The organism is Pseudoalteromonas sp. HL-AS1 (assembly GCF_031198785.1).
GTDB lineage: Bacteria > Pseudomonadota > Gammaproteobacteria > Enterobacterales > Alteromonadaceae > Pseudoalteromonas > Pseudoalteromonas distincta.
Genome location: NZ_CP133569.1, coordinates 1 through 57,671, shown reverse-complemented (window position 1 = coordinate 57,671; position 57,671 = coordinate 1). Strand labels below are relative to the sequence as shown.

Sequence of the window (57,671 nt, the reverse complement as noted above, 5' to 3'; positions counted from 1 at the left end):
GATGGCTATAGAGCAACGGCACTGATCCGCCAGTTTAAAACTGAACAAGAGCTCCCGATTATTGCTTTAACTGCCGACGTTATGCCAGAGGATAAAGCACATGCACAAGCCGTTGGATTTAACCAGCACCTTGCAAAACCGCTTGAACTCATTAAGCTAACCGAGTGTCTTGTCCAATATGCAGAAGTTAATGAACAATAGTGGTTTAATTTTAAGAATAGTTTTAAGAGTCGCTTTTGGTTTTGTTTTAAGTGTTTTTTCGCATATTGCTGTCGCTCAAAACTGTATATCGCAGGCGAGCGACTTTAAATTTATAACAAAAAGTAAGCAACAAGGCTTATTACGCTTTGAAAAAGAGCACAACCACCAGCGCTTTAATTACCACGCACTTTTACCATTTAACGATTACTTAGATTTTGCATATAAACATATAAATAAAACCAATCCACGTGCAGATATGCCATGCCCTGTTATTACACAAACGTACCAGCAATTAGTAACACAAGGTACGCGAAAACCTGACCCTACTATTGCAGATATTATTGCCCCTTTTGAGCTTACGCATCCAAACAGCAATAAAGTTGCACTACTAATTCACGGGCTAACTGACTCACCATTTACGTATCACGATTTAGCACAAGTGTATTATCAACAAGGCTATACTGTGCGTACTATTTTATTACCAGGACATGGAAGCGCCGCAAGTGCATTACTCAATGTAGAGGTTAGCCAATGGCAACAGGCAATACAATACTGTATTAAACGCTCGGTGCAAGACTTTGATGAGGTGATACTCGCAGGTTACTCTACCGGCGCAGCGTTACTTATTGATTACGCAACCAAGCACACTATTTCGCCCAAAATTAAAGCGCTTATGCTTTATTCGCCAGGCTCCGAGGCACATAATAAGTACGGCTGGATAGCAAAGTGGATTGATGCCATACCCTTTGTTAATTGGATAGATAAAGACGCCGATGTAGACTTTGCTAAGTATGAATCATTTCCTTTAAATGCAGCTGCCGCTTCGTACGATGCAATGTCACTTGCAAGAGTAAGTAGCTTAAACAAACGCCCTGCACTTAAATTACCTATTTTTAGTGTACTTAGCGATATTGATACCACGATAGATACGCGTGCCACGCTAAAATTATTAAGTGCGTTACACAAAGATAATTCAGTAGAATATAAGCCGCTCGATACTTTAGTACTTTATGGAAGCACTGATATTTTACCGCCAGACTTTGCTAGTGACTACACAGTAAATAATCCGCAATGCACAACGCCTCAGTGTAAAAAAGTTCATGGTATGTCGCATATTGCTATTGTTAACTCACCGCAAAATCCACATTATGGAATTAACGCAACCTATCGTAATTGTGGCAGCTTTATTAACGACGAGTCCCTGTACAAGACATGTAAAACAACAAAAAATCCACAACTAGGAGAGCGAACAAGCGCCAACTTAAAACACTATCCGGCTTTACAACGCTTAACTTATAATCCTCATTTTACCGAGCTTAAAAAGCAAATTAGTACGTTTATTAAAAACGTAGAACAGCTTAGAACAACTACAAGGTAAGTAGTCATGGGAACGTTTTCGCACCAATGGTTTAGCAGTATTAATGAGATTGATCAGGCGCAGTGGCAACGTTTATTTGGTGATGAACCATTTACTCAACATGCTTTTTTATATGCCCTTGAACAAAGCCAATGCGTAACACAAAAAAGCGGTTGGCAGCCCCATCACCTCGCTATTTTTGAAGATGATACGCTCATTGCGCTTGCACCTGGGTATTTAAAAAGTCATTCATACGGCGAGTACGTATTTGACTGGGCATGGGCTGAGGCATACGAAAAACACGGTTTAGAATATTATCCCAAATGGCTATCTGGCATTCCCTTTAGCCCTATTGAAGGCAAGCGTATTGCTATCGAGCACGCTAACCCTAATGCGGTGTATCAGTACATTACAGAGCAACTTAGCATACACAGTGCTGATCAAAGGTGGTCGGGGTGGCATGTTAATTTTTGCGACCAAGCCCAAGCAACATCATTAACTGAGCAACATGCCATGCTAAGAGTGGGTGTGCAATTTCAGTGGTTTAATAAAGGTTTTGAAACCTTTGACGATTTCTTGCAAATACTTAACTCACGAAAACGTAAGTCACTTAAAAAAGAGCGAGCTAAAATAGCGCAACAAAATATTGATATTGAATGGCTGCAAGGAACGCAAATTACGCCCGAGATAATGCAATTGTTTTGTGAGTTTTATCAGCGTACCTACTTAAAGCGATCTGGTCATTTGGGTTATTTAAATATGGAGTTTTTTACGCTTTTACATGCATTAATGGCTAATAACCTCGTTATTATGCTGGCCAAAAAAGACGACAGCGTGATTGCTGCAACACTTAGTTTAGTAGGTGAGAATACACTTTATGGGCGCTACTGGGGAGCAAGTGAGGAAGTAGATTCGCTTCACTTTGAGTTGTGCTATTACCAAGGTATTGAGTTTGCAATAAAGCATAAACTCAGCTGCTTTCATTCGGGAGCACAAGGTGAGCACAAAATAGCACGCGGATTTGAACCCGTACTTACCTACTCTGCTCACCATATTGTTGATGGCGACTTTAGTAATGCAATAAGCGACTACTTAAAGCGTGAACGCGGCCATATTGATATATATAAAGAGCAATGTAGCTCATTACTGCCGTTTAAAAACGAGTAACTGATTATTTGCAGGCATGGCAGTATCGCTAATAAGCGTAAGCCCTGCTTGCTTAGCTAGTTGTTCAACTGCTTCAAAATCTCTTATTCCACTTAAAGGATCGCGCTCTGTTAAAAAGGCACTAAAGTCATCATTACTTGGGCTGGTAAATTCACCAAGGTACTTAAATGGTCCGTAAATACACAACATACCGTCGCTATTTAAGTGACGTTTAACACCGTCAAAAAAACGTTCAACTAATTGCCAACTTACAATATGAAATGTGTTTGCAGTATAAATAGCGTCAACCTTATCTACAGGCCATTCATTATTTAAATCAAGCTCAAGTGGTGCATGTAAATTAGTTAAATTAGCTTCGCGGTGCCATAAATTAATCCCTTCGTGGTTTATAGCGCGATCACTTGTATGCCATTGTAAATGTGGTAATTGCTCTGCAAAAAACACACTATGCTGGCCTGTTCCTGATCCGACTTCGAGTACTGTTTTAGTATTTTTTAATACGTCCTTTAATTGCTCTAAAATAGGGGTTTTATTGTTTTCACAGGCTTGTGAAAATGGCTTTGTCATTACTGTGCACCAAAATTGTAGATTAATGCACAACAGTAAAGCAAATTTAGCTTATTTTGTCGTGATGAAAAAAAGGTAATTTTTAAATACTATAACTATCATATGGTTGAGCTGGCTCATTATGGTTGGTACGTAATATGCTTTTATATTGTTAACCCACTAAAGGGTTTAACTTATATTAAATTTCAAAGGATAAAATTATGCATATACCCCCTTATACCGCTGTAGACGCGGCCATTGCTATAACCGAAAAAACCACCGACGATCATAGTTACGCCGTTGATATGAGAGCTACAGTAATCGATTTACTTTCGCACCCTAAACATAATCAACAGGCGATGACCAAACATGAAACAGATCAGATATTTATTCTTGGCTACAATTAATACTCAAATTAGTATCGCAAATAATTTTTATAATAACTGTTTACACTGAAACCGATTAAATGTAATGATAACTATTATCGTTAACTTGAGTCGGTTTTTTTATGTCTTCAAATTATGCCCAGCATCGTTACCATCAAGAACTCTCTTGTCATTGCTTAAGACCTGGCCTGCATGCACCCATGCTCGTTGCCGACTACATAGAAACCGCCCTTAACGTCGCCAAAAAATTTGAGCAACAACATAATCCCTTGCTTCAAGAGTTTTATCTTAGGCGCACACACCATGAAATTATGAACAAAATGTGCGACCCTCTTATACATAATGCTATTCGTAAACAATGTTTAGAGCAGCTATACAAACCATTATTAGCATTAAAACGGTTTTATAAGGTGCATAACAATACTGCACAATTTTTAATACTTGAGCGTGAAGCTCGTATTCTTAGTCACGAATTCAACCCTTTTTAAGGAGCACACTTATGATCAACTTTAGAACAGAATCAGACAGCATGGGCGAGCTACAAGTACCTACTGATGCGCTTTATCAGGCGCAAACACAACGAGCGGTTAATAATTTTGCCATTAGTGGCTTATCTATGCCAAAGCAATTTATCACTGCACTGGCTTATATAAAACAAGCCGCTGCGCAAAGTAACTGCGAGCTTGGCCATTTAAGTAAAGACAAAGCAAATGCTATTGAGCAAGCTTGCCAAAGTATTATTGATGGTGAACATGTTGAGCATTTTCCCGTTGATATTTTTCAAACAGGTTCTGGCACAAGCTCAAATATGAATGCCAACGAAGTTATTGCAACGCTTGCTAGCCGGATAGGCAATGAAAGCATTCACCCTAATGATGATGTAAACATGGGGCAAAGCTCTAACGATGTAGTCCCTACTGCTATCGCACTCAGTAGCGCAATAAATGTAGTGTATGAATTACTTCCTTCGCTTGAAAACTTATCGCAAAGCCTAGAAAAGAAAAAAGCTGAGATAGGCCATATAGTTAAAACGGGCCGTACGCATTTAATGGATGCAATGCCTGTTACATTTGATCAAACACTAAGTGCATGGCAGTCACAAGTTAATCATGCCGCAGCAGGAATTAGACATAGCCTAGAGCGTGTATGCGAACTTGCACAAGGCGGTACAGCTGTTGGAACAGGAATAAATGCAGACCCTAAGTTTGCAGCCAAATTTGCAGAAAACCTGAGTGCCAATGTAGGCATTAGATTTACGCCTAGTAGTAACTTTTTTTATAACATCGGCTCACAAGACGCCATAGTAGCGCTTTCGGGGCAATTAAAAGTATTCGCTGTAGCACAAATGAAAATAGCGAACGACCTACGTTGGATGAACTCAGGGCCACTTGCGGGCTTAGGCGAAATAGAGCTAGAAGCACTTCAACCGGGCTCGTCTATTATGCCAGGTAAAGTAAACCCAGTAATACCAGAAGCCGCAGCCATGGTAAGCGCACAAGTAATCGGTAACGACGCGACCATTACAGTAGCAGGCCAAGCGGGTAATTTTGAGCTAAACGTTATGCTGCCAGTCATTGCTTATAATATTTTGCAAAGCATAGAATTACTTGCCAATAGCGCACAAGCATTGGGCGATAAAGCCATTGCCAGCTTTAAAGTAAACAAGCCTAATATAGATAAAGCACTCGCTAAAAATCCAATTTTAGTGACTGCGCTCAATCCGGTGATCGGTTATGAAAAAGCAGCAAAAATAGCAAAGCAGGCTTATAATGAAGCCCGCCCTATTATTGATGTAGCCGAACAAGAAACCGATTTACCACGCAGTGAACTCGAAAAGCTACTTAATCCCACCAAACTAACGCAGGGTGGACTTTAATAAACGATATTTTTCACGGCTTTAATTACTTGATAATATAGTTTTTATTGCCGTAAAAAATGCACCGTGTATGATAGTGATGAATATTTCATCACTATCAAGGTTTGTTATGCGTACCCCATTGTTAGCCATACTTTTACCACTTTGTTTAACTGCATGCTTAGATAAAACGCCAACTGAAACGCAGCAAGTAACAATAACCTCAGAAACTGAAGCGCCAAAGCAAGAGCTGCAAAAGCTAAAAGAAAACACTCAATTACAAGAAAATACAAAAAATAATGTAATTTCTGAAAGCGTTTCAATAAACGATTTAAAAAACGTTTCAATAGACGATATAAAAACAGCTAAAGCCGAATTAAATACGCTAATTACAGATACGCAATGTGATACCAGCACTCAATGCAGAATAAGTGCAGTAGGCAGTCGCGCATGTGGTGGGCCAAGCAGCTTTATTGTGTACTCAACAAAATCAGCGTCTGAAAAACAAGTAGCAGCCCTTAGCGATAAAATTACTAAGCTTGAAAGTAACTATAATTCACAAAAAGGGATGATGAGCATTTGTCAGCATTTAACAACGCCAAGCACGCAGTGTGTTGAAAATAAATGTGTTAAACTTGAAGGTTCAGCGGTAAGTGCATTTTAAGGATAACGTTATGAGTTGTTTACCATCGGCAATTAAACTATCAATTTTAAGCATTGCTAGCAGCATTTTATTACTAAGTGGTTGTGCTAGTACTGTGACGTCAAATGAGCAAAGTAAAAACTTGTCTGACTTAAACTATGATCTTAGTAACATGGTGAGTAATAACAGCTGCACCGCAAGTTTTCAGTGCAAAGTACTTGAAGTGGGCGCCCGCGCATGCGGCGGACCGAGTAAGTATGCTGTTTATTCAACGCTGAACACATATCAAGAAGAAGCAGAACAGCTTGCTCAACAAATAACAAAACAAGAAAAAATACAAAATAAAGCACAAGGCTTAACCGATTGTTCACCAGTACTTGAAGTGCAATCGCTGTGTATTAATCACCAATGCCAGTCGTTTGATATAAAATAAAAACGGTCGCGTATAATTTAATCTCAGCGTTAACCTAAATACGGAATTAACGCTGAAATTACAACCACCAGTACCACGCAAATACCCGCTTTTATAATGTACTTCATGGGCATTGTTTTAAGCACCCAATATGCATAAATAAAACGTACAAAATAACTCGCCGCAGTACCAAACAACGCAAAAATAATTAAGTAAGCAATTAAAACAATATTCATAAAAACCTAATTAAATTATTTCACTTTTTTATTTTTAGTGTGAGCTATTAATAAATCAGCTACTTGTTGCTTTACGGCTCGCTTATCATCGCTTTGTACATCAAAGCGACTGGCTAGTTGCGCTATTTCATCATCATTTAAGTTAAACGATAAACGTTGACGCGTTTTTTTAGACTTTACGTCTAAGCCAAGTATTTTTCGGATCATATCTGACGGCGTTAGCTCTTGATCAATTGCCTGCTTTTTTATCAGTTTTTGAACTTCGCTGCTTAGATCAAATGCCATTTGTGTGGCACGTACAGCTTGTTCCTGACGTAACCACTTGTCTTTAGCATCACTCACTTAGCGTCTCCGGGAAACAAGTCTACAATGTCTGACATTGGACGCATGAGCGTTAGCGATACATCGGTTTCGCCGCCATCCCAAATTTCGATATTTAAACCAAAGCCTTCATTATCTGACGCTAAACAAATCATTTCGCATGGTTCACCACCTTCTTGCTCATAGCGAGGCAATGTTTGATTGCGGTAATCTTTATTATGGAAATAACACACATAAGGCGACTCGCTTTGTTGATAACTTTTAGCTAAAAACTGCATAAAGCGCTCTGGTGTATTTTGCACTGTAATGTGGGTTAACGACTCTTCATCAAAAATACGCGCAAATTCATCAAGGCCAAATATCTCTTCAACTTCGTTTCGCTGAATTTTAATAGAAAAGTTAGCCCACTCTTCGCCGTCATCTTGCTCAATTTGTAAAAATACAACTTGGCCGCTATTTGTCTCAAGTACAAATTCAGTATCGCTGCTGTGCTGATATTGGTAAGTCTGAATATCAGTAACACGTAGCGTTTCACCTTTTAACCATGCCGGATAAGCAAATGAGTCGATAACACTAAACATGTCGCCTTTTTTAAGCTCGCTCGGATGATTAAGCTGACGCTCTGGCTCTTTTTTAGATTTGAAAAAATTAAACATAGGAAGGCTGCCTTCTAAGCAAAAAAGGTAACTGAGCAAAACTCGGTTACCTTTTTAAAGTATAAACGTAATGGTTAGCTATTTTGCTTCGCTTTGATGCGAGCTAAAATATCAGCACTTTTTGGACTTGTGTCGCCAATGCCTGCTTCAGCCATTTTTGCTTTTAAGTCATCGCCATTTACGTCTGACTCAAGTTGCTTTGCAGCACCTAGCTGGTCGCTACGATCTTGTTGACGCTGTTTAATGCGTTCAAGCGATTGACGAGCCGATGTCATAGACGAGCTGTTTGTATTAAGCGTGCTGTTAACAGCCATTGTTGCTTGCTGTACGCTTTCAGTGGTTTTTACCATTGTAAGCTGGCGCTGATTCTCTTTAATTGATTTTTCAGCATCTTTAACTTGCTGCTTAAGCGCAACAATATGGTTACTAAAGCCAGATAATACTTGCTCGTTTTCGGCTTTTTCAGCTTCAAAGTCACCAATTTTTTCTGCAATTTCTAATGCTAACGCTTCGTTACCCTTTTCAAGCGCTTGGCCTGCATACGCTTCGTGTTCCGCGATTGATGCATCTACAGCGCTAATTTTACGCTTAGTTTGCATTTCTTTAGCCATTACTTCTGTAAGGCTTTTTTTAGCGCGGTGAAGTGCATTTTGCGCGTCTGCAATTTCTTGCTCAAAAATACGGATGCCATTTTTGTCTACAATTGCTTCGCCTGCTTCACGAGCGCCGCCACGTACTGCTGTAAATAATTTTTTTAAAATACTCATAATCTTAACTCCACTAACTGGCTATTAATCGTTTAAATACAAGGTCACGGCTTCTAGTGCATCGATAGCGTTATCGGCTAATGTCACTAGTTCGTGGGTAACGTCATCTAATGATGAATTTACCGACAGTGCACCAAAAATCGCGTATTTGTTATCGATTTTAGCAAATGCACTCAGTGGAATTGGCACGTTTAAACGTAGTAATGTTTCGTTTAACTCGTTGCGTAATTCACTCTTAACTTCATCTTCGTCAAACAAGTAGCTAATACATAACAACTGCTCTTGCGTTTGTGTAACAAAAATTGGAAGTTCATCATTTCCATCAACAATGACTTGTAAAACATCTTGCTCGCCTGGGTTGGCAATCAAGAAAGACTCAAAGTTAGCGCCTTCAGTTTCAAAAGAAGCTAATTTTATTGAAAGTTCATTTAATTCCATGTCTCTGCCTTTTGTCGTTTGACATATTATGTCTGAGTTAAGATTCTCACGGCCGACATATTATGTCAACCATGTTTTGTTAGTTTTTATACAATTCGCTTTCTATTTGCCATGCAGTGCGGTAGTAATCATACAACTGACCAGATCCTAACCTATTGACCTCAATACTTTTAACTTGTTCAAAGTAGTGGTTAGGAAATACAAAGCTTGCCAATAAATATTCTTTACTAATCCACCTTGATGGCACAGGCATAGCTGTCGCATCATTAATACGGCCACTGGCCGATTGACCCATTTTAGTGGCTATCGTCCAGCCCCACTGCCCAAACGAAGGTATGTTTTGCTGATACTGCTCAACATACTCAAACCCTGCGGCTTTAACTGTTTTAGCAATGCTTAAAAATGCTTTTTTAGCATGATAAGGTGAGGTTGATTGAACCGCCATTGCGCCATCGGGTGCTAATAACTGACGTACATGATTATAAAAGTAGTCACTGTACATTTTATTTAGATCAGGGTGATTTGGGTCCGGTAAATCAATTAAGATGGTGTCGAACTGCTTAGATTGATCAAGCAGTTTTTCAACTTCTAAAAATGCATCACCCACAATTATGTTGGCTCGCGAGTCTTGCATCGATTTATTGTTTAGCTGTAGTAATCGCTTATTGATGTGCTCTGGCGGCGTAAAGTCACCGTCTTTATGACCAAATAAATTGAGAAGCTGCGCATCTAAATCTATTAGCGTTACTTCACTCACTGGCCATTTTAAAACATCTCTTAGAGCTAGCCCGTCACCACCACCAATTATTAATACACGGTCGTGTCTGTTAGAGGCAAGCATTGCAGGATAAACCAGCATTGAATGATATATTTGCTCATCAATACTTGAGAACTGCAAACGCCCATTTAAATATAAATCGGTGATTGGCTGAGGTTGGTTTTTGCTTAACCTTTCGGTTAAAACTACGTGCTGGTATTTGGTTGCTTGCGAATAAATTACTTTATCTTTGTATAAAACATTACTTAGGTTGTTCATCCAGCTACTGCCAAATACTAAAATAAAGCCAAACAATGCCAACAGTACTATATGGCAAACTAAAAGTGCCTTAGCAAAGCGCACATGGGTATGGTAACGCCATAAAAATGCAAGCCCTGCGATGATGTTAAATAACGCCGTCCACGCTGCAGCTTGCATTATAGGCATTGAGAGCATGATGCTTACCCAAATGGCGGCACCAATACCAGCACCAATATAATCGGCACCATAAATAGTCCCTGCGTTGTTTTCTAAAAAACGGCCATAAACGTGCTGACGAATGCGCGCTATAAGCGGTATTTCCATACCAATAAATAAGCCCAGTATTAAACCAAAAACATAAGGTAGAAAACGTGACCACTCTTGTAGCTTTTGAAATACGTAACCATTAAGTACAACATCTGGGGGTAAATTAAAAATGCTCGAAAATAAATGAGGAAGAGAATAACTTACAGCTATTACACCCGCTATCGCTAAAATGCAGCCCATGCCAACCAAAGCAATAATGCTTTCTAGCCAAGCAAAAGCGGTAAATGCATCTTTAAACCAACGCGCTAAAAAAGCGCCTAAGCCCATTGCTACAATCATAGTACCGATCATGGCGTAAATAGCGCTTTCTACTGAGCCAAGTACACGGCCCGCATAATGAGAGAGTAAGTATTCATAAATAAGGCCGCACCCAGCAAGCACGGCCATAACAGTAATTAGTAATATATCGTGCCCAAGTAAGCGAGACTTACTTGGGGGAGTGTTGGTTGATGACACTGATTATGCGCCTAGTAAGGTTGCCATAGTGATACCTACAGCAAATGATACTGCTGCAGAAATAGCTGCTACACCTACATTTTTTTGACGATTAACTTCATCGGAAATATCGCAACCAGATAAAATTATTTTAATTGTCACTAAGTGCAAAATAATAAATGCGACAAGGCTCACAACAGCGCTAATAGCCCAGTATAGTAAACTCGCATTAATGTTATCAGCAGCGTATGGCGCAACACCCGTTGCAGCTGTAATAGCTAATGCACTACCTATTAAAAATCCAGCGTAACGAATACCCACAGCTAAGTTACCATCAACAATTGCTTGTTGTAGGCAGTCGCCACTTTTGTTTGTACGCTTAAATAACTGCACTCGGTACTGGCTAACAAGTAGTAATACAACACTACCTATAATAAAGGCAGCAATTACAATTGGAAGACCATGCCAGCCATCAGTAGCCACCCATAAAAGTGCTGAGCGAATAACTATTGCAACGCTAACAACATGACCAAAATCAATTATTGAAGCTGTAACGTTACCTTTAACTATTTCGTCGTGCAGGCTTACTTTACGAAGCGCTACTTTATCTTGAAAAAAGTGACCCAACTTAATAAGTACAATTGCTAATGCGCCGTAAGCTAACATTTGCAGTGCTTCTTGTTGCAATGTTGCAGCAAAAGCACCACTACTTACACCTGTTAATACAATCGCCAGTGCCACTAAACCAGCGGCAAAGCTAATACCAAAAGCAAAGTTATCACGCTCTGTTATTTCATCATTTGCGTGTAAGTTTGAAACCCAACCTTTTATATATTTAAGGCTTACAAATAATAAAACAATAATTGCAAAATCAATCGCCAATGCTTGTAGCGACCACATAGTTATTCCATTAAATTCATACATATTATTCTAACTCCAACTTTATTCTTTTACTTACCACGGCTCACGCCACGAGAGGTTCTGCTACCGCTATCACGCACCGATCCTGAGCTATTGCTATAACTGCTCGAACGAGAATAACTACTGCGGCTTTTTGGTGGCGTATAACTACTACGGCTTAAACCGGATGCACCTGTTTTTTTACTCGCATAAGGGCTTGTAAACTGCTTACCTTGGCGTTGGTATGTTTGGCGCGTGCGTGTTTCTAGCGCGCTTTGGGTTTTAATTTGTTTAGGGCTTGAATAACGCGAACGGCCATAGTCATTGTAATAACTATACTTTCGGCGTTTGCTCCAACTTCCATATTCAACACGGTCAAATACATCGCCTAAAATACGGTACATGCCGTACCATTGCCAAAAGCTAATACCATTACTATTTGTTTGCCAGTTACCATAGTTAGGGTTACCTACCATTTGGTTACCAACACCCTCACCTTCAGCTTGCTTACTAATTGCGCCTACACGCGCTAAAGTGCCTTTGGACATATCAGCTAGCATATTAATAGGATCGGTTAACGCATCAGAAAATAGCGTAGGTTTAGACGCATCACGCAACAAATCAATACTATACAACGTATCTTCGTAAGGAGGAATTAAGTAAGTTCCTTTAATATCTTTAAGTCGCTGTGTTAAACCACTATAAAGTGCGCCTCGGCGCGTTGCATCAAGGGTAATTACATCAACAACTTTTGTAAGCTCTGGTTGTTGTTTTTTAAGGAGCTCGCCATATTCTTTAAGTAATACAGCATTGCGCACATTCCCATTATCAAGCGCAGTACCAAGCTGTGACAGCTCTGTATCTGCTTTTTTAATAGACTCTTGAATTGTTTGTTGCAGCTGCTCTTCTTTAGATTGACAACCCATAAGCACTGCGAACAAACAAAACAGGCTTATAAGTTTCCAAGCTTTAATATTCGACATTCATGTCACCTGATTTACTAAATTAACTAAGGTAGTTTTACACAGGTCACTTATTAAACCAAGAATGAAATTGCAACAAAGTGAGAAGAAACGAACATCTCTATAATCAGTGTATGATTTAGTGAAAATATGAAGCTATATAATGAGGTTCGAATTGAAGTACCTCTTTATAAAAAGGTACTTACGGTGATCTTAGTGTCGGGAGTCGCTGCGCTCACCCGACCTACGTGATGGATGTTGAATAAGTGCGCATTAATTATCCGCATTTCATTTTCTGCAGACGTAAAAAAGCCCAACTATTTTTAGTCGGGCTCTCTACAATTTGAAGCCTGGTGATGTCGTAGTGCCCACAGCGGTAGAAAGTCACAGTGAAATGCTACACTCTCTTTGTGTCGGGGTGGCCTTCCGTGGGGCTCGCCTTCGAGCTGTTTTGTTTCACTACTGAGTTTGGTATGGGCTCTGGCTACCGCTTTTATTTTCACTTTTCTGCAGACGTAAAAAAGCCCGACTATTTCTAGTCGGGCTCTCTACAATTTGAAGCCTGGTAATGTCCTACTTTCACATAGCAAATGCTACACTATCATCGGCGCTGTTTCGTTTCACTACTGAGTTCGGCATGGAGTCAGGTGGGTCCAAAACGCTATTGTCACCAAGCAAATTAGGTGCAAAGAATTAATGACAAGCACGTAGTGCTACCATTTTCTTTGCGCAAGGTGCCTCAATGTTAACGCTACGCGCTAAGAGTCACCTCTTGAATTTGGAAAATATCTGATAATATTTTTTAAGTCTTTTTAAGTAATTTCTACTTTAGTTATATTAACTTCTGTCAAACTGTCGCATAAAACGCGTTTGGCGTTGTATGGTTAAGCCTCACGGGTAATTAGTACAAGTTAGCTTAATGGCTCACACCACTTCCACATCTTGCCTATCAACGTTGTAGTCTTCAACGGCCCTTCAGAGACTTTAAAAGTCTAGTGAGAACTCATCTCGAGGCCTGCTTCGCGCTTAGATGCTTTCAGCGCTTATCAGTTCCGAACGTAGCTACCGGGCAATGCCATTGGCATGACAACCCGAACACCAGCGGTTCGTTCACTCCGGTCCTCTCGTACTAGGAGCAACCCCTCTCAATTCTCAAACGCCCACGGCAGATAGGGACCGAACTGTCTCACGACGTTCTAAACCCAGCTCGCGTACCACTTTAAATGGCGAACAGCCATACCCTTGGGACCGACTTCAGCCCCAGGATGTGATGAGCCGACATCGAGGTGCCAAACACCGCCGTCGATATGAACTCTTGGGCGGTATCAGCCTGTTATCCCCGGAGTACCTTTTATCCGTTGAGCGATGGCCCTTCCATTCAGAACCACCGGATCACTATGACCTACTTTCGTACCTGCTCGACGTGTCTGTCTCGCAGTTAAGCTGGCTTCTACCATTACACTAACCGTACGATGTCCGACCGTACTTAGCCAACCTTCGTGCTCCTCCGTTACTCTTTAGGAGGAGACCGCCCCAGTCAAACTACCCACCAGGCACTGTCCGTAACCCCGATTCAGGGGCCAACGTTAGAACATCAAAACTACAAGGGTGGTATTTCAAGGACGACTCCACAACAACTAGCGTCGCTGCTTCAAAGTCTCCCACCTATCCTACACATGTAGGTTCAATGTTCAGTGCCAAGCTGTAGTAAAGGTTCACGGGGTCTTTCCGTCTAGCCGCGGGTACACAGCATCTTCACTGCGATTTCAATTTCACTGAGTCTCGGGTGGAGACAGCGTGGCCATGGTTACACCATTCGTGCAGGTCGGAACTTACCCGACAAGGAATTTCGCTACCTTAGGACCGTTATAGTTACGGCCGCCGTTTACCGGGGCTTCGATCAAGAGCTTCTCCCTAAGGATAACCCCATCAATTAACCTTCCGGCACCGGGCAGGTGTCACACCGTATACGTCATCTTGCGATTTTGCACAGTGCTGTGTTTTTAATAAACAGTCCCAGCCACCTGGTCACTGCGGCTCCCGTCCGCTTAGAGAGCAAGTCTCATCACAGATAGGAGCGTACCTTCTCCCGAAGTTACGGTACGATTTTGCCTAGTTCCTTCACCCGAGTTCTCTCAAGCGCCTTAGTATTCTCTACCTGACCACCTGTGTCGGTTTGGGGTACGATTCCATATAATCTGAAGCTTAGAGGCTTTTCCTGGAAGTATGGCATCAGCAACTTCATCACCGTAGTGACTCGTCTCGTGTCTCAGGTTTAATGTTTGTCCGGATTTACCTAAACAAACGCCCTACTCACTTTCACATAGACTACCAACGCTATGCTTGCTTAGCCTGCTCCGTCCCCCCATCGCAATTATATCGAGTACAGAAATATTAATCTGTTTCCCATCGACTACGCCTTTCGGCCTCGCCTTAGGGGTCGACTTACCCTACCCTGATTAACATGGGATAGGAACCCTTGGTCTTCCGGCGTGGGAGTTTTTCACTCCCATTATCGTTACTCATGTCAGCATTCGCACTTCTGATACGTCCAGCATACCTCCCGGTACACCTTCAACCGCTTACAGAACGCTCCCCTACCACTCAGAATAAATTCTGAATCCGCAGCTTCGGTGCATAGTTTAGCCCCGTTACATCTTCCGCGCAGACCGACTCGACCAGTGAGCTATTACGCTTTCTTTAAAGGATGGCTGCTTCTAAGCCAACCTCCTGGCTGTCTGGGCCTTTCCACATCGTTTCCCACTTAACTATGACTTTGGGACCTTAGCTGGCGGTCTGGGTTGTTTCCCTCTTCACGACGGACGTTAGCACCCGCCGTGTGTCTCCCGGATATTACTTTACGGTATTCGGAGTTTGCAAAGGGTTGGTAAGTCGGGATGACCCCCTAGCCTTAACAGTGCTCTACCCCCGTAAGTATTCGTCCGAGGCTCTACCTAAATAGATTTCGGGGAGAACCAGCTATCTCCCGGTTTGATTAGCCTTTCACTCCTAGCCACAGGTCATCCCCTAACTTTTCAACGTTAGTGGGTTCGGTCCTCCAGTTGATGTTACTCAACCTTCAACCTGCCCATGGCTAGATCACCGGGTTTCGGGTCTATACCTTGCAACTAGTCGCCCAGTTAAGACTCGGTTTCCCTACGGCTACCCTATTCGGTTAACCTCGCTACAAAATATAAGTCGCTGACCCATTATACAAAAGGTACGCAGTCACCCAACAAGTGGGCTCCTACTGCTTGTACGTACACGGTTTCAGGTTCTATTTCACTCCCCTCACAGGGGTTCTTTTCGCCTTTCCCTCACGGTACTGGTTCACTATCGGTCAGTTGGGAGTATTTAGCCTTAGATGATGGTCCACCTATATTCAGTCAAAGTTTCACGTGCTCCGACCTACTCGATTTCACTTAAAATATCTTTTCATGTACGGGACTATCACCCTGTATCGTGGCACTTTCCAGAGCCTTCCATTAACACATAATAAGCTTAAGGGCTGTTCCGATTTCGCTCGCCGCTACTTTCGGAATCTCGGTTGATTTCTTTTCCTACGGGTACTTAGATGTTTCAGTTCTCCGCGTTCGCCTCGTTAACCTATGTATTCAGTTAACGATACCTGCAAGCAGGTGGGTTTCCCCATTCGGAAATCCTAGTCTCAAGCGCTTTTTACTAGCTTGACTAGGCTTATCGCAAGTTAATACGTCCTTCATCGCCTCCAACTGCCAAGGCATCCACCGTGTACGCTTAGTCACTTAACCATACAACCCAAACGGGTCTTTGTTTTGTGACAGTTTAACTTCGCCAGAAGTTAATATTGAATACTAAAGTAGATACCAATCAATCAACGTAAACGTTAATTAAATGGCACTGAATGGTACTGCTACCATTCTTTTTTTACTTTTGAAAACTCTTGATAAATACAATGTATCTATCAGAATTTTATTATCAGCTTTTCCAAATTTTTAAAGAGCAAGAGATACAAAAACCTCTCAAAATTAAACACACTCTATTCTCAGGCGGTTAATGGCCCGATAAAGAATATTTATTTTTAAGAAGTAAAAGTGGTGGAGCTAAGCAGGATCGAACTGCTGACCTCCTGCGTGCAAGGCAGGCGCTCTCCCAGCTGAGCTATAGCCCCACATATGCTGGTACTTACTGTTTTAACCATCTTCTTGATTAGACAAGAAGTGGTGGGTCTGAGTAGATTTGAACTACCGACCTCACCCTTATCAGGGGTGCGCTCTAACCAGCTGAGCTACAGACCCAAAACAATAAGTGTTGTTCTCTTTACAATAACAATCATCTGTGTGGACACTACGAACAAATAAGTTCTAAATCGTATAAGGAGGTGATCCAGCCCCAGGTTCCCCTAGGGCTACCTTGTTACGACTTCACCCCAGTCATGAATCACTCCGTGGTAAACGTCCTCCCGAGGGTTAGACTATCTACTTCTGGAGCAACCCACTCCCATGGTGTGACGGGCGGTGTGTACAAGGCCCGGGAACGTATTCACCGCGTCATTCTGATACGCGATTACTAGCGATTCCGACTTCATGGAGTCGAGTTGCAGACTCCAATCCGGACTACGACGCACTTTAAGTGATTCGCTTACTCTCGCGAGTTCGCAGCACTCTGTATGCGCCATTGTAGCACGTGTGTAGCCCTACACGTAAGGGCCATGATGACTTGACGTCGTCCCCACCTTCCTCCGGTTTATCACCGGCAGTCTCCTTAGAGTTCTCAGCATTACCTGCTAGCAACTAAGGATAGGGGTTGCGCTCGTTGCGGGACTTAACCCAACATCTCACAACACGAGCTGACGACAGCCATGCAGCACCTGTATCAGAGTTCCCGAAGGCACCAAACCATCTCTGGTAAGTTCTCTGTATGTCAAGTGTAGGTAAGGTTCTTCGCGTTGCATCGAATTAAACCACATGCTCCACCGCTTGTGCGGGCCCCCGTCAATTCATTTGAGTTTTAACCTTGCGGCCGTACTCCCCAGGCGGTCTACTTAATGCGTTAGCTTTGAAAAACAGAGCCGAGGCTCCGAGCTTCTAGTAGACATCGTTTACGGCGTGGACTACCGGGGTATCTAATCCCGTTTGCTCCCCACGCTTTCGTACATGAGCGTCAGTGTTGACCCAGGTGGCTGCCTTCGCCATCGGTATTCCTTCAGATCTCTACGCATTTCACCGCTACACCTGAAATTCTACCACCCTCTATCACACTCTAGTTTGCCAGTTCGAAATGCAGTTCCCAGGTTGAGCCCGGGGCTTTCACATCTCGCTTAACAAACCGCCTGCGTACGCTTTACGCCCAGTAATTCCGATTAACGCTCGCACCCTCCGTATTACCGCGGCTGCTGGCACGGAGTTAGCCGGTGCTTCTTCTGTCAGTAACGTCACAGCTAGCAGGTATTAACTACTAACCTTTCCTCCTGACTGAAAGTGCTTTACAACCCGAAGGCCTTCTTCACACACGCGGCATGGCTGCATCAGGCTTGCGCCCATTGTGCAATATTCCCCACTGCTGCCTCCCGTAGGAGTCTGGGCCGTGTCTCAGTCCCAGTGTGGCTGATCATCCTCTCAAACCAGCTAGGGATCGTCGCCTTGGTGAGCCATTACCTCACCAACTAGCTAATCCCACTTGGGCCAATCTAAAGGCGAGAGCCGAAGCCCCCTTTGGTCCGTAGACATTATGCGGTATTAGCAGTCGTTTCCAACTGTTGTCCCCCACCTCAAGGCATGTTCCCAAGCATTACTCACCCGTCCGCCGCTCGTCAGCAAAGTAGCAAGCTACTCTCTGTTACCGCTCGACTTGCATGTGTTAGGCCTGCCGCCAGCGTTCAATCTGAGCCATGATCAAACTCTTCAATTAAAAAGTTTTATGTCTTTCGACAGCTCAATGAATTCTGAATTTTTTAATATCTTTCGATATTGAATTGACTGTGCCGAATAATTACCGAAATAACTACTCTGTTGGTCACTCAGTTTTCAATTGAGACTCTAATTTGTTTGCCTCATTACTTGCTCAATAAAGAACGAAGTAGTTTGGCTGTTAGAACTCAATCTGTACGAGTGCCCACACAGATGATTGCTTTATATTGTTAAAGAACGTTTTGAGTCGCTTTAGCGTCTCAAGGGATGCGAATAATACACCCTTTATTTTTAGAGTCAACACTTAGTTTTAAACTTTCTTTTTAGAAGATTTAAAACCGAAGTTTTATTTAACTCTCTGAGTAGTTCGTGCCTCGCTATGCGTTGGCCTTTCCCGTCTCAGTGGGGTCGCATTATAGGGAGAACAGATTTTTACGCAAGTACTTTTTTAAAGAAAAAGTAAAAAAAGATACTGTTCGGTCAGTATCTGAACTAAACACCCTAAAACTGATAGTTTTGTAATCAAACAGTGCCTTTTATGGTACAAAAATAACCTTGCTGATACACTCAAAGCTAATAACTATTATCTAAAAGGTACTAAATATGGCAATCCGTTCTTATAAAGGTGTAACTCCTTCGTTTAATTCGTCTGTTTATATTGATGAGTCATCAGTTTTGGTTGGTGATATTACTTTAGGTGATAATAGTAGTGTTTGGCCTTTAGTAGCCGCCCGAGGCGATGTTAACTATATACGTATTGGTAAACGCTCCAATATACAAGATGGCAGTGTATTGCATTTATCTCGTGCAACTAAAAGCAATCCAGCTGGTTATCCACTTATTATAGGTGACGATGTAACTGTAGGTCATAAGGTAATGCTGCACGGATGTATATTAGGAAACCGTATACTTGTAGGTATGGGCGCTATTATTATGGATAACGTAGTTGTTGAAGATGATGTGATTATAGGTGGCGGCTCTTTAGTACCACCAAACAAACGCTTAGAGTCTGGTTACTTATATGTAGGGAGTCCAGCTAAGCAAGCCCGCCCTCTAACGGAGCAAGAACTTGCCTTTTTAAAAATATCTGCAGATAACTATGTATCACTTAAAGATGAATACTTAGCTGAAATGGCTAATTTAAGTTAATAAGCTTACTTCAATTTGGCCTGCCGAGTTATAGCTTTCTTCTTCGATAAGCTCCTCGGCACGTTCTTCATAATCAAAACGATACTTTTCAAAATACTCTGTTGCATGGCTTTCGTCTGTTAATTTAAGTGTATTTACTTCTATTACACACTCCACCAGCATGCCACTAACTTGTGCAAAAAATACTAACTGATGATCGGGCTCTCTAAACTCTAGCCTATCTATAAATTGTATTGCCTGATTCATTTAAGCGTTCCTTGTTTGAGCGCATCAACGACGGGAAGTATTTTTGGCATTTTATTACGCCATACATAATATGCTTGAGCAGCTTGGCCAACTAACATGCCACTGCCATCTAAAAGCTTAGCGTTAATATTATGCTGTGCAACCCAATTCATAAAAATGGTATTTTGCAGTGAATAAAACATGTCATAAGCGACTTCACAGTTAGTTATGTGTTTTTTATCAAGTGCTGGTAGTTCGTTATTCATACTGCTAGAGGTAGAGTTTATTATTAGTGAGTAATCGCTTACTGGTAAATCATCAAAACCAAAGCCAGATACTGGTCCATATTGGGTAAACAGCTCTGCGAGTTCTTTGGCTTTTTGTGCTGTGCGATTAACTATTATTATTTCCTGAGGGTTATGCTCTAACAAAGGTAAAATAACCCCTCGAGCAGCACCGCCCGCACCTATGATTAAAATGCGTTTATTAGTTATGGCTACTTCATTAGCGAGTAAATCATTTACAAAGCCCACACCATCGGTGTTATCACCGAGTAATGAGTCATCATCTCGTTTTTTTAATGTATTAACAGCCCCTACTATTTTGGCTAATGGCGTAAGCTCATCAGCCATTGCATAAGCTTGCTCTTTAAATGGCATTGTAACGTTAGCACCCACACCGCCTTGCTCAAAAAAAGACAATACTGTTTTTTCAAAGTTATCGATAGGTGCTAATATTGCGCGATAGTCGATTTGCTCACCCAGTGATACAGCAAATTGTTTATGTATCGCGGGGGATTTTGAATGTTTAATTGGATTTCCAAAAACCGCATATTTGTCCATTTTAAAGCAACCTCTTTGCAGCTATAACACTGCCTATTAACGATGATAAGTAATATGATTAAACGACTTTTTTCTAAATCTAAGCCGGCTCCCGAGCAACAGGCTCCTACTCCTGAAAAAACACCGTATGAAATAATAGGTGGAGAGAAAGGGGCGCGAGCTATCTCCAATCGATTCTACGACATAATGGAGTCAGATGAATACGCTAAACCGTTATATGATATGCATCCTCTGCCATTAGATCGAATTCGCCAAGTATTTTTTGAATTTTTATCTGGTTGGTTAGGCGGGCCAAACCTATTTACTGAAAAACATGGCCAGCCAATGCTACGTAAAAGACATATGCCTTTTACTGTAGATAAAGCATTGCGCGATCAGTGGATGTACTGCATGAATAAAACGCTGGATATAGAAATAGACAATCCGTTGTTGCGTGAAGGCTTAAAGCAATCATTCTCTCAACTAGCAACGCACATGATCAATCAGCATTAAATTTATATATAGCCATAATGCAAAAAGGCGCTAATTAGCTGTCTCTTGATCACAAGTCTGACTCAAGAGATTTTGCTAAATCGTAGCCTTCCAGGATGGCTTGTAACTTAAGCCATCCTTTCCATAACACTTTCACAGATGCACGCCCTGTGCGCTTGGTATCTTTCCAGCCTCCTAACTTTGCCAGTTCCTGATACGCCCATGACATATTTGGAGCAGTTTCAGGCAATGGTGTTTTTATTCTCTTTAACCACAATAACTTCCATGCTTTGGGAGATAACAGTTGTTCACAACTTGGAGAATCAGGCTGCTCATTGGTGAACTTTAGTTGCAATATTCGCGTCGCAATAAAGCCATTAATCGTCACCAATCTTTCCATGTTATCTTGGCTTTGAAGGCGTAAACTTTCGATATCCGTACCATCACTTTTCCAGACTTTATGGTATTCCTCTACAAGCCAACGGTGCTCATAGTAGGTGATGATAGCTAAGGCGTCTTCTTTGCTGGTGACTGGTTCACTGGTTAATAGGTGCCAGCTTAAGCCGTTCTTAGCGTTTCCTCGCTCTGTACAGCCGACATAGTAAACTGGGAGGGAGTGTCCTTTCTTATTGTAAGGCGCTTTGAGTGTCACTGGCGCATAGGTGATATCCAGTGTTGCGCTTCGGGCTTTTCTTCCTCCTTTTTGTGCAATGTGGATGTGTTTGGTGCCTGCACTCATCAGCTCGCTTGCAAACGCATAGAGCTTATCCTCACCTTCTTCAATATGACGACTTTGCATCGAGCGTACGACGAATCGTTGCTGCTCGGTCAGTTTATACTGCAAGTATTCGTAGATGTCCGCTTCGCGGTCACACACCGATATCACGTTCGCCATTTGTCCTTGCAGCCGCTCTGCCATCGCTCGTGACGCTGACTCCCACTTGTAACTTTCTTTTTCTTCGTAAGAAGTCGTCGCGTGTTTTTCTCTTTTTCCAATCGTGTTGATATCACGACTCCAGCGAGACTGTTCAATTAATCCCACAACTTGCTTTGTGTCTGGCGCAAACAGTAATACGCTATGAGCTAACAAGCCTCGTTGTTTTGCTCCTCGTCCGACATGACCCAAATCATCTCGAATGGAGGAATGCTTATAAATTAGTGTGGTCGTGTCTTCTAATGCGAGCAATAAGTTATGACTTTTTGCTTGTTCAACCGTGGCTTTAAAGCCTGACTCTGCTATAGCCGTTGCGTCAATATTCTCGTTGCGAATAAAGCGGTAGGCACCTTCCATATCGGCGGGGGATTGAGTGATGTTCACAAGTGGTTTTCCTGGTTCATTTGCAAGCGTTGATGCTAACTTTACCAGACGCGCTGTTCTTCTTGGATCACCTAAGTCCGATTTACCGAATTGTTGTTTTGCCCAATGAGTATGTTCGTTAATCATAATGTGCCCTCAAACAAGATTTGAAGATCTGATCATGACATTGAGATTTAGTTCAAAAAAATCCCCGCTAATTTCTTAGCAGGAATTTGTGTATAAGAGACAGCTAATTAGCGCCTTTTTGATTATTGTTTAATTTTTATAATTGCCACTCTCTGGCTATCAGCTCACTTGGTTGACTCGTTAACCACTCTTGCGGGCGTAAGTAATACTGATATAGGTTAGCTTCTGGGCTACTTGGCTCTGGTTTATAGTTATATTCCCAGCGTGCAAGTGGTGGCATAGACATTAATATAGACTCAGTGCGCCCGCCACTTTGTAATCCAAATAAAGTGCCTCTATCCCATACTAAATTAAACTCTACATAACGTCCGCGACGATAAAGCTGAAAATCACGTTGTTGTTCTGTGTATTCATCATTTTTGCGACGTTCTATAATTGGTAAATAGGCATCTAAAAATCCATTACCCACCGATTGCATAAACGCAAAACTCTTTTCAAAACCAAGTTCGTTTAAATCGTCAAAAAACAAACCGCCTACTCCGCGCGTCTCGTCTCTGTGCTTTAAATAAAAATACTCGTCGCACCATGTTTTATATTTTGGATAAACTTCACTACCAAATGGCGCACAAATGTCGTGAGCAACTTGATGCCAATGCTGTACGTCTTCTAATACTGGGTAAAAAGGAGTGAGATCAAACCCGCCACCAAACCACCATATTGGCTCTTCGCCTTCTTTTTCGGCTATAAAAAAGCGCACATTGGCATGACTTGTTGGTACATGAGGGTTTTTAGGATGAATAACTAACGACACACCACATGCATGAAAGCTGCGTCCTGCAAGCTCTGGTCTATGTGCTGTTGCAGAGCCTGGCATTGAAGCGCCAAATACGTGTGAGTAATTAACTCCGCCTTGCTCTATTACAGTGCCATTTGTGGTTACACGTGTACGACCACCACCACCTTCTGCTCGCTGCCAGTTATCTTCTATAAATTTAGCACTGCCATCTGCAGCCTCCAAACCTTGGCAAATAGTGTCTTGCAAAGCCATAAAGTAGGCTTTTACTTGATCTAATAATTCGCTTTGCATATTAACCTCTAAATATTTTGCCAGTCATGGCGTCTTTTATTGTGCTTGGTTGAGTATTACCACCTAACGGCTCGTCAACGTAAAAGCCAACTTGTTCTGCAAATTGCGCTTTGGCTTGCTCAATACTAATTACCGTTTCTTGGCCGGTTAAGTTTGCACTGGTTGATACTAATGGCTTACCAAACTCTTGGCATAAACGCTTTACTGTTGGATGGTTTGTTACTCTTACTGCAATGGTATCAAACTGCCCTGTGAGCCATTTAGGCGTATTTTTAGATGCAGGCATCACCCATGTAATTGCAGCAGGCCAACTCGAAAAAATATCAGCGCGTTTATCCATTGGTATTTTTGCATCATCTACGTATTTTAATAATTGTCCGTAGTTATCAGCGATTAAAATAAGCCCTTTTTCAACCGGGCGCTGCTTAATAGCTAATAGTGCTTCAACGGCTTGTTGATTATCTGGATCACAACCTAAACCATATACAGCTTCTGTTGGGTATAAAATAACTTCGCCTTGCGTTAAGCATGTTATTGCAGTGGGCGTATTTGAAAGGTCTGACAAAGTAGTCTCCAGATATAATTAAACGTTATTCAGTTGGGGTGAGCTTATGCATGCAGCTTTTTTGTGGGCATTGCAATAATATGCCGTTTGCCATATTTCTTTCTATGACGATAGGCCAGTCACATTCAGGACACGGATGTTCAACCGGTTTATTATTAAGCGTGTATTTACAGCTTGGATAACAATCACAAGAATAAAATACTTTACCAAACTTATTACTGCGCGCGACTAAATGACCTTTTTTGCATTTAGGGCAACTAGGCAAAGTATCTTCGCTTTGCTTTTCTTCATTTTCGTTAGCAATGTAATGACACTCTGGATAACCCGTACACCCAATAAACATACCATAGCGGCCATTTTTAACCACCAGCGGTTTGCTACACTCAGGACATGCTGAATCTTCTAATATTTTGATTTCGTTACTGTCGTGATGTGCCAGCGGCCTAATAAAGTCGCATTTGGGATAACTTGCGCATCCTAGAAAAGGGCCTGATTTACTATTGCGGATCACTAACTCTGAACCACACTGTGGGCATATCTCGTATTCTTTTTCGAGGGCGTGCTTGTTCGCCGAGAAAAGCGAATGGTCGATTTTACTCATGGTGATCCTAATAGGTTGGTGAATTTTCGCCTAATATACCCAAACCACTTAAAGATACAAGTAATGCCGTGCTTATCCTTTTAAGTAATTTGAGTACAATTAAGATAATTATCTCTAATGAAGAAGTTCGCTGGGTTCATCAAAAATCAAATCTTCCATTTGCTCATATGCCTCTTCAGAGCCAGGAACGTTAAACAAGATCATAAGTACAATCCACTTTAAGTCTTCTAGGCTTATAGTTGGTTTATCGAGAGAGGCTAAACAGTCCATTACCATTTCACGTGTTACATTGTTAATTACGCCTATTTGTTCAATAAACATTAAAAAGCCACGACACTCAGCGCTGAGCCTTTGGCATTCACTATCGGTAAATATACGCACAGCATCTTTAGGGTTAGCAATAAGATAAGGAGACTCATCGCTGTGTTGTAAATCGGCTAGTTGCTCTAACCAATCAAGAGCTTTAAATATCTCAGGCTTATTAAAGCCCGCACGCAGTAGCTCATCGCTTAACTCATTTTGCTCTGCAAATATATCCGCTTCGCTATGAATGTAATTTTCAAAAAGATACAAAAGAATATCAAACATATTACCTTCCTGCGCTTAACTTGATGTAACCATCTAACACTCGCTCAATCTGATCGTCTAATTCTAAATCGAGCAACCTACTGAGTACTTTATCTATTGGCCACTGCGCACGACGCACAATGTCATCTACACTGGTTACTTCAAAGCCAATACTATTTAAAACCTCACATTGAGAATTGGCTTGAATCGGCTGCTCTTTATTACATACATTATTGTCGTAAGTAAAACTCACCTCATCAAGAATGTCAGCCACGTTTTCTACCAGCTTAGCACCTTGCTTTATTAAAAAGTGACTTGCCTGCGCTAACGGGTTTTTAATAGAACCCGGTACTGCAAATACCTCTTTATTTTGTTCAAGCGCATAGCGTACTGTAATTAACGAACCACTTTTAATTTCAGCCTCAACAATAAGTACTCCTAACGATAACCCAGAAATAATACGATTACGGCGCGGAAAGTTGTGCGCATGAGCAGCTGTGCCTGGTAAAAACTCACTCACCAGCAGGCCGTTTTCTAAAACTTGGTCTGTTAATAGTTTATGGCGTTTGGGGTAGTAAATATCAACCCCAGTACCAAGCACAGCTATGGTTTTACCTGTACCAGCAAGAGAACCTTTGTGTGCTGCACCATCTATTCCCCGCGCCATGCCTGAAGTAACTGTAATACCCGCCAAAGTTAACTCGTATGCAAATTCTGAGGCTATTTCAAGCCCGGTAGGTGTAGCATTACGGCTGCCAACAATTGCAATCTGTGGAGTTGATAATAACGAGACATCTCCCCTGCAAAAGAGTAATAAAGGCGCACTGGCAATCTGCCGGAGATCTTCTGGGTAAAGCGCATCAAAAATACAGACAACAGTAATGTTGTTCAGCGCTATTAATTGCTCATAATGACTGACTTGTTGCCAATTAGTGTTGAGTAAATTACTCGCTTGATTAGCGGTTAACCCAAGCTGTAAAAGCTTGTCATGGGATAAGTCGAATAACGACCCAAGGGAATAGTTTGTAGATAGTGCTAAAAGGGTTTTTATACCCAACCCTTTACACATATAAAAGGCAAGCCAGTGGGCTAGCTTGCCAGATGACTGATCCATGCTCTCTCCTAGAGCACCGACTCGCTACTTCTTAATGAATAACTGCAATATCTCCAATGCGAATTGGGTGCTGGTTTTTAGTTATTAATGCATAACTTACTTTGTCATACACTTTAAAGACAATTAGCTCACCAACTTTTTCTTTAGGCATGGTCCACGTTGTGTTTTGTTCGTCAGACTCATCACCAAATAATTGGCTCACATCAGATAAAAGCTTCTCATATTTACTAGAATCTTCTGGATAACGAGGGCCACGAGGACCATCGATAACCGTTGGCGATTGACGTTCTAGATCTAATACATGACCCGCTTCTATATTTTGTTCACTGCCTAAGTTTAGCACCACAACATCCATTGTGCTGAATTCTCTAACTTCACGTGGTGAAGCAATAATATTACCTGTTACAGGTTCTAAAGGACGGTGTATATCAAAGTACGCAGGGAGCATTTGGCCTTCCATTGCCGGCATTAAAAAATCACCTTGCTGAATTTCTCGTTTAACAGACTCAACACGTAATGACGAAGGCACGCCATTTTTCTCATCGCCCGCTCTAAAAGCACGTGCTATACCCACATAAGATGCACGCGTTGCTAACACTTCACCGGTTAAGTCTGTGTAAAGGTCACCTTTATGATAAATGGCATATGCTTTATGTACTTGTAAGTCGCCTTTGGCATATAAAATGTGGCCTAACGTTTGTGTTTTAGTATTTTCGTTAGCACCTAAAATATAAGGCTTACCTTTAATATCATCACTGTTCATTGCTTGCTCGTAACTGATATAAGGTTTGATCATTTCAAGCGGCAAAGTAGTAATAGCATTACGCCCTTTTGGTGTAATACGACCCTGAGGAGATAGCTTTCTATATCCTTTATTGATCACTAAACGTGGGTTTCCATCAGCATCGTATATCAACGCTAATGCATCACCGGGGTAAATTAGGTGTGGGTTGTCAATTTGTGGATTCATTTGCCAAAGTTCAGGCCATAGCCAAGGCTCATCTAAATAGATGCCAGAAATATCCCAAAGTGTATCGCCTTTTTTTACAACATACTGTTTTGGTGCGTCTTTTTTTATTTTAAGTACATCAGCAACTGCGGGAAACGCGGCGCTTAACGTAAGCATGATTGCAAGTAATGGAGATTTCATCGAGCTTCCTTGTATTGTTTTTTCATTATTATTGCCCAAAACCTGTTAAAGGTGAACGCGAATGGCTAAAATAAGAGCATACAATACCCTAAATTAAGCACAAGTGAAAAAGGTAACTATGGCTAGGTTAGAAGTTTTAAGATTTCCAGATGAACGTTTACGTACCGTAGCAAAAGATGTTGTACAAGTTGACGACACAGTACGCCAAATTGTAAAAGACATGCTAGAGACAATGTACGATGAAAATGGCATTGGTCTTGCGGCCACGCAAGTAGATATTCATCAACGAATCGTTGTTATTGATGTATCAGAAGAGCGCAATGAGCCACTGGTATTAATTAATCCACAAATCATTAAAAAAGACGGCTTTACCGTTAGCGAAGAAGGCTGTTTATCAGTACCTAACTCGTATGCAAAAGTAGATCGCGCAGAAACAGTAACAGTCGCTGCACTTAACGAAAACGGTGAAGAATTTGTACTAGATGCAGATGAATTATTGGCTATTTGTATTCAACATGAACTAGATCACCTTCAAGGTAAGCTATTCATTGATTACTTATCTCCATTAAAACGCCAACGTATTCGTAAAAAGCTTGAAAAAGAAGCCAAGTTTGCAGAACAGTAATAAGCACCTTAGGAAAACTCAGTGACTCAACCATTACGCATTATATTTGCCGGTACGCCAGACTTTGCCGCACGTCATTTACAAGCGCTGATACAAAGCGAACACAAAATAGTGGGTGTATATAGCCAGCCAGATCGCCCTGCAGGTCGTGGTAAAAAATTAAAAGCCAGTGAAGTGAAAGAGCTAGCGCTTGAGCACAACTTACCGGTTTTTCAGCCACAGTCATTAAAAAATGATGAAGCACTAGCTGAGCTAACAAGCTTAAATGCCGACATTATGATTGTTGTAGCATATGGCTTAATTTTACCTAAAGCTATTTTAGAAGCGCCACGTTTAGGTTGTTTAAATGTGCATGGCTCTATATTACCGCGCTGGCGCGGTGCTGCACCTATTCAACGCGCAATTTGGGCAGGTGATGAACAAACCGGCGTAACAATAATGCAAATGGATGAAGGGCTAGATACCGGCGATATGCTACATATAAGCCGCTGCCCTATTAGCACAACAGAAACTAGCGCAAGCTTATATACAAAGCTTGCTGAGCTAGGTCCAGATGCGTTAATTGAAACCATTAATAAATTAGCTAATGGTGAGATCACCCCTGAACCTCAAAACGATGAACTTGCTAACTACGCTAAAAAGCTTTCTAAAGAAGAAGCTGATATCGACTGGTCCATGAGTGCGCTTCAAATCGAGCGAAACATTCGCTCTTTTAACCCGTGGCCAATGTGCTTTACCCAAATGGGTGGGCAAACAGTAAAGATTCATCAAGCGCAGGTTATGCTGCAATCAGGTGATCCTGGGCAAATTTTATCAAGCGACAAAAATGGCGTAGTAGTGGCGTGTGGCGAACACGCTTTATGTATTACGCAATTACAGCCGCAAGGTAAAAAACCAATGGCAATTAACGACTTTTTAAATGGTCGTAGTGACTGGGTTACTCCTGGCACAATATTAGGCGAAAACAATGAGTAATGTTCCAAACGTACGAGCGCTTGCCGCTGAAACTTTATATAACGTAGTTGATAAAGGCGCATCGCTTAATCAAGAACTTCCATTTGCAAGCCAAGGCTTGCCGCCTAAAGATAAAGCGTTGCTACAGCAAATTTGTTATGGCGTTTTACGCTACTTACCGAGCCTTGAAAATTACTGCCAACACTTAGTAGAGCAGCCATTAAAAGGTAAACGTAGAATATTTCAGTTTTTATTATACGTAGGTATTTATCAACTGCAGCATATGCGCGTACCACCTCATGCTGCCATTTCAGAAACGGTTAACGCACTGGCTCAACTACGCGCTTTAGGATTAAAAGGGCTGATAAACGCCATTTTACGTAGCTTTCAGCGTCAACAAGCTGAGCTTGAAGAAAAAGCGAAGCTTATTCCGGTATGTTTATACAACCATCCAAATTGGTTTATTAAACAGGTGCAAACAGCCTACCCAGATAGCTGGGAAGCACTACTTGAAGAAAACCAGCAACAAGCGCCAATGTGGCTTCGTGTCAATCAAGCCCAATTTAGCACGCAAGAATACAGCGACATGCTTAGCGCTAACGATATTGAACACACCTTAAACCCTGATTTTATTGATGGGATTAAACTTGCCAAACCACGTGATGTATTTTCGTTGCCTGAGTTTGATACAGGTGCATGTTCAGTACAAGATGCTGCTGCACAGTTGGCAGCCCGCTTTTTAGAACCTAAAGCAGATGACTATATTTTGGATGCCTGCGCAGCACCTGGCGGTAAAACATGTCATATTTTAGAGCTTGCTGATGCAGATGTACTTGCACTTGATAGCGACTCAACTCGCCTTGAACGTGTTAAGCAAAACTTAACTCGCATTGGCTTAGGTGCAGACCTACAATGTGGCGACGCATCACAACCACATACATGGTGGGATGAAAAATTATTTGATCGTATTTTACTTGATGTGCCTTGTTCGGCCACTGGTGTAATTCGCCGTCACCCTGACATAAAATGGTTACGTCGCGCATCAGACATCGAAGACTTAGCTAAGTTACAAAGCGATATTCTTGATAGCATTTGGCCACTGTTAAAACCAGGTGGCACATTGGTATATGCTACGTGTTCGGTTCTTCCACAAGAAAACCAACAGCAAGTTGCTAAGTTTTTAGCTAATAATGATGATGTAGAACATATACCTCTACACGAAAACGATACCGTAACAACGCCAGGTTTGCAGTTACTGCCCGGTGAAAGTGATGGATTTTATTACGCTAAGCTAGTTAAAAAAGCCTAATAGCCGTACACTAAATAGTTAGCCATTTATGAAACATTAAATGGCTATTTTTTTAATTAAATTATGATCAATACCACGGGTAAATAATGAAAATAATTATACTCGGTGCCGGGCAAGTTGGTGCTACGCTTGCTGAAAACTTAGTTGGCGAACAAAACGAAATTACCGTTGTTGATATAGACGGTAACCGATTACGTGAACTTCAAGATAAGTACGACTTACAAGGGGTTATGGGCCACAGCGCGCATCCTGATGTATTACGCCGTGCAGGTGCTGAAGATGCCGATATGATTATTGCGGTAACCAGTTCAGATGAAGTGAACATGGTTGCATGCCAAGTGGCGTACAGTATTTTTAAAACGCCCACTAAAATTGCCCGCATTCGCTCAGAGCAATATTTAAAATACCGCGAAAAACTATTTCAAAACGATGATTTACCAATCGATCATTACATTGCTCCCGAAGCACTGGTCACTAAGTATATTCGCCGTTTAATTGACTACCCTGGTGCTCTGCAAGTATTGCAGTTTGCTGATGGCATGCTCTCGTTAGTAGCCGTAAAAGCTTACTATGGCGGTTTACTTGTAGGTTATGCGTTATCTGCACTTAAAGAACACATCCCTAATGTAGAGACTCGTGTTGCCGCTATTTATCGTCAAGGTAAAGCAATAAAACCATTGGGTACCACTGTTATTGAAGCAGATGACGAAGTATTCTTTATTGCCGCTACAAAACACATACGCGCAGTAATGAACGAGCTACAAAAACTTGAACGTTCTTACAAAAAAATTATGATAGCTGGTGGCGGTAACATTGGGGCAGGCCTTGCCCGCTCTCTTGAAAAAAACCACACCGTTAAACTAATTGAACGCAGTAAAGAACGTGCCGAGCAACTCTCAGAAATGCTCGATAACACGGTTGTTTTTTGTGGTGACGCATCTGATCAAGAACTGCTCTCAGAAGAGCATATTGAACAAGTAGATGTGTTTATTGCCGTAACCAATGACGATGAAGCAAACATTATGTCAGCCATGCTTGCAAAACGTATGGGCGCACAAAAAACCATGGTGCTTATCCAGCGTGGTGCTTACGTTGATTTGGTACAAGGCGGCGAAATAGATATTGCCATATCCCCACAACAAGCAACAATATCAGCGTTATTAACGCACGTACGCCGTGGTGATATTGTTAATGTGTACTCATTACGCAAAGGTGCAGCAGAAGCAATTGAAGCCGTTGCTCATGGCGATGAAAACACTTCAAAAGTGGTTGGCCGTGCTATTGCCGACATTAAACTCCCTGCGGGTACTACTATTGGCGCAATAGTACGTAACGACGATGTACTGATAGCCCACGATGATACAATTATTATGTCGGGCGATCATGTCATTATGTTTCTAATCGACAAGAAACACATTACCGTTGTAGAAAAGCTATTCCAGGTAAGTGCTATATTCTTATAATTATTTGGCGTAAACGCAAAAAAGCCGCTGACTAAGGCGGCTTTAGTGGAGTATCTTCGAATATTGATTACTGTACCTTTGAAAACTCTTCTTTAGAGATTTCACCATTTCCATCAGTATCTAAATCATCAAAAATCTTTACAAGCTGAGGGTTAACCTTTGCTTCTTCCATTGTAATCGCACCGTCGCCATCTGCATCAAAAGAGGCAAAGTCCACTGCTGCATATGCTGCTGATGAAGATGCTAAAACGATAACTGCAAGTGTTGTATTGAATGTTTTCATAATAATATTCCTAGTAATATGGGAAGTCCTTTTCAAAGATCCCTGACTGTGAAAAATGTTTAATCTGAAAAAGGTTAGTTAACCTGTACTCTGGTTAAGAGATTTACTAACGTATTGAATCATGGTGATATTTAAATTTATTTTCTCTAGCCAGAGATTTTCAGTGAAAACAAGGCGAATTTACGCGTCAATAGCGGGCCTATTGCAAGTAAATTCAACGCAGTTAGCGCTGAAAATAGCTGCTAGAGATAGATTTATTATCCAGAGTTCAGGTTAATTAGTAATTAGCAAACTCTTCTTTAGAAAGCTCGCCGCTACCGTCGGTATCTAGCTCAATAAACTCGGCCATTAAATCTGTATCAACTGCCGCTTCGCTTGGGCTAATTGTGCCGCTACCATCAATATCAAGGCTATCAAAACCTGATGCTGCAAATGCAGCAGAAGAAGACGCTAGTGCTATAAGTGCTAATGCTTTATTTAAATTTTTCATAACTTAATCCTTCAATGTTCTATCAAAAAAATTGCTTCGTTTAACTTAAAACGTAATTTTTCACTTCCTTGTTATCCTCTTTCGTAAGCTCCCTTGCCTACTTAGGTTGTCTTTGGCAACTCAGGATAAATACTTTAAATTAAGCTTCTGAAAATTCTTCTTTTGATAACTCACCATTTTGGTCAGTATCAAGTTCTGAGAACATACTCATTAGCTTTGCATCTACTGATGCCTCTGCTTGGCTAATTGTGCCACTGCCATCTACATCTAATGTATCGAAATCTGTTGCTGCAAACGCGGCTGAAGAAGATGCTAGTGCCACAAGTGCTAATGCTTTATTTAATGTTTTCATAACGTGTATCCTTCAATTTTATGAGTAATGTGGGGCTCTTAGTAGCGTAGCGCCCCAGAGTTTTAAGCTTATACTTGTGAAAACTCTTCTTTAGATAGTTCGCCGTCTTGGTCTGTATCAAGTTCAGAGAACATGCTCATTAATTTTGCGTCTACTGATGCTTCTGCTTGGCTAATAGTGCCACTGCCATCCACATCAAGTGTGTCAAAGTCTGTTGCAGCAAAAGCGGCTGAAGAAGATGCAATAGCGATAAGTGCTAAAGTTTTATTAATGCTTTTCATAATATGTATCCTTCAAATTTATGTGTGCGATTAAGTATTTCACTTTGAATCACGATTTCGTTCAGTACACCTAGGGTATAACAAATTAGATGCCAACATTTAAAAGCTATTAAATTTCAGATAGTTAAATGTAAAATTCATAAAAAGAAGGGATTTTTAAAGTAATTACTGTTGCCTTTTAGCAACGCACTTCAGAGTGGATACATTAAAACTATTAAAAACATATAGTTATGTTTAGATAAAAAGATACATTTTTAAATGTATGGAAATTAAAGAAGGGGATTTATAGAATAATTCAGATAAATTTTAACGAGGTAGATTTAATAACACAAAAAATAATACGTAATGCACTGTTTTATTTAAATAATATATTTAATTATATAAAAACAAAAAATACTTTATAAATACTCACGTAAAACGCCATTTTGTTGCAAATAAGCGAAAAACGATTTATTCAACGGTGGGCTCAAGCGCAGATGGGTCTATAAAATGCTCTTTCATAAAGGTTTTCATTTCATCCTCGCTTGCTAGTAGCTTAATTCCGCAGTGCACGCCTGCGACATGTTCCTTAGCACTGCAAATTTCGCCTTCAAAACTTTTATCGCTGCTATTGAGTATTACTGTGCATTGCATATCTTTAATATTTTCATCTTGCTGATCACCTCTAATATCAAACATTACTCCTGTTAGCGAAATGTCTTTAATGAGGCCTTCAAGTATTCTGTCGTCACTTAGCTTTAGCTTTGCAGGTAATAAGGTAGGTATACGCGTTTGCGAGCGCAGTGCAAATAACTGCACCTGCTTAGGATAGTTAATAAATATAAGCTTAGCCGGGTGAGACGCAACCGACATTATTTGTTGGCGAAACGCTATAACTTGCCCACCACTACCTTCAATTAATGCTCTAACAACAACCATTACACCATCACGTAAATAGTCACTACTAGCAGGTAAACGTCTAGAGTTTGGGTAATTTAAAATAATAAATTTATTTTCAAGCAAACCAACAAACTCGGTTTTTACACGTTTACTGTCGGTTGGGGTTAATATTTCTAAATCGACCAAACCACTTGTAGTTAGTTGATGTAATTTGTCTAGATTTGAAGTTGGCATATCCCTTTCCCACTAACTTGTATATTAAAATTTAAACGACTCGTTTAACCACGCCAAAATGTAGGCGTAAATAGCACTAATAAGGTAAATATTTCTAGGCGACCAAACACCATTGCAATGGTCAGTAACCATTTAGCCCCATCGGTTATAGCACCATAATGCGATGCTACATCTCCTAAACCTGGGCCTAAGTTATTTAAACAAGCAGCAGTGGCTGAGAACGCAGTTATGTTATCCATACCCGTGCCCATAAGCGCTAACATAATAATAATAAATACCAGCGCATAAGCAGAGAAAAAACCCCACACAGCTTCTACTACTTTATCTGGCAACGCCTTACGACCCAGCTTGATTGAATATATAGCACGAGGATGCACTAAACGATTGAGCTCACGCACACCCTGTAAATAAAGTAAGAACACGCGCACTACTTTCATACCACCACCGGTAGAGCCTGCACAGCCACCAATAAAGCTCGAAAATATAAGTAAAATAGGTAAAAACAATGGCCATGTTGAAAAGTTATCCGTAGCAAAGCCTGCTGTTGTACTCATTGAAACAGCTTGAAATAACGCCTGATCGAGGGTTTCATCGCCATTAGCAAATATTTCGTTAGAGGAAAGTACAGTAAAACAAATAACCACCAGGGCTAATTGAATACACAAAAACACCTTAAACTCTGGGTCTCTGATATAAACTTGTATATTACGACTGGCCACTGCGGCGTAATGCAGGGAGAAGTTAACAGCGGCAATAATTAAAAAGAACACACAAATAAAGTTAATTACAGGGCTGTCAAAGTGACCCATGGAGGCGTCGTAAGTAGAAAAACCACCTATCGCCACCGTTGAGAATGCATGACATATCGCATCAAACCACTCCATCCCTGCAGCCCAATAAGCCAGCATACAAGTAATAGTCAACGACACATAAATATACCAAAGGTGCTTTGCAGTATCGGCAATTCGCGGGGTCATTTTAGAATCTTTTACAGGCCCAGGTATTTCAGCGCGGTACAACTGCATACCACCAACACCTAGCATTGGGAGTATAGCAACAGCGAGTACGATTATACCCATACCGCCAAACCACTGGAGTTGCTGGCGATAAAACAATACCGACTTGGGTAAATACTCAATACCGGTAAGTACTGTAGCGCCGGTGGTTGTTAAGCCAGAAAATGCTTCAAATACCGCATCGGCGAGCGATAAATTAGGTTCTTGTAAAAAGATAAGCGGCAAGGACGCAAACGCCCCAAGTACCAGCCAAAACAAAACAACAATTAAAAAGCCTTCACGTGCTTTTAAATCACCGTTTTCATGGCGGTTTGGGTAATAAGCCATCATGCCAATAACAACACTAAAAATAAATGCTAAAACAAAGGGAACACCACCACCGTCTTTGTATATTAAAGACACCAGTGCCGGAGGCACCATGGTAATACTAAACAGCGCAACAAGTTGGCCAAGAATTTTTATGATGGTACGAAATTGCATTTAGCTTGTCGCTTTTATTATTAGTAAATTCAGGCTGAGTAGTATCAACCAAATTAAATAGGGTCAGTATGCATTATATGCAATTTGTGTAGGTTATTACTCTTTAATAGTTAACTCAACTGCGCCGTGACTTAAATCAAAAATATCTTTGATTGCTTGCTGAGCTTCACGGCTATCGATTGTAATCACCCACTCAATATTAGCAGTAAATTGCTTATCAATATTAAGCACTTGATACTTTGTTTTTAATAACTGCTCAATCGCGCCTTGCATGCTGTACTCGCTACTCCCAGTAATTTCAACGCTGGGAACTTTAAGCACCGTTTGCAATTTTACTAATGCATTATTTAATGAGCCACCATAAGCACGTACTAGCCCGCCGGTGCCTAATTTTATGCCGCCAAAATAACGTGTCACCACGGCAGTGATTTCGCCAAGGCCCGAACCCACCAGCACATTTAACATAGGCTTTCCTGCAGTGCCATTTGGTTCACCATCGTCCGAAAAACCATAAACATGGCTGCCACCGGGGTTGCCTGCCACATGTGCCCAGCAGTTATGGCGTGCATCGCTATACTTTTCTTCAATGCTTTTAATAAATGTTTTTGCTGAATTTAAATCGGGGGTGTGTGCAATGTGGACTATAAACGTACTTTTTTTTATTTCTTCTTGATGAAAAACGTCAGCAGCAGGATATTTATATTCAGACATATTAAAAGCTCAATTAAAAATGGGGCCTAAAGGCCCCGTTCATATGCATATTTTAACGTTTATTCGCTAACTCGTCTTTATAGAAATTAATCGAGTTCTAAATTACGCGTCATATTCTCTAGGCTATCTTCGTGAACAATAATGTTATCTTCAATACGAATGCCGCCAAATGGTTTAAATGACTCTACCTTTTCCCAGTTAATAAACTGCTTATTATCGGTTTGCGCTAAATCACTAAGCAGTGAATCAATAAAGTATAAACCTGGCTCAATAGTAAACACTTGGTTTTTTTCGATCAGGCGAGTACAACGCAAGAACGGATGCCCTTCTGGCGATGGTTGATGTGTGCCCTTTTCGTCACTCATAAAACCGCCCATATCATGCACTTGTAAACCTAGGTGATGTCCTAGTCCATGCGGGAAGAAAGTAGATGTAATTTTACGCTCAACAATTTCCTCCGCGGGTAGGTTAACAATTTTAAAGTCACTAAGTATTTGTGCGATACGATTATGACATTCAACGTGTAAATCACCATAAAGCATACCCGGCTTTAAACCTTTACCTAACTCGATTTGTTGAACAGTCATCGCTTGCACAAGCTCAGCAAACTCACCCTGCTTTTTAAAATCATACGTACGAGTAATATCAGCAGCGTAACCATTAAAGTTTGCACCGGCATCAATTAAAAATGAGTTGTGGGTGTGTGGCACTTTTGGATCAAAGTGCGTGTAGTGCAAAATAGCGCAGTTTTCGTTAAGCGCAACAATGTTGCCGTACGGCATTTCATTTTCGCTTTGACGTGTCGCCATTAAGTACGCTTGCTGAATATCAAACTCGCTACCACCATTAAAGAATGTATCGCGTGCAGCTTTATGCCCATCTACTGCAATGCGGTTAGCGTTGCGTAAACATTCAAGTTCGTACTGCGTTTTATAAGCGCGGTGGTAATGAAAATAGTTAAGTACAGGCTCAGGGTTCATAATACTAAAACCAAGAGCTTGCGCTACTTCAATGTATTCACCCATGTAAGCATATTTAGCTTTATCGTATGGTAATAACTTTTCTACTTGATCAGGCTGAAGTAGTAGCTCTATATCAAAGTACTCAGCCCAAAAGTCGCGAGGCTCGTCTGGTACTTTATGCCAAAAATCTACCGGGCGATAAAATATTAGCTTTGGTTTGTCGCTGCCATTTACCACAATCCAGCAATGAGGGTTATCAATAACCGGTAACCATGCTTTAAACTGTGGATTAACTTTAAATGGATAATACATATCATCTAAAAACTGGCGCTTAGCTTGGCCTGAATGAATTACTAATCCTTCTAACCCTTCGCTATTACAAATTGTACGAGTACGCTGTTGCAGTGTTGCAATATGTTCGGCGTATAAAACGGCTAATTTATCCATTGTTAATCCATCTGTTAAATTTAACTTGCTATGAGTCTATCACTTATACCAATTGCATTAAATTAATGATCTATTATAGCGATAAGAAAATAGCTTAATATCAAGGCTAAAATTATGATACATAGTTGTTCTATATAAATAATTTTTAACGCAGTTATTGAATTATTTAATACGCTAGAATGATCATGTTTTTAATAAAATTGGTATTACCCTCAGCGCTCAAAAAAGGGGATATCTAAACGCATTAGATATCCCCCTACTTTAAACTTATGTTTACTAACCGCCCATTTTCATTTCGAGTAGCGGCGCTAATACATTACCTTCTCGGCCCATTCTTGTATGGTAAACCTGCCTGTACGCAAATACATTTTTTACGTAATCGCGGGTTTCGCGATACGGAATAAGCTCTACCCATAACTCAGCCGGAATAGCGTCATCAGGTAACCAACGCTTTATACGGTGATAACCCGCATTATAAGAAGCCGTAGCCAGTACTTCATTGCCATGGTTTTTCTTTTTTAAGTACTGTAAGTAACTCGTACCTAACCTAATATTTGTTTTAGGTTGATATAAACGACTACTTGTCACACTGCCTTTATTTACATACTCAGCAGTACTAGGTAATAACTGCATTAAACCACGCGCATTAGCATGCGAGCGTGCATCTGGCGCAAAAGAGCTTTCGCGCCTTGCAATAGCAATACTCCAAGCAACATCTATCTTGCTACGTTTACTGTAGCGCTCAAAAACATCTTGAAACGCAAACGGAAAACGTTGCTCTACGTTATCCCATGCTTTAATTTTTGCTAAAGTAAAAATAGTACTGTCGTGCCAACCTAAATCGGTAGATAGTTGTGATGCTGCCAGCTTTTCTTCATCGCTGGAGGTATCCGTTAAGTAATTCCATTCACGGCGTGCCGACGTAAAGCGCTCAATATCATAAAGTGCTTTTGCACGCTTAAAGCCTGGTGCATTACTCACTTTATCTACAAGTACCTTATCGACTGCTAAAGGCTGATTATTTAAATCAACGGGCAACCCCAAACGTGCTGCGGCTAAAAAGCCGTAATAATCACGATTAGCCGCTACTTTTTTCCAGATGTCGTCTGCTTTTTGTTGCTCGCCACGTTGTGCATAGCTATAAGCTAACCAATATTGCTGACCAATACTTAAATTTTCTTTACCTGTAAAAAATGCAGCAATCCCTTCCCAATCTTGGGTTTTGAGCATATTGCCCAGTTGCCATTGAATAAGCTTGCTGTCTAGTCGCTCTTTTGGCACTTTATTTAGCCAAAAGCTCGCTTGTTTATGCCCGCTAGAGGCAAGTGACAATGCAAAGGTGTAATACACATCCGCTTTTTCTTCATCGCTGTACTTAAATATTTTTTCTAGCTTTTCCCATGCTTTTAAAGCTAGCTCTTTATCGCGCCAAACCAAACGCTTAACACCATAAATAGCTATTTGCCCTTCTTTAGCCGACTTGTTTTTATATCTATATAATCCAGCGGCTGCGCTTGGATCTTTTCGCACTTTTAAATATAAGTCAGCTAAATAACGCTCCTTACTTGGTAATAAAGTTTTTAAGTAAGGTAATAGGCTTTGCGTTCCGCCTTGTGCAGCAAGTGTTACACGCTTCCAAACCGTTTCTTCTTTCATGTAGCCTTTTTTACGCCACGTAGAAAATAAACTATCACAACCATTAGGTTGCGATTTACCTACAGACCATAAGTCGGTCACCTGATTTAGAATTGCCTTTTCGGGCGCACCTAAATCAAGCTGAAAATCTAAATAAGTACAAGTAAGCTCCGTATTAGACGTTTCACGATAGTTGCGGATATACGCCGCCTTTTCGTTGTTATCTTTTAAATATTCTAACCACGCTTTGCGCACCGGCCACTCAAGCGGCGTATGCTGGTATATATTTAAATATTCTTCTATTTCTGCCTGATGTTTAATGCTCGGATGGCGTTGCCAATACGTTTTTTCAACATAAGGTTTTAACGGATGATTTAGATTACTAACCGCTTGTTTAAAGTCTTGGTAACTGCCGTACCTTACTTTTTTTTCGGCATCTAAAAATGCATCGTTATCGTTACTTGCCTCGGCAGAATGAAGAGGGAAAATGAATGCAGCTGCCGCAACACTTAGTAAATATTTTTTCATAATGTCCTTTAATAAAAATTAAAGTGGTGAATAAAAACTTTTCAACCACCTTAGCACCAAACCAGCTATATTTTAACCAGTCGATTGTAACCGAGTTAAATTTTTCGTTGCATTTTTAATTTAAAGCAAGCACACTGATTGAAATGCAAACTCATCGTACCAGTCTTAGTTCGTCAACTAGGGAGAATAATAATGTTATATAAAAGCGATTCCTTTGAAGTTAGCTTCCTAAAGGAAAACATCGCCGAGTTTAAGTTTTGTGTTGCAGGTTCTGTAAACACATTATCTCAAAAAACTCTTTCAGATTGCGCAGCAGCATTAAAAGAATTAGCCGCCAATACTGATATCAAAGGCATGATTTTTACCAGTGATAAAGACCACTTTATTATTGGTGCCGATATCTTCGAATTTTTACCTACATTTACTAAACCTGAAGAAGAATTAGTAGTGTGGATCAAAAACGCAACCGACGTTTTTGATGCAATTGAAGATTTACCATTCCCAACTCTAAGCGCTATAAACGGTATGGCACTTGGCGGTGGTTGTGAGTGGGCACTTGCTACCGATTATCGTGTGGCAAGCGAAACAGCTAAAATGGGCCTACCAGAAGTTAAACTTGGCATAATGCCAGGGTTTGGTGGCACAGTGCGCTTACCACGTATCATTGGCGCCGATAACGCGATGATGTGGATTACCTCAGGCGCAGAAAACCGCGCAGCAGATGCCCTTAAAGTAGGTGCGTTTGACGCGGTAGTTAGTGCTGACAAACTTCTAGAGTCAAGTGTATCAACACTTGAACTGGCGATTGCTGGCAAGCTAGATTGGCAAGCAAAACGCAACGTAAAACTACAGCCACTTAAATTAAACCGTGTTGAGCAAGGCATGAGCTTTGCTATGGCAGAAGGTATGGTAATGGGTAAAACCAAAGGCCACTATCCTGCACCGGTTATGGCTGTACGTACTATTAAAGCAGCGGCAAACTGTACTCGCGATGAAGCAATGGCAATCGAAAACGCTAACTTTGCTAAATTAGCACGTACACCAGAAGCAGCTGCACAGACAGGTATATTCCTAGCTGATCAATACATTAAAGGTAAAGCACGTAAATTTGCTAAGCACAGCGATGTAGAAATTAAACAAGCCGCTGTATTAGGTGCTGGTATTATGGGTGGCGGTATTGCATACCAGTCTGCTTATAAAGGCACACCTATTATAATGAAAGACATCCAACAAGATGCTCTTGATTTAGGTATGGGTGAAGCATCTAAGTTATTAGGTGCAAAAGTTAAGCGTGGTCACATGCCAATGGAAAAAATGTTGGCAACACTTAGCAAAATTAAGCCAACACTTAACGAGTCAGACCTACAAAGTGCCAACATCATTGTTGAAGCCGTTGTAGAAAACCCTAAAGTTAAGCAAGCAGTACTCGCTGATCTTGAAAAGAACATGCCAGAAGGCACTGTACTTACTTCAAACACATCGACTATTTGTATTGATTTACTAGCACAAGCGCTAGATAAGCCAGAAAACTTCTGTGGTATGCACTTTTTCAACCCTGTGCCAAAAATGCCATTAGTAGAAATTATCCGTGGTGCAAAAACCTCAGATAAAACAATTAATGCAGTAGTTGATTACGCGCTTAAATTAGGTAAATCGCCAATTGTTGTTAACGATTGCCCAGGCTTTTTTGTAAACCGTGTTTTATTCCCTTACTTTGCAGGTTTTAGCAAATTAGTGGTTGAAGGCGCTAACTTTGCAAAAGTAGATAAAGTAATGGAAAACGTATTTGGCTGGCCTATGGGTCCGGCTTACCTACTTGATGTTGTAGGTATTGATACAGCGTTCCATTGTACTGGCGTAATGGCTGACGGTTTCCCTGAGCGTATGGCGCGTGCTGATAAAGACCCGGTGACTATTTTTGCCAACGAAAAACGTTTTGGTCAAAAGAACAAAGCCGGTTTTTACAAATACGAAACAGATCGTCGCGGTCGTCTTAAAAAGTCTCATGACGAGACAGCAATTGAGCTATTAAGCCCAATTACAGACGCACCAAAAGAATTTGATAAACAAGAAATCATCGACCGTTGTATGATTCCAATGATCAACGAAGTGCTACTGTGCTTGCAAGAAGGCATTGTTGCCTCGCCGCAAGAAGCAGATATGGCATTAGTTTATGGTGTTGGTTTCCCTCCATTTAGAGGCGGCGCGTTCCGTTACTTAGATCAAACTGGTTTAGCTAACTTTGTTGCAGCAGCAGACAAATACGCTCACCTAGGTGCGATTTACCAAGTATCTGAACAAACTCGCAAGTGGGCCGAAGAAGGTCGTGTTTTCTATAAGGTGGAAGGTTAATATCATGAATAATCCAGTAATTGTAGATTGTATCCGCACACCAATGGGTCGCTCTAAAAGTGGTGTATTCAAACATAAACGTGCAGAAGACCTAAGCGCACATTTAATGAAAGGCTTACTAGATCGCAACCCTGCAGTTGATCCAGCATCAATTGACGATATTTATTGGGGTTGTGTACAGCAAACATTAGAGCAAGGCTTTAACGTAGCACGTAACGCATCATTGCTTGCCGGTATCCCACACAGCGTTCCTGCTGTTACGGTTAACCGTTTATGTGGCTCTTCTATGCAAGCATTGCATGATGCAGCACGCGCAATAATGACAGGCGCTGGCGACACTTACCTAATTGGTGGTGTTGAGCACATGGGTCACGTACCTATGACTCACGGCAACGACTTTCACCCAGGCTTAGCAACATCAATTGCACAAGCGTCTGGCTCTATGGGCTTAACAGCAGAATACCTTGCAACGCTTCATGGCATTAGCCGTGAGCAACAAGATGAATTTGCTTACCGTTCACATCAACGCGCACAAGCTGCAACTGTTGAGGGCCGTTTCCGTCGCGAAATTTTAGCAATGGAAGGTCACGATGCAGATGGTTCGCTTATCTTAGTTGAAGACGACGAAGTAATTCGCCCAGAAACAACAGTAGAAGGTCTATCAAAGCTTCGCCCTGTATTTAATCCTGCATCGGGTACGGTAACAGCCGGTACGTCTTCAGCACTTTCTGACGGCGCATCTGCAATGTTAGTAATGAGCGAAGAAAAAGCAAAAGAACTTGGTTTACCAATTCGTGCGCGTATTAAAGCAATGGCTGTCGCTGGTTGCGATCCATCAATTATGGGTTACGGCCCAGTACCAGCAAGTAAAAAAGCACTTGCTCAAGCCGGTATTACAATTGATGACCTAGGCGTAGTAGAACTTAACGAAGCCTTTGCAGCACAATCATTACCTGTAATGAAAGATTTAGGGTTAATGGATGTTGTTGACGAAAAAGTGAATTTAAATGGCGGCGCAATCGCACTTGGTCACCCACTGGGTTGTTCGGGTTCGCGTATTAGCACATCGCTTATTCACTTAATGGAAGACAAAAATGTACGATACGGTTTAGCAACTATGTGTATTGGTTTAGGCCAAGGCATTGCAACTGTATTTGAACGTGTTCAAGACTAATTAGTTTAAACATGTAAAACCATCTTGGTGATTAAAAAGGCGAACTGATTTTATTCAGTTCGCCTTTTTTATGCTATATCGTAGTATATCCCTGCATAGGTGAGTTTGGTTTGTGCGGAAAAGCCATTTTGAGGATACCATCTGAAACCATGGGCTTTAAATAGTTTTGTCTCAGACTTTGAGGTTTACGATCAAGTAAGACTTCTAACACAGAAACTGATATATAGTGACCCTTGCAAAGCTCACGTATTAACACTTTCATAGTATCTGTATCTAAACGCTTTTGTTCTCTAGCTTTAACCCCTAATGCGTTAAGTTCTTCTCTATAAAATAGCGAAAGAGAATCTAGTTCATTTACAAAAGGTTTATCTATCATGTCACTGATAAATCTACCTTTATCATCCCTATCGTTAGAGATAATTTCTGTTCCTGGCTCTTTATGCGTTAAGCTATCAGCTTTATGCGTTAAGTTATCAACACTATGCGTTAACCTACCAATACTTGTTAACGCATTTGTAAAAACATCCTCAGGCGATGGAGGCTCCATTCCTGGTAAACTATATGACTTATCCTTCTTCTCTCCACTAGAAACTAGAAAACCTTTATCGACTAATCTCGGTAATGAAAGAGTAACATCCCGTGAATGTTTGCTAGTAAGCTGGCAAGAGCGTTCATGGTTTACCCAGCCCTCAATAGCAGCCGTAGTAACAATCATTTGTTCTAACTCATCAAGAGAATAAAATGAGTCACCAAATAAAGAGACTAAGAGCTCCGTAATTTCTTTTGGTATTAAGCTAACGGTTGATAACTCAAGCAAGGTTTGTTCTGAGGGAAGCTGTTTTTCATATAGTTTTGGTGCTCTCCAATTAGCCGATTTCCATCCACTATATATTTTTGGAACACCTGAACCAGCTCGTTCACCAGCGCCTATCATTAGAAACATTTGGTGCATTCTGCGATTGCGGCAATCACTCTCACCTCCCTTTACAGCTAATTCCGGAGGAACTCTCATTAGCCCTGGATTACGAAACCCATATAGATCGGGTCGCTTCACAATTAAAATTGAACTTCTTCCGGTGTAATCGGCGTGAACAAGTGTATTTACTAAAGCTTCTCGTATAGCCTCATGTGCTTTAGATTTATCAAGGCGTACACCATCCTGGAGGTCAAATGGTACTTTTAATTCAGTTGTCAACTTTCGATAAGCACGTCTATAGAAGTCAAAAACATTACCTGACCAAGATCCATCAGGATACAGCCTATCAACCCAGCGTTCAGTGTTTGCCTCGTCGCGCTCCCTATAATCAACGAAATAATTAGGCATAGCGTCTTGAATAGCATCCCAAGTACCAAACATCAAAATTCCTGCTAAAGTTATTCCTTCTTCTCCAGATGATCTATCTTTTCTCCAACCACCTAATTGCTTGAACATCTCAAAAAGATCTAACTCTAACCACAAGTGTTGAGGTTTCGCGACTGCAAATAAATTTTTGTATGCCTTTAAGCTACCTAAGTCTATATCATCAAAATTATACCCAGATAAGATTTTATCATCTCTGCAACTTTCTACCTGTTCGGCCATCATTCTTTTTACTTGTTCTTCATTACAGCGTTGATCACCTTCATGAAGTCGAATATAAGTTTCTTTCATTGGCTGATTATTGAGGTAAATAGGTTTGTACTCACGCTTTGCAGAAGGTACTTTCACTATTAACAATAACTTATTATTTATATTTATTTGTTGTACATCTTTATTTGTTAATAAGTTAAAGTTAACTTTTGCTTTGTTATTCGCGATATCAAATAACTGCTTTTGGACAGTGTTTATATCTAATATTCCAGCGATTGATAATGAGCCTTTTTTCTCTTTCACACCTAAGACAACGTAACCACCACGAGTATTTGCCATAGCACTATAAGTTGGCCAAAAATCATCAGGTAACTTACCTCTACCATCTTTTCCCTGTGCCAATTTAAACTCTAGCTCTTCAGACTCAGAAAGTGCTTTCAAGTCCTTTTCATCTGTAATCTGAAACATTTCTAAATTCCTAATAGATAAATACTATTTTGATATATTATCAAATATGCATGATGGAACAATTTTATTTATATTCTTTATAGCTTAATAAGCATTAGTGATGTAGCTTTATTTATTGTTGCGAGGCAGCTAAACTACACGACCTAACCAAGCCGCGATTATTTTTACAGGTAACTTTTTATGAGCTTTGATAATCCCGATCACCAATTAGATGCCATAGGCCTTCGCTGCCCAGAGCCAGTAATGATGGTACGTGCTGCTATTCGCAAAATGAATGATGGTGAAACGTTATTAATAACCGCTGATGACCCATCAACCACTCGCGACATTCCGAGCTTTTGTACGTTTATGGATCATACGCTGGTGGCTAAAGATGCAGAAGAAGCACCGTATAGATATGTGGTGAAGAAAGGGCTTTAAACTCACGTAGGTCGGGTTGAGTTTTACGAAACCCAACGTATTTAATAACCACCAAAATAGTTTTGTTCGCCACACATGTTGGGTTTCGCTTCACTCTACCCAAACTACGAAACCCCCTTGGTGTTAATGCTGAATAAATCCTACAACGTCCTTGTCACAAGTCCATCAACCCACTAGGGCTATTAAATAGCTAAAAATTACTTCTTCGTTATCGTCACTTGTGGCTTATCGTAGTCACTGTAATCAATACTTACTATGTACGTGCCTTTTATTGCTGGTGTGAAACTAAAGTAGTTATAAATAGTATTACAGTCTGCGATAGCTGGCTGACCGAGTGTTAGTTTTTGCCCTGCTGGTTGTGCATCGCTGTAACCACAGTTGTAACCTTCACTAAAATCGGCATCGGCTATTTTAAATTCGTACACTTTACCTGGCGTACTAAATTTAACTTGTGTTTGATAAAGCGCAGGGCCAACTGGCGCAAACTGATACTGGGGTTCTGCATCCCACAGTGTAAAGTCGCCACGTAAGTAAATTGTGCGGTCAAGCTCTTGCTGTGGCAATACATCGTTAATCGAAATTTGGCTTGTACAGGCAGTAAGTAAACCAGTAATTGCTAAGGTTAAAATTCGTTTCATAGAAATCATCAATGGGTATCCTTTGCATACAGTGAAAACTAAAAAGCCAGCAAAACGCTGGCTTTTAAAATTGCTAATCGGTGTTATTTTTGTAAAACAGAAATATCTGCAATACCTAAAAACAATCCGCTTAACTGGCTTAATAGCGCAAGACGATTTTGCTTAACAGCTTCATCGTCGGCCATAACCATTACGTTGTCAAAAAAGTTATCAACACTTTCACGAATACCCGCCAATTGGCTTAATGCTTCTTGGTAGTTTCCATCTGCGTAAAGTGGTGCAAGGTCAGTGGCAAATTTTGCTACTTGTGATGCCAATACTTTTTCGGCGTCGTCGCTTAATAAGCTCTCATCAACAATACCTTGGCTGGTAATATCGTTTTTAGCCAGAATGTTACCTACACGCTTATTAGCTGCTGCAAGCGCTTCTGCTGCGTCTAATGTACGGAAGTGGCTTACGGCTTTAACACGGCGGTCAAAATCAACAGGTTTAGTCGGACGACGTGCAAGCACTGCTTGAATTACGTCTACTTCAATACCTTCGTCTTGATACCAAGCACGGAAGCGCCCTAGCATAAACTCAAATACGTCAGTTGATACATTTAAGTTAGTTAACTTGTCGCCAAACAATGTTTGCGATTTAGCTACTAGGTCTAAAATATCAAGTGGTAGTTCTTTTTCTACCATGATGCGCAGTGCACCAATAGCAGCACGACGAAGAGCAAATGGGTCTTTGTCACCTTTAGGTGCTTGGCCTATACCAAAAATACCCACCAGCGTGTCAAACTTATCAGCAATCGCTACTGCGCAGCTAATTAAGTTTGTTGGTAATTTATCCCCTGCAAAGCGTGGCATGTACTGCTCGTTTTGCGCTACGGCTACATCTTCGGCTTCACCATCGTGGCGAGCGTAATGCATTCCCATTACACCTTGCACGTCGGTAAATTCCATAACCATTTCAGTCATTAGGTCAGTTTTACTTAATAAGCCTGCACGCTGTGCTAGGTCTTTATCAGCACCTAATTGCTCAGCAATATAACCTGCAAGTTCACTAATGCGCTCAGACTTATCTTTAAGCGTACCAAGTTGCTTTTGGAACAATACGCTATCAAGCGACTCTAATCGGCTTTCTAGGGTTTTCTTTTTATCTGTTTCAAAGAAGAACTGTGCATCGGCTAAACGCGGGCGCACTACTTTTTCGTTACCAGAAATAACCACACTTGGATCTTTACTTTCGATGTTAGATACAAACAAAAACTTATTTAAAAGTTTGCCGTTTTGATCTAATAACGGGAAATATTTTTGATCGTCTTTCATGGTGTAAATTAACGCTTCGGCTGGTACATCTAAAAATGCTTCTTCAAATGTTGCCGTTAAAGTAACTGGCCACTCTACAAGTGATGTTACTTCTTCCAGTAAATCTTCATCCATTGCAACAACAGCGTTAACTGCGCTTGCAGCCTCTTCTATTTGTGCTCGAATTTGCGCTTTACGTTGCTCGTAATCAGCAATAACGTAAGCAGATTTAAGTACGTCAAAAACGTCATCTGCATGGTTAATGCTAATTTTTTCTGGGTGATGAAAACGATGACCCTGAAGCTGGTTAGTTATTTGCTTACCAAGAATTTCGCCTTCAAGTAGCTCATCACCAAATAAAATAGTTACTGTATGCACAGGGCGAATAAATTGTGTTTTATTCGCGCCCCAACGCATTGGTTTAGGGATTGGTAATTTACTTAATGCTTTTGTGATTGCATCTGTCATTAGGGTTTTAGTTTCTTGCCCTGCTACTTTAGCAATGTGCAATAACCAAGCGCCTTTATCGGTTTCAAGTGTTTGTGCGTCTTTTACTTCAATACCACAACCACGTGCCCAACCCATTGCTGCTTTTGTTGGGTTACCTTCGCTGTCAAACGCTGCCTTTGTTGCTGGGCCACGCTTTTCAACTTCTTTGTCTTGTTGCTTAGCTTCAAGCGCTTTTACTTGTAAACCCAAACGACGAGGCGATGCATACCAGCTTACGCCTTTGTGTGCTAATTCTAATGTTTCTAGCTCTTGAGTTAAGTTTGCAGCAAAGGCTTCTGCTAATTTACGCAATGCTTTTGGTGGTAACTCTTCAGTGCCAATTTCTACTAATAAATTTTGTGCTGACATTTTACTTATCCTTACACAGCGGGAAACCAAGCGCTTCACGTTTGTCATAGTAACTTTGTGCACACGCTTTTGATAACGCACGAACGCGTAAAATATAACGCTGACGTTCGGTTACCGAAATTGCGTGGCGTGCGTCTAGTAAGTTAAATGCGTGCGATGCTTTCATTACTTGCTCGTATGCAGGTAGTGGTAAGTTAGCTTCAATTAACTTTTGGCTTTCTGCTTCACACTTATCAAACTGTGCAAATAAGTCTTCTACGTTTGCATGTTCAAAATTATAAATAGATTGCTCTACTTCATTTTGATGGAACACGTCGCCGTATGTTACGCGCCCTAGTGGACCGTCTGCCCATACTAGGTCGTAAATGCTATCTACGCCTTGAATGTACATTGCTAAACGCTCTAGGCCGTAAGTAATTTCGCCTGTTACTGGTGAGCACTCTAAGCCACCCACTTGTTGAAAGTAGGTAAACTGCGTTACTTCCATGCCGTTTAACCAAATTTCCCATCCCAAGCCCCATGCGCCTAGCGTAGGTGATTCCCAGTTATCTTCTACAAAGCGAACTTCGTGAGTAAGAGTATCAATACCCATTGCCGCTAATGAGCCTAAGTAAAGCTCTTGGATGTTATCTGGCGATGGCTTTAAAACTACTTGGAATTGGTAGTAATGTTGTAGGCGATTTGGGTTTTCACCATAGCGACCATCCGTAGGACGACGACACGGCTGAACGTACGCGCTCGACATTGGCTCTGGACCAATAGACTTTAAAAATGTTTGCGGGTGAAATGTCCCGGCTCCCACTTCCATATCAAGTGGTTGAATAATGACACAGCCTTGCTGCGCCCAATAATCCTGTAAAGCCAGGATCAAACCTTGAAAGGTTTTTACGTCATATTTTTGCATATTTGGCTTTTTACTATCTAAGAAGTAGCGTGAAAATTACCCTTAGTATACCGTGTGTACACTCAGGTTTTAAGCAGTTTGTGTAATTGAAAAAATAAAAAAGGAGCCATTAGGCTAATGCCGTTCACTTAAGGTGAGCGGCTTTTTTATTTCTAGCGTACCGCTGTGGTCTTGGCTTGACTGCACGAGGAAAACCTCGATCCCTTCGAGGCTCTAGAATTAGGCTTTCTGCCATCGCATAAAAGTATTTTAATTGACGTGGTATGGCTCCAGGTGTTGAATAAGGTAATCCAACAAGCAACCTCATTATTTGAGCTAAACTACCATTGAAACTCAGTTGGTACGGTAAATAATCACCTTTTAATGTGTGGCACATTTTTACCATCTGATATCGCACCATATTATAAGTAAGCAACACTCCCCACAGCTCTTGCTTTACAAGCGCTGGTAAGCGACTTCTTAATGTTAATCGATTGCCCAGCATATATTGCTTTTGTTCCCGATAACCAAGCTCTATCTCCCAGCGGTGACTGTACAAATCACCTATATCGGCTGATAGATATCGCATCGGATCTGTCATAGATGTCATCACACTATATGATTTCCCCTTTATTTTTCGAGTCACTAACCTCGCGATTAAGGTGTTAGGCAGCGTTGGCCACATCTTTCTTGCTCTTGGGTTGCTGCTAAGTTGGACTAATTTATCATTACGCCCTAATGTTTGAATAACTTCATATTGCACATTTTTTTCAGGGGGATTAGCCAATGGCGTTCACTGCCAGTTGTTTGCCATTTATGTAAAAGCCCTAAAGAATAGAAACCTTTGTCGAATAAAGTGAGACTGTTATCGGGTGTGGTTTCTATAAGCTTTTCAGCCAGCACCATTTCATTGACCTTGTAATCATCAAAAGCACTCCCCGTGATTAGGTGGCTGCTTAGCTCCATTTGACACACCATTCTGACCTGTGGGTATTGTGTATTAGTCGGTTTTGTAAAGGCTTCATTGTTTTGGGGTGAGTCATCCGTACGCCAAACGACACCATCGACACCAAGCAAGGTAAGCCCATTCCAATGAGGATGATTAGCGTCATTATTCCAATGCCTTTGGGTGCATTCAAATAAGGCTTTCATGGCGGCTTCACCTAGGTTTTTACGACGCTGAGTTAAAGCACTTGGCGCAACAAATGGCTTACCATCGCGGTCAACAATGTCGAGCATATTAACGACATCGGCCATCGATTTGTCATTATAAATAACCATCCCGATCAACAACCAAGCCATCGATTCTAGGGTTAGTTTTCTTTTTCGTAGTGTAACGGTTTCGGTCAGTGCATAGGCTTCTTCGATAAGAGATAAAGGGAGTAAGTCTGCGAGTGTTTCAACGTCATTAGGTTTGATGTTGTTAATAATATCGAGAGCATTAGAAAGTTGCATAAAAAAATCCGAATTCTACAAAAGAATTCGGATTCTTACATACCTAGAAGATCGTTCAAGTGCTATTAACTAATTCTTAAATGATCGGCATTAGAGCCATTAGGCTCCTTTTTCGGTGTAAGTAATATTTTTACACGTCTAGATTAACTACGCGTAGAGCGTTAGTTTCGATAAACTCTCTACGAGGCTCTACTTGATCACCCATTAAGGTGGCAAATAATTGATCCGCGCCAACAGCATCTTCGATCGTTACTTGTAACATACGACGAGCACTAGGATCCATTGTTGTTTCCCAAAGCTGGCTTGGGTTCATTTCACCCAGTCCTTTATAGCGTTGAATATAGATCCCGCGCTTAGATTCTGTGATCAACCATTCCAAAGCATCCACAAAGTTATCAACAGGTTTTGTTTTCTCACCACGTTGAATATAAGCACCTTCTTTTAGGATGTTTGCAATGTTAGTACCAGTCACAGCAATGCGTTGGTAGTCACGTGATGCAATAAAGTCATAATGAAGTACATGTGCTTTATCAACACCGTGCTGACGAATATTCACAACCGGGTAATACATATTACGCTCAGCGTCAAACTCTGTACCCGCATGGAAAATAGTTGCATCTTCATCACGTACAATCAGGTCATCAACTAACTCTTTTGTCCAAGCAATTACTTTAGCTTCATCAGAAAGGTCATCAGTTTTCAACTCTGTTTGGTAGATTAAGCGCTCCATTACCGTGTTAGGATATTTACGCTTTAAACGCTCAATAACTTTAACTGTATTTTGGTAATCGTGAACGACTTTCTCTAGCGCTTCACCTTCTAGCGCAGAAGCATCTGCACTTGGATATAAAGCAGCATTATTAAGTGCAAGCGACGTTAAGTATTCTACTAATGCAGGATCATCTTTAATATAACGCTCTTGCTTACCTTTTTTCACTTTATAAAGTGGTGGTTGAGCAATATAAATATAACCGCGTTCTACAATTTCAGGCATTTGACGATAGAAGAATGTTAGTAGTAACGTACGAATGTGAGAACCATCCACGTCCGCATCGGTCATAATGATGATACGGTGATAACGTAATTTCTCAGGGTTATATTCGTCACGACCAATACCACACCCTAATGCAGTAATTAGTGTTGCTACTTCTTGCGAAGATAACATTTTATCAAAACGTGCTTTTTCTACGTTTAATATTTTACCTTTAAGCGGAAGAATAGCTTGGTTTTTACGGTTACGTCCCTGCTTGGCTGATCCGCCAGCAGAGTCCCCTTCCACTATATATAGTTCAGATTGGGCTGGGTCTTTTTCTTGGCAATCAGCTAGCTTACCTGGTAAGCCTGCTAAGTCCATTGCACCTTTACGTCGTGTCATTTCACGGGCTTTACGCGCCGCTTCACGTGCGCGTGAGGCATCAATAATCTTACCTACAACAATTTTGGCATCAGTTGGGTTTTCTAATAAAAACTCAGTGAATTTTTCAGCCATTGCCTGCTCAACCGCAGATTTAACTTCACTTGATACTAGCTTGTCTTTAGTTTGCGATGAGAACTTAGGATCAGGAACTTTAACACTAACAACAGCCGTTAAGCCTTCACGGGCATCATCACCGGTAGCATTGCTGGTTGTTTTAGCTTTCTTGTTAAAGCCTTCTTTTTCCATGTAGTTATTAAGTGTACGTGTTAGCGCTGATCTAAAACCGGCTAAGTGAGTACCACCATCACGTTGTGGAATATTATTTGTGAAACAGTAAATGTTTTCTTGGTATGCATCATTCCACTGCATTGATACTTCAACACTAATACCATCTTCTTCACGTTCGTGAGTAAAATGGAACACACCTTTATGTATAGGTGTTTTATTACGGTTTAAGTATTCTACGAAAGCTTGAATACCGCCTTCATATTTAAAGTGGTCAGATTTATTTTCTTCACGCTCATCATTTAAGATGATGCTCACACCTGAGTTTAGGAATGAAAGCTCGCGTAAACGCTTAGCTAAAATGTCGTAATGAAAATCTAAATTTGTGAATGTTTCAGCGCTTGGCCAAAAACGTAATTCTGTACCAGTTGTTTCTGAGTCACCAATTACAGCTAAAGGTGCATCTGGAACACCCATAGTATAAAACTGCTCATGAAGCTTACCTTCACGACGAACAGTCAGTTTTAGTTTTTCTGAAAGTGCATTTACAACAGAAACACCAACACCATGTAAGCCACCCGATACTTTATAAGAGTTATCATCAAACTTACCACCGGCATGAAGTACCGTCATAATAACTTCGGCTGCAGATACGCCTTCTTCTTCATGGATAGAAGTTGGGATACCACGACCGTTATCTCGAACTGAGACAGAACCGTCTAAGTGAATCGTTACATAAATATCATCACAATGACCTGCTAAGGCTTCATCGATCGAGTTATCAACGACCTCAAACACCATGTGGTGTAAGCCTGTGCCATCATCGGTGTCCCCAATATACATTCCAGGACGCTTTCTTACTGCGTCTAATCCTTTAAGTACTTTAATACTCGACGAGTCATAATTCTCAGACATGGTTAATCCCACTTATCTTGTTATTAGGTTGCCATGTTTCACGTGGAACATTTGTAGTTCTCGTTGCATGGGTTCCACCACAGCAGAAATACTTTCAGATAAAATTGAAGAGATAAAAATTTGAGAACTGCAGTGAGCAAGTAATTGTCCCACTTTCTCTTTTGTATCTTCGCCTAATTCTGAAGGTAAATCATCTATTAGCAATATAGATTGCTTATCTGTCTCTGACTCAATTAAGCTATTTTGCGTAACTTTCAACGCATACAATAATAGCTTCAATTGACCGCGTGAGAATGTATTCTCCACACTGTTGCCAACGACACTAAAACTAAAATCGGCCTTATGAGGGCCTTTACTTGTAAACCCTTGGCGAGCATCTCGCTCAAAGTTTTGCTCTAACGCATCTGCAAGAGATTCAGTCTCTTTCCAGCCTGCGCTAAAGGTCATTTCTAAATCACGTACAAGCGTCAATTCTGCACACATTTTATCAAAAAATTGCTGCTTAAACCTACTTATATACGCCAATCTTAATTTATTTATTTCTTCAGCCAGTCTAACAAATTCTTTGTCCCAAAACTTAATTTGGTCAAAATAATTCTTGGGCTTAGTTTTTAATAATGCATTACGTTGTTTAAGTACTCTATTAAATGATTGCCACAAAAAAAAGAACTCATGTTCCACGTGGAACAAACCTAAATCTAAAAACTTTCTGCGCTCTTTAGGTCCACCAAAAAACAAAGAATAACTCTCTGGTGTAATAATTTGTACAGGCATAAGTTGAGCTAGTTCTGATATCTTACGGCTCGCCTTACCTTGAATTTTTAAATTGGTCTCACCCGTTTGCGTTTTACTAATACCAATTGGAATTGATAAATCGTGTATTGTTTTACGCCCGTGAATTACAAATTGCTCTTGCTGGTGCGCAATAATACTTTTGTGTTTTGGAGTACGAAAAGATTTGCCATGAGAAAGGTAATATATAGCCTCTAAAAGGCTGGTTTTTCCGCTGCCATTTTCACCATAAATTATATTAACGCCGTTGACTGGTTCTAGCGTCAGCGCCTCAATATTACGAAAATATTTGAGGCTCAAATGACTTAAGCTCATTATGTATTTATAGTCTTATAAACGCATAGGCATAACAACGTACATTGCTTCTTCATCGCCTGCACCTTCAATTAATGCACTGCTGTTTGAGTCGGCTAATGTAAATAGTACGTCTTCTGTTTTTAATGTGTTTAGTACATCTAATACGTAAGACACGTTGAATCCTATTTCTAGGTCCGCGCCTTCGTAACTTACTTCAACAACTTCTTCAGCTTGTTCTTGCTCTGGGTTATTGGCAGTAATTTTTAATAAACCGTTTGATAGGTTTAAGCGTACACCACGAAATTTTTCATTCGATAAAATAGACACTCGTTGAAACGCATTTCGTAACCATTCTCGGTTAGCTGTAATTACTTTGTCGCCACCACGTGGTAATACACGACGGTAATCAGGAAAGCGTCCATCAACTAGCTTACTTGTAAATGTAAACTCAATATCAATAATACGTATATGGTTAGCACCAAACTGAATTGTAACCAATTCGTCGTCAGCTACCATAAGGCGCATAATTTCTTGCACACCTTTGCGAGGTATAATTAATTGACGTTGAGTGTTAAGCGATTGCGTTAATTGCTTTTGTGCAATAGCTAAACGGTGGCCATCTGTTGCTACTGTTTTTATGTCTGTATTATCTACTTCAAACGACATACCGTTTAAGTAATAACGTACGTCTTGATTCGCCATCGAAAAATGCGTGCTTTCAAGTAACTTACGAAGCTCTAAACGAGTTAGTTGAAATTCAACCTCACCATCCCACTGCTCTAAATTGGGAAAATCATCAGCTGATAAAGTCGTTAATGAAAAACGGCTTTTACCACTGGTTAAAAGTAATTGGTGCTCTTGCAAGCTTAAAGTAATGTCTGAACCATCAGGTAGACTTTTACAAATATCGAGTAACTTTTTAGCGGGTAACGTTAGTTTTGTATCGGCAATATCATCACCTACAAATACGCCAGAAACTAATTCAATTTCAAGGTCAGTACCCGTCATTGAAAGTTGTCCGTTTTCTACCACTAACAAAACGTTAGATAAGATTGGTAGTGTGTGTTTGCGCTCTATTGCACCCGACACTTGCACCAATGGCTTTAAAAATTGTTGTCTTGATATTGTTATTTGCATAATAAAGTCAGCCCTAAGATGACAATGTTCTTATTAAGTTTTGGTAATCTTCTTTAATTTCGTGGCTTTCGTCACGTAGTGATTTTATCTTACGACATGCGTGTAATACGGTCGTATGATCGCGTCCACCAAATGCGTCACCAATTTCAGGCAAGCTGTGATTAGTTAATTCTTTAGATAGTGCCATGGCAACTTGGCGTGGCCTTGCTATAGAGCGGCTGCGGCGCTTAGACAATAGATCTGACACCCGAATTCGGTAGTACTCAGCAACGGTGCGCTGAATATTATCTATCGTAACCAGCTTATCTTGCAAGGCAAGTAAATCGCGTAGTGCTTCTTTTACAAAATCAATCGAAATTGGACGACCTGTAAAATTAGCATTAGCAATTACACGGTTAAGTGCGCCTTCTAGTTCACGTACATTTGAACGTAATTTTTTGGCGATAAAAAAGGCAACTTCATGTGGTAAGTTAATCTTACTTTGCTGTGCTTTTTTCATCAAAATAGCAACGCGAGTTTCAAGTTCTGGTGGCTCAATCGCGATTGTTAATCCCCAACCAAAACGTGATTTAAGACGGTCTTCAACCCCTTCAATCTCTTTTGGATAACGGTCAGAGGTTAAAATAATTTGTTGGTTGCCTTCAAGTAATGCATTAAAGGTATGAAAAAACTCTTCTTGTGAACGCTCTTTATTAGCAAAAAATTGAATATCATCAATCATTAATGCGTCAACACTGCGGTAATAGCGCTTAAATTCTTCTATCGCATTATTTTGCAGTGCCTTTACCATATCTTGAACAAAGCGTTCTGAATGCATGTAAACAATTTTAGCATCTGGCTTGTTTGCCATAATGCCGTTACCTACTGCATGTAATAAGTGAGTTTTACCTAAACCAGTACCACCGTAAATAAATACAGGATTAAAAGCAGAGCCAGGATTATCGGCAACTTGAGTAGCCGCTGCTTTTGCTAATTGGTTTGATTTACCCTCAACAAAGCTGTCAAAGGTATAATTTTCTTTAATGTTAGATTTGTAACCTGATTTAGGCGCAGGTTCAACAACAGGCTTTTGCTCACGAGGCTGTTGTTTTGTAGAAGCTTGTGGTGCTGATTGAGTTTCTATAACCGGTGCAGCTTGAGCATTTAATAAAGGCTTACTACCTACATCAAAACGTAGTTTTGGTGCTTCAACACCACAAATTTCTACTAATAATTCGTTAATTCTATTTAGGTACTTTTCTCTTACCCAATCAAGCACAAAGCGATTAGGTGCATAAATCGTCAAGGTATCTTCGGTACTTTCTGCTTGTAGTGGTCTTACCCACATACTGAATTGCTGCGAAGGCAGCTCATCTTGCAATACATATAAACAACTTTGCCAAACCGACAGATACAC

General features: G+C 40.8%; 52 protein-coding genes, 2 tRNA genes, 3 rRNA genes and 1 pseudogene (1 of these 58 running past the window's edge). 17 read left to right on the top strand and 41 right to left on the bottom strand.

Translation table 11 applies throughout. The features are described 5' to 3' along the window. The 3 genes in view from RB214_RS00290 to RB214_RS00280 are tightly spaced (at most 6 nt apart) and all read left to right on the top strand, a layout consistent with a single transcriptional unit that may run on beyond the window. Window positions 1-201, top strand: the 3' end of a protein-coding gene (locus RB214_RS00290; protein ID WP_309167903.1) for an ATP-binding protein. Its footprint begins 2,520 nt before the window's first position; only the last 201 of its 2,721 coding nucleotides appear in the window; the start codon falls outside the window, past its left edge; the stop codon is at window positions 199-201. Continuing rightward, on the top strand, window positions 191-1,579 hold the full coding sequence (locus RB214_RS00285) for an alpha/beta fold hydrolase (RefSeq protein ID WP_309167902.1): 1,389 nt from the start codon (window positions 191-193) through the stop codon (window positions 1,577-1,579). The genes RB214_RS00290 and RB214_RS00285 overlap by 11 nt, the downstream gene beginning before the upstream one ends. A 6-nt stretch (window positions 1,580-1,585) precedes the next feature. Then, window positions 1,586-2,725, top strand: coding sequence for a GNAT family N-acetyltransferase (locus tag RB214_RS00280; protein WP_309167901.1), 1,140 nt, complete (start codon window positions 1,586-1,588; stop codon window positions 2,723-2,725). On the opposite strand, the gene RB214_RS00275 is transcribed toward RB214_RS00280, so the two are convergent. Next, the gene (locus RB214_RS00275) at window positions 2,702-3,292 is read right to left on the bottom strand and encodes a DUF938 domain-containing protein (RefSeq protein WP_309167900.1); all 591 of its coding nucleotides are present in this window, start codon (window positions 3,290-3,292) and stop codon (window positions 2,702-2,704) included. The genes RB214_RS00280 and RB214_RS00275 overlap by 24 nt on opposite strands. 200 nt (window positions 3,293-3,492) lie before the next feature. Here RB214_RS00275 and RB214_RS00270 point away from each other — a divergent pair, with 200 nt between their 5' ends. The 5 genes from RB214_RS00270 to RB214_RS00250 all read left to right on the top strand — a co-directional run bounded on the left by RB214_RS00270 (window position 3,493) and on the right by RB214_RS00250 (window position 6,588). Next, window positions 3,493-3,678: a hypothetical protein gene (locus RB214_RS00270; protein WP_010554833.1), complete on the top strand. Its 186-nt coding sequence runs from the start codon at window positions 3,493-3,495 to the stop codon at window positions 3,676-3,678. Window positions 3,679-3,779: 101 nt separating this feature from the next. Then, window positions 3,780-4,145 carry a hypothetical protein gene (locus RB214_RS00265; RefSeq protein WP_223231703.1) on the top strand — a complete coding sequence of 122 codons (366 nt, stop codon included), beginning with the start codon at window positions 3,780-3,782 and terminating at the stop codon, window positions 4,143-4,145. 11 nt (window positions 4,146-4,156) lie between these two features. Continuing rightward, window positions 4,157-5,533, top strand: coding sequence for a class II fumarate hydratase (locus RB214_RS00260; protein ID WP_309167899.1), 1,377 nt, complete (start codon window positions 4,157-4,159; stop codon window positions 5,531-5,533). A gap of 109 nt (window positions 5,534-5,642) precedes the next feature. After that, window positions 5,643-6,176 (top strand): hypothetical protein, encoded by a 534-nt coding sequence (locus RB214_RS00255; protein ID WP_309167898.1) that lies wholly within the window; start codon window positions 5,643-5,645, stop codon window positions 6,174-6,176. 10 nt (window positions 6,177-6,186) lie between these two features. Continuing rightward, window positions 6,187-6,588: a hypothetical protein gene (locus tag RB214_RS00250; RefSeq protein WP_309167897.1), complete on the top strand. Its 402-nt coding sequence runs from the start codon at window positions 6,187-6,189 to the stop codon at window positions 6,586-6,588. A 29-nt stretch (window positions 6,589-6,617) separates the two neighbouring features. Here the strand turns inward: RB214_RS00250 and RB214_RS00245 are convergent, their stop codons facing one another. The 13 genes from RB214_RS00245 to RB214_RS00185 all read right to left on the bottom strand — a co-directional run bounded on the left by RB214_RS00245 (window position 6,618) and on the right by RB214_RS00185 (window position 18,516). Beyond that, window positions 6,618-6,803: a hypothetical protein gene (locus RB214_RS00245; RefSeq protein WP_309167896.1), complete on the bottom strand. Its 186-nt coding sequence runs from the start codon at window positions 6,801-6,803 to the stop codon at window positions 6,618-6,620. Window positions 6,804-6,818: 15 nt separating this feature from the next. After that, a complete protein-coding gene (locus RB214_RS00240) occupies window positions 6,819-7,145 on the bottom strand; it encodes a hypothetical protein (RefSeq protein WP_010554828.1) in 327 nt (108 codons plus the stop codon). Continuing rightward, window positions 7,142-7,780 carry a hypothetical protein gene (locus tag RB214_RS00235; RefSeq protein WP_024604733.1) on the bottom strand — a complete coding sequence of 213 codons (639 nt, stop codon included), beginning with the start codon at window positions 7,778-7,780 and terminating at the stop codon, window positions 7,142-7,144. The genes RB214_RS00240 and RB214_RS00235 overlap by 4 nt, the downstream gene beginning before the upstream one ends. 74 nt (window positions 7,781-7,854) lie before the next feature. Further along, entirely contained in the window at window positions 7,855-8,547 is a 693-nt protein-coding gene (locus RB214_RS00230) for a PspA/IM30 family protein (RefSeq protein ID WP_004335088.1), read from the bottom strand. Between the two features lie 24 nt (window positions 8,548-8,571). Next, window positions 8,572-8,985, bottom strand: a complete 414-nt coding sequence (locus RB214_RS00225; RefSeq protein ID WP_004335098.1) for a YjfI family protein — start codon at window positions 8,983-8,985, stop codon at window positions 8,572-8,574. A 79-nt stretch (window positions 8,986-9,064) separates the two neighbouring features. Further along, window positions 9,065-10,786 carry a polyamine aminopropyltransferase gene (locus RB214_RS00220; protein WP_309167895.1) on the bottom strand — a complete coding sequence of 574 codons (1,722 nt, stop codon included), beginning with the start codon at window positions 10,784-10,786 and terminating at the stop codon, window positions 9,065-9,067. A 3-nt stretch (window positions 10,787-10,789) separates the two neighbouring features. Further along, on the bottom strand, window positions 10,790-11,689 hold the full coding sequence (locus RB214_RS00215) for a DUF350 domain-containing protein (RefSeq protein ID WP_024597420.1): 900 nt from the start codon (window positions 11,687-11,689) through the stop codon (window positions 10,790-10,792). Window positions 11,690-11,715: 26 nt separating this feature from the next. Then, window positions 11,716-12,648 carry a CHAD domain-containing protein gene (locus tag RB214_RS00210; RefSeq protein ID WP_309167894.1) on the bottom strand — a complete coding sequence of 311 codons (933 nt, stop codon included), beginning with the start codon at window positions 12,646-12,648 and terminating at the stop codon, window positions 11,716-11,718. A gap of 539 nt (window positions 12,649-13,187) precedes the next feature. After that, window positions 13,188-13,302, bottom strand: a 5S ribosomal RNA gene (gene rrf / locus RB214_RS00205). A gap of 205 nt (window positions 13,303-13,507) precedes the next feature. Then, a 23S ribosomal RNA gene (locus RB214_RS00200) occupies window positions 13,508-16,397 on the bottom strand. Window positions 16,398-16,701: 304 nt separating this feature from the next. Beyond that, a tRNA-Ala gene (locus RB214_RS00195) sits at window positions 16,702-16,777 on the bottom strand. A 50-nt stretch (window positions 16,778-16,827) separates the two neighbouring features. Beyond that, window positions 16,828-16,904 (bottom strand) — tRNA-Ile (locus RB214_RS00190). Between the two features lie 76 nt (window positions 16,905-16,980). Next, a 16S ribosomal RNA gene (locus tag RB214_RS00185) occupies window positions 16,981-18,516 on the bottom strand. The 16S, 23S and 5S rRNA genes sit together here with 2 tRNA genes alongside, the layout of an rRNA operon. A 602-nt stretch (window positions 18,517-19,118) precedes the next feature. Between RB214_RS00185 and RB214_RS00180 the strand changes: the two genes are divergently transcribed. After that, window positions 19,119-19,664, top strand: coding sequence for a gamma carbonic anhydrase family protein (locus RB214_RS00180; protein ID WP_309167893.1), 546 nt, complete (start codon window positions 19,119-19,121; stop codon window positions 19,662-19,664). Here the strand turns inward: RB214_RS00180 and RB214_RS00175 are convergent. Next, window positions 19,656-19,910 carry a DUF1488 family protein gene (locus RB214_RS00175; protein ID WP_004335144.1) on the bottom strand — a complete coding sequence of 85 codons (255 nt, stop codon included), beginning with the start codon at window positions 19,908-19,910 and terminating at the stop codon, window positions 19,656-19,658. The two genes, RB214_RS00180 and RB214_RS00175, sit on opposite strands and share 9 nt — an antisense overlap. Then, window positions 19,907-20,731: a shikimate dehydrogenase gene (aroE, locus tag RB214_RS00170; RefSeq protein WP_024604902.1), complete on the bottom strand. Its 825-nt coding sequence runs from the start codon at window positions 20,729-20,731 to the stop codon at window positions 19,907-19,909. The genes RB214_RS00175 and aroE overlap by 4 nt, the downstream gene beginning before the upstream one ends. A 54-nt stretch (window positions 20,732-20,785) precedes the next feature. Between aroE and RB214_RS00165 the strand changes: the two genes are divergently transcribed. After that, window positions 20,786-21,223: a group II truncated hemoglobin gene (locus RB214_RS00165; protein WP_004335148.1), complete on the top strand. Its 438-nt coding sequence runs from the start codon at window positions 20,786-20,788 to the stop codon at window positions 21,221-21,223. A 49-nt stretch (window positions 21,224-21,272) separates the two neighbouring features. Here RB214_RS00165 and RB214_RS00160 read toward each other — a convergent pair whose 3' ends face one another. From RB214_RS00160 to RB214_RS00130, 7 genes are all read right to left on the bottom strand, one after another. Beyond that, entirely contained in the window at window positions 21,273-22,646 is a 1,374-nt protein-coding gene (locus RB214_RS00160) for an IS4 family transposase (protein WP_024598303.1), read from the bottom strand. Window positions 22,647-22,782: 136 nt separating this feature from the next. Beyond that, a complete protein-coding gene (gene hemF, locus RB214_RS00155; RefSeq protein ID WP_024591292.1) occupies window positions 22,783-23,733 on the bottom strand; it encodes an oxygen-dependent coproporphyrinogen oxidase in 951 nt (316 codons plus the stop codon). A gap of 1 nt (window position 23,734) precedes the next feature. Continuing rightward, window positions 23,735-24,298 (bottom strand): L-threonylcarbamoyladenylate synthase, encoded by a 564-nt coding sequence (locus RB214_RS00150; RefSeq protein WP_004335153.1) that lies wholly within the window; start codon window positions 24,296-24,298, stop codon window positions 23,735-23,737. Between the two features lie 25 nt (window positions 24,299-24,323). Next, on the bottom strand, window positions 24,324-24,899 hold the full coding sequence (locus RB214_RS00145) for a type I DNA topoisomerase (RefSeq protein WP_004335155.1): 576 nt from the start codon (window positions 24,897-24,899) through the stop codon (window positions 24,324-24,326). A 114-nt stretch (window positions 24,900-25,013) separates the two neighbouring features. Continuing rightward, window positions 25,014-25,487 (bottom strand): DUF494 family protein, encoded by a 474-nt coding sequence (locus RB214_RS00140; RefSeq protein WP_309167892.1) that lies wholly within the window; start codon window positions 25,485-25,487, stop codon window positions 25,014-25,016. A gap of 1 nt (window position 25,488) precedes the next feature. Further along, on the bottom strand, window positions 25,489-26,580 hold the full coding sequence (dprA, locus tag RB214_RS00135; RefSeq protein ID WP_004335159.1) for a DNA-processing protein DprA: 1,092 nt from the start codon (window positions 26,578-26,580) through the stop codon (window positions 25,489-25,491). Window positions 26,581-26,611: 31 nt separating this feature from the next. After that, window positions 26,612-27,730: a LysM peptidoglycan-binding domain-containing protein gene (locus RB214_RS00130; RefSeq protein ID WP_309167891.1), complete on the bottom strand. Its 1,119-nt coding sequence runs from the start codon at window positions 27,728-27,730 to the stop codon at window positions 26,612-26,614. A 118-nt stretch (window positions 27,731-27,848) separates the two neighbouring features. Here RB214_RS00130 and def point away from each other — a divergent pair, with 118 nt between their 5' ends. The 4 genes from def to trkA all read left to right on the top strand — a co-directional run bounded on the left by def (window position 27,849) and on the right by trkA (window position 32,081). Continuing rightward, window positions 27,849-28,355: a peptide deformylase gene (gene def, locus RB214_RS00125; RefSeq protein WP_309167890.1), complete on the top strand. Its 507-nt coding sequence runs from the start codon at window positions 27,849-27,851 to the stop codon at window positions 28,353-28,355. Between the two features lie 21 nt (window positions 28,356-28,376). Next, window positions 28,377-29,330 carry a methionyl-tRNA formyltransferase gene (gene fmt / locus RB214_RS00120; protein ID WP_024604778.1) on the top strand — a complete coding sequence of 318 codons (954 nt, stop codon included), beginning with the start codon at window positions 28,377-28,379 and terminating at the stop codon, window positions 29,328-29,330. Further along, window positions 29,323-30,618, top strand: coding sequence for a 16S rRNA (cytosine(967)-C(5))-methyltransferase RsmB (rsmB, locus tag RB214_RS00115; RefSeq protein ID WP_004335167.1), 1,296 nt, complete (start codon window positions 29,323-29,325; stop codon window positions 30,616-30,618). The genes fmt and rsmB overlap by 8 nt, the downstream gene beginning before the upstream one ends. An 86-nt stretch (window positions 30,619-30,704) precedes the next feature. Then, a complete protein-coding gene (trkA, locus tag RB214_RS00110; RefSeq protein WP_004335170.1) occupies window positions 30,705-32,081 on the top strand; it encodes a Trk system potassium transporter TrkA in 1,377 nt (458 codons plus the stop codon). Between the two features lie 67 nt (window positions 32,082-32,148). Here trkA and RB214_RS00105 read toward each other — a convergent pair whose 3' ends face one another. The 9 genes from RB214_RS00105 to RB214_RS00065 form a co-directional block, all read right to left on the bottom strand. Continuing rightward, window positions 32,149-32,364, bottom strand: coding sequence for an EF-hand domain-containing protein (locus RB214_RS00105; protein WP_024597191.1), 216 nt, complete (start codon window positions 32,362-32,364; stop codon window positions 32,149-32,151). Window positions 32,365-32,641: 277 nt separating this feature from the next. Further along, entirely contained in the window at window positions 32,642-32,854 is a 213-nt protein-coding gene (locus tag RB214_RS00100) for a calmodulin (RefSeq protein ID WP_024604777.1), read from the bottom strand. A 139-nt stretch (window positions 32,855-32,993) separates the two neighbouring features. Beyond that, on the bottom strand, window positions 32,994-33,206 hold the full coding sequence (locus RB214_RS00095) for an EF-hand domain-containing protein (RefSeq protein ID WP_024604776.1): 213 nt from the start codon (window positions 33,204-33,206) through the stop codon (window positions 32,994-32,996). Window positions 33,207-33,274: 68 nt separating this feature from the next. Next, window positions 33,275-33,487 (bottom strand): EF-hand domain-containing protein, encoded by a 213-nt coding sequence (locus RB214_RS00090; RefSeq protein WP_024604775.1) that lies wholly within the window; start codon window positions 33,485-33,487, stop codon window positions 33,275-33,277. Window positions 33,488-33,937: 450 nt separating this feature from the next. Next, window positions 33,938-34,600, bottom strand: coding sequence for a flagellar brake protein (locus RB214_RS00085; protein WP_309167889.1), 663 nt, complete (start codon window positions 34,598-34,600; stop codon window positions 33,938-33,940). Window positions 34,601-34,644: 44 nt separating this feature from the next. Beyond that, window positions 34,645-36,096, bottom strand: a complete 1,452-nt coding sequence (locus RB214_RS00080) for a TrkH family potassium uptake protein (protein WP_004335179.1) — start codon at window positions 36,094-36,096, stop codon at window positions 34,645-34,647. Window positions 36,097-36,192: 96 nt separating this feature from the next. Next, window positions 36,193-36,807 (bottom strand): YigZ family protein, encoded by a 615-nt coding sequence (locus RB214_RS00075; protein WP_004335181.1) that lies wholly within the window; start codon window positions 36,805-36,807, stop codon window positions 36,193-36,195. An 86-nt stretch (window positions 36,808-36,893) separates the two neighbouring features. Then, on the bottom strand, window positions 36,894-38,216 hold the full coding sequence (pepQ, locus tag RB214_RS00070) for a Xaa-Pro dipeptidase (RefSeq protein ID WP_004335183.1): 1,323 nt from the start codon (window positions 38,214-38,216) through the stop codon (window positions 36,894-36,896). A 276-nt stretch (window positions 38,217-38,492) separates the two neighbouring features. Beyond that, a complete protein-coding gene (locus RB214_RS00065) occupies window positions 38,493-40,379 on the bottom strand; it encodes a transglycosylase SLT domain-containing protein (protein ID WP_309167888.1) in 1,887 nt (628 codons plus the stop codon). A gap of 192 nt (window positions 40,380-40,571) precedes the next feature. Here RB214_RS00065 and fadB point away from each other — a divergent pair, with 192 nt between their 5' ends. Beyond that, window positions 40,572-42,731 carry a fatty acid oxidation complex subunit alpha FadB gene (gene fadB / locus RB214_RS00060; protein ID WP_138489862.1) on the top strand — a complete coding sequence of 720 codons (2,160 nt, stop codon included), beginning with the start codon at window positions 40,572-40,574 and terminating at the stop codon, window positions 42,729-42,731. Between the two features lie 4 nt (window positions 42,732-42,735). Continuing rightward, window positions 42,736-43,905, top strand: coding sequence for an acetyl-CoA C-acyltransferase FadA (fadA, locus tag RB214_RS00055; protein ID WP_024597185.1), 1,170 nt, complete (start codon window positions 42,736-42,738; stop codon window positions 43,903-43,905). Between the two features lie 73 nt (window positions 43,906-43,978). Here fadA and RB214_RS00050 read toward each other — a convergent pair whose 3' ends face one another. Further along, window positions 43,979-45,943 carry an RNA-binding domain-containing protein gene (locus RB214_RS00050; protein WP_149605229.1) on the bottom strand — a complete coding sequence of 655 codons (1,965 nt, stop codon included), beginning with the start codon at window positions 45,941-45,943 and terminating at the stop codon, window positions 43,979-43,981. A 180-nt stretch (window positions 45,944-46,123) separates the two neighbouring features. Between RB214_RS00050 and tusA the strand changes: the two genes are divergently transcribed. Next, window positions 46,124-46,363 carry a sulfurtransferase TusA gene (gene tusA / locus RB214_RS00045; protein ID WP_004335190.1) on the top strand — a complete coding sequence of 80 codons (240 nt, stop codon included), beginning with the start codon at window positions 46,124-46,126 and terminating at the stop codon, window positions 46,361-46,363. A 197-nt stretch (window positions 46,364-46,560) separates the two neighbouring features. On the opposite strand, the gene RB214_RS00040 is transcribed toward tusA, so the two are convergent. The 8 genes and pseudogenes from RB214_RS00040 to dnaA form a co-directional block, all read right to left on the bottom strand. After that, window positions 46,561-47,010 (bottom strand): hypothetical protein, encoded by a 450-nt coding sequence (locus RB214_RS00040; RefSeq protein ID WP_309167887.1) that lies wholly within the window; start codon window positions 47,008-47,010, stop codon window positions 46,561-46,563. A gap of 74 nt (window positions 47,011-47,084) precedes the next feature. After that, window positions 47,085-49,154 carry a glycine--tRNA ligase subunit beta gene (gene glyS, locus RB214_RS00035; RefSeq protein WP_309167886.1) on the bottom strand — a complete coding sequence of 690 codons (2,070 nt, stop codon included), beginning with the start codon at window positions 49,152-49,154 and terminating at the stop codon, window positions 47,085-47,087. Window position 49,155: 1 nt separating this feature from the next. Beyond that, a complete protein-coding gene (glyQ, locus tag RB214_RS00030; RefSeq protein ID WP_309167885.1) occupies window positions 49,156-50,058 on the bottom strand; it encodes a glycine--tRNA ligase subunit alpha in 903 nt (300 codons plus the stop codon). A 124-nt stretch (window positions 50,059-50,182) separates the two neighbouring features. Beyond that, window positions 50,183-51,492, bottom strand: a pseudogene (locus RB214_RS00025) (IS4 family transposase). A 130-nt stretch (window positions 51,493-51,622) separates the two neighbouring features. Continuing rightward, window positions 51,623-54,049: a DNA topoisomerase (ATP-hydrolyzing) subunit B gene (gene gyrB, locus RB214_RS00020; protein WP_309167884.1), complete on the bottom strand. Its 2,427-nt coding sequence runs from the start codon at window positions 54,047-54,049 to the stop codon at window positions 51,623-51,625. Between the two features lie 12 nt (window positions 54,050-54,061). Then, the gene (gene recF, locus RB214_RS00015; protein ID WP_309167883.1) at window positions 54,062-55,156 is read right to left on the bottom strand and encodes a DNA replication/repair protein RecF; all 1,095 of its coding nucleotides are present in this window, start codon (window positions 55,154-55,156) and stop codon (window positions 54,062-54,064) included. 15 nt (window positions 55,157-55,171) lie between these two features. Next, window positions 55,172-56,275, bottom strand: coding sequence for a DNA polymerase III subunit beta (dnaN, locus tag RB214_RS00010; protein ID WP_004335206.1), 1,104 nt, complete (start codon window positions 56,273-56,275; stop codon window positions 55,172-55,174). Between the two features lie 13 nt (window positions 56,276-56,288). Beyond that, window positions 56,289-57,671, bottom strand: coding sequence for a chromosomal replication initiator protein DnaA (dnaA, locus tag RB214_RS00005; protein WP_004335207.1), 1,383 nt, complete (start codon window positions 57,669-57,671; stop codon window positions 56,289-56,291).

Bases quoted from the DNA above. Each gene is read 5' to 3' on its own strand.
- RB214_RS00285 (WP_309167902.1), top strand. From the start codon at position 191: ATGAACAATAGTGGTTTAATTTTAAGAATAGTTTTAAGAGTCGCTTTT.
- RB214_RS00280 (WP_309167901.1), top strand. From the start codon at position 1,586: ATGGGAACGTTTTCGCACCAATGGTTTAGCAGTATTAATGAGATTGAT.
- RB214_RS00275 (WP_309167900.1), bottom strand. From the start codon at position 3,292: ATGACAAAGCCATTTTCACAAGCCTGTGAAAACAATAAAACCCCTATT.
- RB214_RS00270 (WP_010554833.1), top strand. From the start codon at position 3,493: ATGCATATACCCCCTTATACCGCTGTAGACGCGGCCATTGCTATAACC.
- RB214_RS00265 (WP_223231703.1), top strand. From the start codon at position 3,780: ATGTCTTCAAATTATGCCCAGCATCGTTACCATCAAGAACTCTCTTGT.
- RB214_RS00260 (WP_309167899.1), top strand. From the start codon at position 4,157: ATGATCAACTTTAGAACAGAATCAGACAGCATGGGCGAGCTACAAGTA.
- RB214_RS00255 (WP_309167898.1), top strand. From the start codon at position 5,643: ATGCGTACCCCATTGTTAGCCATACTTTTACCACTTTGTTTAACTGCA.
- RB214_RS00250 (WP_309167897.1), top strand. From the start codon at position 6,187: ATGAGTTGTTTACCATCGGCAATTAAACTATCAATTTTAAGCATTGCT.
- RB214_RS00245 (WP_309167896.1), bottom strand. From the start codon at position 6,803: ATGAATATTGTTTTAATTGCTTACTTAATTATTTTTGCGTTGTTTGGT.
- RB214_RS00235 (WP_024604733.1), bottom strand. From the start codon at position 7,780: ATGTTTAATTTTTTCAAATCTAAAAAAGAGCCAGAGCGTCAGCTTAAT.
- RB214_RS00230 (WP_004335088.1), bottom strand. From the start codon at position 8,547: ATGAGTATTTTAAAAAAATTATTTACAGCAGTACGTGGCGGCGCTCGT.
- RB214_RS00225 (WP_004335098.1), bottom strand. From the start codon at position 8,985: ATGGAATTAAATGAACTTTCAATAAAATTAGCTTCTTTTGAAACTGAA.
- RB214_RS00215 (WP_024597420.1), bottom strand. From the start codon at position 11,689: ATGTATGAATTTAATGGAATAACTATGTGGTCGCTACAAGCATTGGCG.
- RB214_RS00210 (WP_309167894.1), bottom strand. From the start codon at position 12,648: ATGTCGAATATTAAAGCTTGGAAACTTATAAGCCTGTTTTGTTTGTTC.
- RB214_RS00180 (WP_309167893.1), top strand. From the start codon at position 19,119: ATGGCAATCCGTTCTTATAAAGGTGTAACTCCTTCGTTTAATTCGTCT.
- RB214_RS00175 (WP_004335144.1), bottom strand. From the start codon at position 19,910: ATGAATCAGGCAATACAATTTATAGATAGGCTAGAGTTTAGAGAGCCC.
- aroE (WP_024604902.1), bottom strand. From the start codon at position 20,731: ATGGACAAATATGCGGTTTTTGGAAATCCAATTAAACATTCAAAATCC.
- RB214_RS00165 (WP_004335148.1), top strand. From the start codon at position 20,786: ATGATTAAACGACTTTTTTCTAAATCTAAGCCGGCTCCCGAGCAACAG.
- RB214_RS00160 (WP_024598303.1), bottom strand. From the start codon at position 22,646: ATGATTAACGAACATACTCATTGGGCAAAACAACAATTCGGTAAATCG.
- hemF (WP_024591292.1), bottom strand. From the start codon at position 23,733: ATGCAAAGCGAATTATTAGATCAAGTAAAAGCCTACTTTATGGCTTTG.
- RB214_RS00145 (WP_004335155.1), bottom strand. From the start codon at position 24,899: ATGAGTAAAATCGACCATTCGCTTTTCTCGGCGAACAAGCACGCCCTC.
- RB214_RS00140 (WP_309167892.1), bottom strand. From the start codon at position 25,487: ATGTTTGATATTCTTTTGTATCTTTTTGAAAATTACATTCATAGCGAA.
- dprA (WP_004335159.1), bottom strand. From the start codon at position 26,580: ATGGATCAGTCATCTGGCAAGCTAGCCCACTGGCTTGCCTTTTATATG.
- RB214_RS00130 (WP_309167891.1), bottom strand. From the start codon at position 27,730: ATGAAATCTCCATTACTTGCAATCATGCTTACGTTAAGCGCCGCGTTT.
- def (WP_309167890.1), top strand. From the start codon at position 27,849: ATGGCTAGGTTAGAAGTTTTAAGATTTCCAGATGAACGTTTACGTACC.
- rsmB (WP_004335167.1), top strand. From the start codon at position 29,323: ATGAGTAATGTTCCAAACGTACGAGCGCTTGCCGCTGAAACTTTATAT.
- trkA (WP_004335170.1), top strand. From the start codon at position 30,705: ATGAAAATAATTATACTCGGTGCCGGGCAAGTTGGTGCTACGCTTGCT.
- RB214_RS00105 (WP_024597191.1), bottom strand. From the start codon at position 32,364: ATGAAAACATTCAATACAACACTTGCAGTTATCGTTTTAGCATCTTCA.
- RB214_RS00100 (WP_024604777.1), bottom strand. From the start codon at position 32,854: ATGAAAAATTTAAATAAAGCATTAGCACTTATAGCACTAGCGTCTTCT.
- RB214_RS00095 (WP_024604776.1), bottom strand. From the start codon at position 33,206: ATGAAAACATTAAATAAAGCATTAGCACTTGTGGCACTAGCATCTTCT.
- RB214_RS00090 (WP_024604775.1), bottom strand. From the start codon at position 33,487: ATGAAAAGCATTAATAAAACTTTAGCACTTATCGCTATTGCATCTTCT.
- RB214_RS00085 (WP_309167889.1), bottom strand. From the start codon at position 34,600: ATGCCAACTTCAAATCTAGACAAATTACATCAACTAACTACAAGTGGT.
- RB214_RS00080 (WP_004335179.1), bottom strand. From the start codon at position 36,096: ATGCAATTTCGTACCATCATAAAAATTCTTGGCCAACTTGTTGCGCTG.
- RB214_RS00075 (WP_004335181.1), bottom strand. From the start codon at position 36,807: ATGTCTGAATATAAATATCCTGCTGCTGACGTTTTTCATCAAGAAGAA.
- pepQ (WP_004335183.1), bottom strand. From the start codon at position 38,216: ATGGATAAATTAGCCGTTTTATACGCCGAACATATTGCAACACTGCAA.
- RB214_RS00065 (WP_309167888.1), bottom strand. From the start codon at position 40,379: ATGAAAAAATATTTACTAAGTGTTGCGGCAGCTGCATTCATTTTCCCT.
- fadB (WP_138489862.1), top strand. From the start codon at position 40,572: ATGTTATATAAAAGCGATTCCTTTGAAGTTAGCTTCCTAAAGGAAAAC.
- fadA (WP_024597185.1), top strand. From the start codon at position 42,736: ATGAATAATCCAGTAATTGTAGATTGTATCCGCACACCAATGGGTCGC.
- RB214_RS00050 (WP_149605229.1), bottom strand. From the start codon at position 45,943: ATGTTTCAGATTACAGATGAAAAGGACTTGAAAGCACTTTCTGAGTCT.
- tusA (WP_004335190.1), top strand. From the start codon at position 46,124: ATGAGCTTTGATAATCCCGATCACCAATTAGATGCCATAGGCCTTCGC.
- RB214_RS00040 (WP_309167887.1), bottom strand. From the start codon at position 47,010: ATGATTTCTATGAAACGAATTTTAACCTTAGCAATTACTGGTTTACTT.
- glyS (WP_309167886.1), bottom strand. From the start codon at position 49,154: ATGTCAGCACAAAATTTATTAGTAGAAATTGGCACTGAAGAGTTACCA.
- glyQ (WP_309167885.1), bottom strand. From the start codon at position 50,058: ATGCAAAAATATGACGTAAAAACCTTTCAAGGTTTGATCCTGGCTTTA.
- gyrB (WP_309167884.1), bottom strand. From the start codon at position 54,049: ATGTCTGAGAATTATGACTCGTCGAGTATTAAAGTACTTAAAGGATTA.
- recF (WP_309167883.1), bottom strand. From the start codon at position 55,156: ATGAGCTTAAGTCATTTGAGCCTCAAATATTTTCGTAATATTGAGGCG.
- dnaN (WP_004335206.1), bottom strand. From the start codon at position 56,275: ATGCAAATAACAATATCAAGACAACAATTTTTAAAGCCATTGGTGCAA.